The 57,671-nt window shown below is 45.6% G+C and carries 46 protein-coding genes (2 of these 46 cut by a window edge); 16 read left to right on the plus strand and 30 right to left on the minus strand.

Features of this window, described 5'->3' with window-relative positions; genetic code table 11:
- The 5 genes from ACZ2XM_RS01480 to ACZ2XM_RS01500 all read right to left on the minus strand — a co-directional run.
- Window positions 1–1,452, minus strand: partial view of a DUF2345 domain-containing protein gene (locus ACZ2XM_RS01480; protein WP_490587930.1) — the 5' portion only. 1,233 nt of this gene lie to the left of the window's left edge; 1,452 of the gene's 2,685 nt are visible here — the first part of the coding sequence; the start codon lies at window positions 1,450–1,452; its stop codon lies off the left edge, out of view.
- Between the two features lie 36 nt (window positions 1,453–1,488).
- Window positions 1,489–2,364: an OmpA family protein gene (locus ACZ2XM_RS01485; RefSeq protein ID WP_490587929.1), complete on the minus strand. Its 876-nt coding sequence runs from the start codon at window positions 2,362–2,364 to the stop codon at window positions 1,489–1,491.
- A gap of 62 nt (window positions 2,365–2,426) precedes the next feature.
- A complete protein-coding gene (gene tagF, locus ACZ2XM_RS01490) occupies window positions 2,427–3,395 on the minus strand; it encodes a type VI secretion system-associated protein TagF (protein WP_490587928.1) in 969 nt (322 codons plus the stop codon).
- The gene (gene tssM, locus ACZ2XM_RS01495; RefSeq protein WP_490587927.1) at window positions 3,392–7,387 is read right to left on the minus strand and encodes a type VI secretion system membrane subunit TssM; all 3,996 of its coding nucleotides are present in this window, start codon (window positions 7,385–7,387) and stop codon (window positions 3,392–3,394) included. The genes tagF and tssM overlap by 4 nt, the downstream gene beginning before the upstream one ends.
- Window positions 7,388–7,434: 47 nt before the next feature.
- Window positions 7,435–9,060, minus strand: a complete 1,626-nt coding sequence (locus ACZ2XM_RS01500; RefSeq protein ID WP_490587926.1) for a hypothetical protein — start codon at window positions 9,058–9,060, stop codon at window positions 7,435–7,437.
- A 276-nt stretch (window positions 9,061–9,336) separates the two neighbouring features.
- Between ACZ2XM_RS01500 and ACZ2XM_RS01505 the strand changes: the two genes are divergently transcribed.
- The 6 genes from ACZ2XM_RS01505 to ACZ2XM_RS01530 all read left to right on the plus strand — a co-directional run bounded on the left by ACZ2XM_RS01505 (window position 9,337) and on the right by ACZ2XM_RS01530 (window position 14,849).
- Window positions 9,337–10,503 carry a M15 family metallopeptidase gene (locus tag ACZ2XM_RS01505; RefSeq protein ID WP_490587925.1) on the plus strand — a complete coding sequence of 389 codons (1,167 nt, stop codon included), beginning with the start codon at window positions 9,337–9,339 and terminating at the stop codon, window positions 10,501–10,503.
- A gap of 73 nt (window positions 10,504–10,576) precedes the next feature.
- Complete coding sequence (locus ACZ2XM_RS01510; protein WP_490587924.1) at window positions 10,577–11,374, plus strand: hypothetical protein; 798 nt, start codon at window positions 10,577–10,579, stop codon at window positions 11,372–11,374.
- Between the two features lie 9 nt (window positions 11,375–11,383).
- Window positions 11,384–12,730, plus strand: coding sequence for a type VI secretion system baseplate subunit TssK (gene tssK / locus ACZ2XM_RS01515; protein ID WP_490587923.1), 1,347 nt, complete (start codon window positions 11,384–11,386; stop codon window positions 12,728–12,730).
- 168 nt (window positions 12,731–12,898) lie between these two features.
- Window positions 12,899–13,711, plus strand: coding sequence for a type IVB secretion system protein IcmH/DotU (gene icmH, locus ACZ2XM_RS01520; RefSeq protein WP_490587922.1), 813 nt, complete (start codon window positions 12,899–12,901; stop codon window positions 13,709–13,711).
- Between the two features lie 120 nt (window positions 13,712–13,831).
- Window positions 13,832–14,131 carry a PAAR domain-containing protein gene (locus ACZ2XM_RS01525; RefSeq protein ID WP_490587921.1) on the plus strand — a complete coding sequence of 100 codons (300 nt, stop codon included), beginning with the start codon at window positions 13,832–13,834 and terminating at the stop codon, window positions 14,129–14,131.
- Between the two features lie 283 nt (window positions 14,132–14,414).
- Window positions 14,415–14,849 (plus strand): hypothetical protein, encoded by a 435-nt coding sequence (locus ACZ2XM_RS01530; RefSeq protein WP_490587920.1) that lies wholly within the window; start codon window positions 14,415–14,417, stop codon window positions 14,847–14,849.
- A gap of 103 nt (window positions 14,850–14,952) precedes the next feature.
- Here the strand turns inward: ACZ2XM_RS01530 and ACZ2XM_RS01535 are convergent, their stop codons facing one another.
- Entirely contained in the window at window positions 14,953–16,116 is a 1,164-nt protein-coding gene (locus ACZ2XM_RS01535) for an ATP-grasp domain-containing protein (protein ID WP_490587919.1), read from the minus strand.
- Window positions 16,117–16,377: 261 nt separating this feature from the next.
- Here ACZ2XM_RS01535 and ACZ2XM_RS01540 point away from each other — a divergent pair, with 261 nt between their 5' ends.
- Window positions 16,378–17,613, plus strand: coding sequence for a TerD family protein (locus ACZ2XM_RS01540; protein ID WP_490587918.1), 1,236 nt, complete (start codon window positions 16,378–16,380; stop codon window positions 17,611–17,613).
- Window positions 17,614–18,371: 758 nt separating this feature from the next.
- Here ACZ2XM_RS01540 and ACZ2XM_RS01545 read toward each other — a convergent pair.
- The 18 genes from ACZ2XM_RS01545 to metG form a co-directional block, all read right to left on the minus strand.
- The gene (locus tag ACZ2XM_RS01545) at window positions 18,372–18,983 is read right to left on the minus strand and encodes a TerD family protein (RefSeq protein WP_490587917.1); all 612 of its coding nucleotides are present in this window, start codon (window positions 18,981–18,983) and stop codon (window positions 18,372–18,374) included.
- A gap of 267 nt (window positions 18,984–19,250) precedes the next feature.
- The gene (locus tag ACZ2XM_RS01550; protein ID WP_490587916.1) at window positions 19,251–20,003 is read right to left on the minus strand and encodes a TIGR00266 family protein; all 753 of its coding nucleotides are present in this window, start codon (window positions 20,001–20,003) and stop codon (window positions 19,251–19,253) included.
- A gap of 112 nt (window positions 20,004–20,115) precedes the next feature.
- On the minus strand, window positions 20,116–20,691 hold the full coding sequence (locus ACZ2XM_RS01555) for a TerD family protein (RefSeq protein WP_490587915.1): 576 nt from the start codon (window positions 20,689–20,691) through the stop codon (window positions 20,116–20,118).
- Between the two features lie 413 nt (window positions 20,692–21,104).
- On the minus strand, window positions 21,105–22,199 hold the full coding sequence (locus ACZ2XM_RS01560; protein WP_201497478.1) for a DUF475 domain-containing protein: 1,095 nt from the start codon (window positions 22,197–22,199) through the stop codon (window positions 21,105–21,107).
- Window positions 22,200–22,396: 197 nt separating this feature from the next.
- The gene (locus ACZ2XM_RS01565; RefSeq protein ID WP_201497477.1) at window positions 22,397–22,972 is read right to left on the minus strand and encodes a TerD family protein; all 576 of its coding nucleotides are present in this window, start codon (window positions 22,970–22,972) and stop codon (window positions 22,397–22,399) included.
- Between the two features lie 522 nt (window positions 22,973–23,494).
- Complete coding sequence (gene rlmKL / locus ACZ2XM_RS01570; RefSeq protein WP_490587914.1) at window positions 23,495–25,960, minus strand: bifunctional 23S rRNA (guanine(2069)-N(7))-methyltransferase RlmK/23S rRNA (guanine(2445)-N(2))-methyltransferase RlmL; 2,466 nt, start codon at window positions 25,958–25,960, stop codon at window positions 23,495–23,497.
- Between the two features lie 187 nt (window positions 25,961–26,147).
- The gene (locus tag ACZ2XM_RS01575) at window positions 26,148–27,323 is read right to left on the minus strand and encodes a mechanosensitive ion channel family protein (protein ID WP_490587913.1); all 1,176 of its coding nucleotides are present in this window, start codon (window positions 27,321–27,323) and stop codon (window positions 26,148–26,150) included.
- Between the two features lie 168 nt (window positions 27,324–27,491).
- Entirely contained in the window at window positions 27,492–28,943 is a 1,452-nt protein-coding gene (locus tag ACZ2XM_RS01580; protein ID WP_490587912.1) for a dihydrolipoyl dehydrogenase, read from the minus strand.
- Window positions 28,944–29,136: 193 nt separating this feature from the next.
- Window positions 29,137–29,637, minus strand: a complete 501-nt coding sequence (locus ACZ2XM_RS01585; RefSeq protein ID WP_490587911.1) for a peroxiredoxin — start codon at window positions 29,635–29,637, stop codon at window positions 29,137–29,139.
- A gap of 134 nt (window positions 29,638–29,771) precedes the next feature.
- Window positions 29,772–30,098 carry a hypothetical protein gene (locus ACZ2XM_RS01590; protein WP_490587910.1) on the minus strand — a complete coding sequence of 109 codons (327 nt, stop codon included), beginning with the start codon at window positions 30,096–30,098 and terminating at the stop codon, window positions 29,772–29,774.
- Between the two features lie 367 nt (window positions 30,099–30,465).
- Window positions 30,466–31,536, minus strand: a complete 1,071-nt coding sequence (locus ACZ2XM_RS01595) for a hypothetical protein (protein WP_490587909.1) — start codon at window positions 31,534–31,536, stop codon at window positions 30,466–30,468.
- 205 nt (window positions 31,537–31,741) lie between these two features.
- The gene (locus ACZ2XM_RS01600; protein WP_490587908.1) at window positions 31,742–32,359 is read right to left on the minus strand and encodes an SPFH domain-containing protein; all 618 of its coding nucleotides are present in this window, start codon (window positions 32,357–32,359) and stop codon (window positions 31,742–31,744) included.
- A gap of 95 nt (window positions 32,360–32,454) precedes the next feature.
- Window positions 32,455–33,249, minus strand: a complete 795-nt coding sequence (locus tag ACZ2XM_RS01605) for an ABC transporter ATP-binding protein (protein ID WP_490587907.1) — start codon at window positions 33,247–33,249, stop codon at window positions 32,455–32,457.
- 130 nt (window positions 33,250–33,379) lie between these two features.
- Window positions 33,380–34,294, minus strand: coding sequence for an ABC transporter permease (locus ACZ2XM_RS01610; RefSeq protein ID WP_490587906.1), 915 nt, complete (start codon window positions 34,292–34,294; stop codon window positions 33,380–33,382).
- A gap of 283 nt (window positions 34,295–34,577) precedes the next feature.
- The gene (locus tag ACZ2XM_RS01615; RefSeq protein ID WP_490587905.1) at window positions 34,578–35,612 is read right to left on the minus strand and encodes an ABC transporter substrate-binding protein; all 1,035 of its coding nucleotides are present in this window, start codon (window positions 35,610–35,612) and stop codon (window positions 34,578–34,580) included.
- A gap of 181 nt (window positions 35,613–35,793) precedes the next feature.
- The gene (locus ACZ2XM_RS01620; protein ID WP_490587904.1) at window positions 35,794–36,822 is read right to left on the minus strand and encodes an ABC transporter substrate-binding protein; all 1,029 of its coding nucleotides are present in this window, start codon (window positions 36,820–36,822) and stop codon (window positions 35,794–35,796) included.
- Between the two features lie 279 nt (window positions 36,823–37,101).
- Entirely contained in the window at window positions 37,102–38,169 is a 1,068-nt protein-coding gene (locus ACZ2XM_RS01625) for an ABC transporter substrate-binding protein (protein WP_490587903.1), read from the minus strand.
- Window positions 38,170–38,621: 452 nt separating this feature from the next.
- Complete coding sequence (gene metG, locus ACZ2XM_RS01630; RefSeq protein ID WP_490587902.1) at window positions 38,622–40,739, minus strand: methionine--tRNA ligase; 2,118 nt, start codon at window positions 40,737–40,739, stop codon at window positions 38,622–38,624.
- Between the two features lie 278 nt (window positions 40,740–41,017).
- On the opposite strand from metG, the gene ACZ2XM_RS01635 reads away from it, so the two are divergent.
- Window positions 41,018–42,358, plus strand: a complete 1,341-nt coding sequence (locus ACZ2XM_RS01635; RefSeq protein WP_490587901.1) for a short-chain fatty acid transporter — start codon at window positions 41,018–41,020, stop codon at window positions 42,356–42,358.
- Window positions 42,359–42,547: 189 nt separating this feature from the next.
- Here the strand turns inward: ACZ2XM_RS01635 and ACZ2XM_RS01640 are convergent, their stop codons facing one another.
- The gene (locus ACZ2XM_RS01640) at window positions 42,548–43,966 is read right to left on the minus strand and encodes a GntP family permease (RefSeq protein WP_490587900.1); all 1,419 of its coding nucleotides are present in this window, start codon (window positions 43,964–43,966) and stop codon (window positions 42,548–42,550) included.
- A gap of 491 nt (window positions 43,967–44,457) precedes the next feature.
- Here ACZ2XM_RS01640 and ACZ2XM_RS01645 point away from each other — a divergent pair, with 491 nt between their 5' ends.
- The 8 genes from ACZ2XM_RS01645 to dcd all read left to right on the plus strand — a co-directional run bounded on the left by ACZ2XM_RS01645 (window position 44,458) and on the right by dcd (window position 53,563).
- Window positions 44,458–45,165, plus strand: a complete 708-nt coding sequence (locus ACZ2XM_RS01645) for a CoA transferase subunit A (protein WP_490587899.1) — start codon at window positions 44,458–44,460, stop codon at window positions 45,163–45,165.
- A gap of 159 nt (window positions 45,166–45,324) precedes the next feature.
- Window positions 45,325–45,954, plus strand: a complete 630-nt coding sequence (locus ACZ2XM_RS01650) for a CoA transferase subunit B (RefSeq protein ID WP_490587898.1) — start codon at window positions 45,325–45,327, stop codon at window positions 45,952–45,954.
- Window positions 45,955–46,161: 207 nt separating this feature from the next.
- Window positions 46,162–46,962, plus strand: a complete 801-nt coding sequence (locus ACZ2XM_RS01655; RefSeq protein ID WP_490587897.1) for a 3-hydroxybutyrate dehydrogenase — start codon at window positions 46,162–46,164, stop codon at window positions 46,960–46,962.
- Window positions 46,963–47,254: 292 nt separating this feature from the next.
- The gene (mgtE, locus tag ACZ2XM_RS01660) at window positions 47,255–48,592 is read left to right on the plus strand and encodes a magnesium transporter (RefSeq protein ID WP_490587896.1); all 1,338 of its coding nucleotides are present in this window, start codon (window positions 47,255–47,257) and stop codon (window positions 48,590–48,592) included.
- A 207-nt stretch (window positions 48,593–48,799) separates the two neighbouring features.
- The gene (apbC, locus tag ACZ2XM_RS01665; RefSeq protein ID WP_490587895.1) at window positions 48,800–50,131 is read left to right on the plus strand and encodes an iron-sulfur cluster carrier protein ApbC; all 1,332 of its coding nucleotides are present in this window, start codon (window positions 48,800–48,802) and stop codon (window positions 50,129–50,131) included.
- Between the two features lie 418 nt (window positions 50,132–50,549).
- On the plus strand, window positions 50,550–51,407 hold the full coding sequence (locus ACZ2XM_RS01670) for a tetratricopeptide repeat protein (RefSeq protein WP_490587894.1): 858 nt from the start codon (window positions 50,550–50,552) through the stop codon (window positions 51,405–51,407).
- A gap of 322 nt (window positions 51,408–51,729) precedes the next feature.
- Window positions 51,730–52,851: a DUF2804 domain-containing protein gene (locus ACZ2XM_RS01675; protein WP_490587893.1), complete on the plus strand. Its 1,122-nt coding sequence runs from the start codon at window positions 51,730–51,732 to the stop codon at window positions 52,849–52,851.
- Window positions 52,852–52,987: 136 nt separating this feature from the next.
- Complete coding sequence (gene dcd, locus ACZ2XM_RS01680; protein WP_490587892.1) at window positions 52,988–53,563, plus strand: dCTP deaminase; 576 nt, start codon at window positions 52,988–52,990, stop codon at window positions 53,561–53,563.
- 165 nt (window positions 53,564–53,728) lie between these two features.
- Here the strand turns inward: dcd and ACZ2XM_RS01685 are convergent, their stop codons facing one another.
- From ACZ2XM_RS01685 to petA, 5 genes are all read right to left on the minus strand, one after another.
- Window positions 53,729–54,175, minus strand: a complete 447-nt coding sequence (locus ACZ2XM_RS01685; RefSeq protein ID WP_490587891.1) for a ClpXP protease specificity-enhancing factor — start codon at window positions 54,173–54,175, stop codon at window positions 53,729–53,731.
- 110 nt (window positions 54,176–54,285) lie between these two features.
- The gene (locus ACZ2XM_RS01690; RefSeq protein ID WP_490587890.1) at window positions 54,286–54,900 is read right to left on the minus strand and encodes a glutathione S-transferase N-terminal domain-containing protein; all 615 of its coding nucleotides are present in this window, start codon (window positions 54,898–54,900) and stop codon (window positions 54,286–54,288) included.
- 252 nt (window positions 54,901–55,152) lie between these two features.
- Window positions 55,153–55,869 carry a cytochrome c1 gene (locus ACZ2XM_RS01695; protein ID WP_490587889.1) on the minus strand — a complete coding sequence of 239 codons (717 nt, stop codon included), beginning with the start codon at window positions 55,867–55,869 and terminating at the stop codon, window positions 55,153–55,155.
- A complete protein-coding gene (locus tag ACZ2XM_RS01700) occupies window positions 55,869–57,074 on the minus strand; it encodes a cytochrome b (protein WP_490588193.1) in 1,206 nt (401 codons plus the stop codon). Before ACZ2XM_RS01700 ends, ACZ2XM_RS01695 begins: the two co-directional genes overlap by 1 nt.
- 23 nt (window positions 57,075–57,097) lie before the next feature.
- Window positions 57,098–57,671: the 3' portion of a ubiquinol-cytochrome c reductase iron-sulfur subunit gene (gene petA / locus ACZ2XM_RS01705; RefSeq protein ID WP_490587888.1), read on the minus strand. Its footprint extends 11 nt past the window's final position; 574 of the gene's 585 nt are visible here — the last part of the coding sequence; its start codon lies off the right edge, out of view — the gene reads right to left on this strand; the stop codon is at window positions 57,098–57,100.

Below are 57,671 nucleotides of genomic sequence, written 5' to 3' on the forward strand. Positions count from 1 at the left end.
CATGGTCTGATCATCGGCTCTATGGGTAAAGTGCGTGCCATAGTTCGCGCCTGCTTGCGCCTCTAACCGGTGGATAGGCTGAGCAGGGGCATCCAAGATAAACAGCTTGGTGGGGGTCATATGGTCACGGCTGTCTGTATCTGATTGTGCTTCAGTGATCCCCGTCATCGGCGGTAAGGATTGACGGCTGTACATTGGCCCTACCCAAGGGGTGTCCGCTAGGATCAGTCGCAGCTGAGTAAGGTGACTGCCCGATTCTAAGGTCGAGGCATGGCGCTCGGCATGACGATCACTAATAGTTAAGCCGGTAATGTGGGTCAGCGAGTTGCGAGCTAGATGGACAATACGGGTGGCTCTAAAATGATGGTTGAATGAGGTGTGACCAGTGAGGGTAAACGTATCGGCGACATTCAGATCCGTAGCATGGGCTAAGGCATAATATTGATTGTGTAATGAGGTGAAACTGTCGGCCAAGATAGCGGCATCATCAACACTTTCTGAGTCCGTAACTGGGGCAAAGGCGGCTGGACTATCTAGGGTAAGCTGAGTATCCGTTAATTCACTGCTATATATGACCCTGCTGTCTGATGACTGAACGGGATGGGAGACGCTAGCAGTATTAAAGCGGGACATAGTTACCGAGGCAGGTACGCTCACTACCTTTTGGCTGATCGCTAGTACAGGAGACTGGACGCGGTCATGCAGCACTTGATGGTAGCGAATAGCACCGACGTTGCGACTGATTGCGTCATCGTCACTGGGATAGGCAGTGGTCACGATGAATGATGGCGGGGTGTGCTCTAGCGTTTGCTCATGGCACAGGAAGCCTGTGAATCCCTGCCGAGATAAACGCTCACAGATATGCGCCCAATTGCTCAATTGCCATTGAGTCATGCGGGCGGGCGTCCAATCATGACTAGCGCTGCTATCAGTATCGTCTATAACATTAATAGTGAGGGTTGCTAGGCGCTCGGCAATCATGGTGAGTATTGAGGTGTCGGTATCAACATGACAGTGCGGATACTGATGCAATTGATAGGTAATGGGTTGCGCGAGTAGTCGATAGTAACCAAAGCTGCCATCATGGTCTAACTGGCGGATAGAGATCGTATGAAGGTGTCGATAGGTAATGCCGCTAGGCGTAGCATAGCTGATGGTGAGCGGTGCTCCGATGAGATGGGTAAGCGGGGTAAACGGTGGATGGTGGCGCTCATGGATATACACATGCAGTAGGTAACTGTCGATGCTGTGTTGATGGTTTTGCTTGGTACCATTCGGGTTGAGTAGCTGAATAATCTCCGCTTCGTCACGGGCTTGTATGAGTTGTTGCCGCCAACTGCTATGCTGATTTATATCTAGCCTGGCACTAGAGTAGGGCGCTTGAGTGCTGCCTTCGCTAGCATAGAGCCTATCGAGGTGCATGGGGATCGGAGTATTGAGTAAGCTAAGCATAACCATCATCCGTTTATAAGTTATTTAAATCGTGGGTTAGTCGCCGACAGTAAATTCAATGCGGCGGTTGCGCATGCGACCCTCGTTGGTGTTGTTGCTAGCAATGGGATCTCGATCGCCTTTTCCCGCAGTGCTAAGGCGGGAGGCATCAATGCTACGGCCGATAAGGTATTGCTTGACGGCTTCTGCGCGTTGATTAGACAGGACTAGATTGGCACTAGGGTTGCCGACATTATCGGTATGACCAATAATAGTGACGGGCTTGTCGCCGACCCTTTGCAACGCACTGGCCATATCATCCAATATACCTAGTCCTGTAGGCGTTAGGGTGGCGCTACCTGACTCAAATTCGATAATACGGTTGTCCAAAGTATTGTCGATCAGTTGTTGCTCACCTTTCGTGACGACCAGTTGGTTGTCGAGTTGGTACAAATCAGTCAGGCGGCTATGAATGCGATTTTGGATAGCCTGTTTTTGTTCGGCACTGTCGATTTTCCCGTGCAAGCTAATAAGGGTGCCATGAATATCAATACGCCCTTGGCGGATAGCGGCTATATCACTATCAATAATGGCACTAGCAACCTGTTGCCAATTGGTAGGGATACTAATATTAGCGCGCACTTCTACCTCATCTCTAACGGGTTTATTAGGATACTGCGCTTTAAGCTTGTCTAGCAGTTGCTGCTTGTCCGAAGAGGTCGCGACGACGCCTTTAATCACCACTGGGATATCCTGCCGCTCAGTAGTGATAGGTAAATCGCCATGGGCTGTAAATACTACTGCGCTCATTAGCAGAGCTACTATGGCTTTAGTGATGATTGCGACCGAGGGCGCTACCTCGCTAATGATTCCGCGCCACATCGGGGCAATGGTGACTGGGATAGATTTGGTCTCTAATCGCTGCAAAAACATAACGAACCCTTTAGGTAAACACCGTTAACTAACGTGGAGATTTGATAGCACAGACTCTCTGTCTACTGTGCTAGGAATATTTGTTTAAACAGTTGCCTGGCGTCATACAGGTTCAATTGCTCCGACTGCAGCAGCTTTTGGAAGCGACTCAATCCAATGTCGTCTGCAATATACCCTTCTGTCCAGTTACTATCGTCCATACTGATCCAGCCATCCGGTAAGGCATTATCCAAAGTGGGCAATTGACTGAGTAATTGACCATTCGGCTCGTTGAAGCTAAGCACCATCCGATAGCGTTTGCCACTAGAGAATAGATAAGTATTCAAGCACAGCTCATGAGATCGATAGAAGCCATGCAGCAAGTCGTGCCAAAAGGTCGCCAACTGGACGGCGCTATTTTTATCAGAGCCCAACGACCAGCAGAGGGTTTTATTAAGACCGTTAAAACCTTTGGCTAACGTGGGTAGAAATAGCAGACCTGTCGCAATAATTTGCCGGATCAGTTGCGCCTTACTTTGGCTCAACAGTTGGGCGATACGCTCTAAAGTCGTCGTATTAATAAAGTCGTAATAATGGGTACTAGCATGACTATCGATAGGCATATCAAACTCACTTAACGCTTTGATAGCTACGACGTTATCAGTTTGGTCACGGGCCATAGTTAATACTTGGTAAACCCTGTCCCAAGGTGCTAAAGATTTAATCGGCAAATAGTTCATCCAGGTTTTGGGTTTATCCAGATAGCAGACCCCAAAGCCAATCAGAGGATAATGGCGTTGGCTACTATCCTGGCTAGGAATCATCACACCCGTAATAATCTGCTTGGTGAGGGTATCGATATGGCTAAAGTTAATGATAGGGTTAGTCTCTAGCCAATGGCTATTCTCTAACCCGCTGTTGGCATTGACTACAGCTTGGCTCACCCAATCATCGATAGCCTTAATTTCAGTAAGATGCGACTTTGACCTGACAAAATCGCCTCGCGAGGGCAACTTGCCAAAGTAGACCAGCGGTAAGGTAGCCGGCATCATGATGTGGGTTCCTGCTGAGAGGGAACATTAGGCGAGGCCATGGTCTCTGGAGTAGCTGAGCTAGTCAAACTTTCAGGGGGAGTTGCTAGGGTAGTCACTGGGTTAGTACTATCCGCTTGAGCAGTATCAGAGGGAATTGTTGGCGTAGAAGTGGTAGTGATGGGTTTGGCACTACGAGTGACGCCTAGTCCTATGACCGCTTCAGGTAGCTTCATCCCCGTAAAAGGATTGCTCGATTGACTTTGGCCAGCTGACTGACGGCTGCCACTAATAATCCTAAAACGGACCGGGATAGTGATACCTTCTCCTGACCAGGTCATTTCAAAGACATCGTCGCCAAGCTCGGTTCGAGTCGCTGAATTAATCAGTCTCTCAACGCCAAAGCTGCCGGCCTCCTCAAAGATAGCGTAGTCTCTACCATCATAATCTTTTGCCCGAATACTGGCCCCCGGCTGCCGGCTGGGATTGGGCCAGACAAAGGTAGTCCAGGCTTGGGTGCCCATACGATAGCGCAACTGTTGCCCATCGACCACGATGGTGTATTCAGTGAGCCCGCTGACGGGTAATGGCATGATTTGGAATGTCGTCTGATTGGCGGCAGCACTGCCGGTAGATACCGCGTTGCTGCTAGCACGATTGCTCCCCGTATAGTTGGTAAAGTAGCGACCAAAATTAGCGACGAATTTAGGACTCAGCCCCAAGCACGCCCCATTCCAGATTTTGCTAGAGATTTGGTCACCTCGGCGGATAATAAAAGGCGATAGCGTCTCATTGACGAACTTCGCGACATAGCCGTCTTCCCCAAAAAACTGGCCTATTTCAGCGGATGTCGCTTCAAGGTTAGCGTTAGCTGTAAACGGATATTTGCTGGCAAGGTTACTATTAAAAGGCTTGTAAACTTGTGCTTGCCAGACTTTATTAATCTCAGATTTAGTGGGCTCAAGCAACATAGTAAATGAGCGAGTAAGCGGCTCACTAAGTAGCGGCCGAATGATTTGCTTCATAGTAGAGTTCGCTTGGCTAAGTATTTGCTCGTCCAGAATTTGTAGCGATTTGGTCAGCTCGGAGCCGTCCGGACTGAGCGTTTGTGACGCAAAGAGTAGGGCATCTGGACCAATATCATCACTGCGGGCGATGTTATTAAATCTCGTCCTGATACTGCCTAAGCTGGTGAGATAATTGTCCAATAAAGACAGCCCCTGATTGTCTTCTCTCGGCGTGACTAAGGTATGGATAGCGGCGAACTCTTGCGCGATGACCCCTGAACTAGCAGGGGTAGCGGGGGCTGCTTCAGTGTCACTCACTGAGTTGGCGTTCGTCATAGCCGCTTCTGCCTGTCTAAGTTCTGCAGGGCTTTGGCGCAGAATAGTCTGCTTAAACCAATTCACAAAAGAGCGTCTAGACTTACTCCCATTAGCAGTGGACGTACTAGCCGCTATATTATCCCACTGCGTCTGCCGGTCGACCGTCTCGTAAAGGGTCTTTAAGGGAGAGGATTCCCTATCAGAGAGTTGATTTAACAAGGCAGCGTGGTCATCAAAGCCTTCGCTGTCTCGGACATAAACTTGCGATAAAAAGCGCTGCCATTCTTCAATATAGTCTTGCTTATAGCGGCTGACTAAGTATTGACGGATTTGCTCTGGGCTACCTGTCAGAGTCAAGTCGTTTTGACTGCTGGTCGCCAATACCCAGTCATCTGCCACAATTCTGTTAGTAGCCGCCTGATCAATTTGCTCGCTAACAAAGCTATCCCAAGCCTGCTTGGTGAAAGTCCCTGAGACCACATAGCTACCGAGTAGCGTCTCACTATTTTTATTTTGAGTCTCTTGGGTAATCTGGGCCACTGTGACCGAGGGGAATCGAGCAGAAGCCCGCATTTTAATCTCTGAATAGACCCGTTCACGCGCGGGCATCCCTTTGCTAGCGGCGGCTAAGTTACTGCGCGTTTTATCGACCAAGCCGAGGTCATTTTGTAGTAAGGGGAAGTTAGGGTCATTAATGTGATCGAGAGAAAAGCTCAGGATGCGATCAGCTTGACGAATCATTTTGTCCCGCGGCATATCCGCTCGGTTGGCCTCTAACCAATGTCGCCAAAAACGCGTCATTTGATCACTTAAATGACTGCTCTCAAGGTGCTCATGATTGCCGAGCATCAGGTAGGCCTTTAACGCATTATAAGCATCCTCGACATCGGTAGGGTCAGATAGGATATAAGTGTCCGTATTCACAGAGGGCGTGACGTCAGCATCTGGGCTGGTACTCTTGTCATTAACTTGTAAGTCATCGGCATTGAGATTTACTTCAGTTAAAAACTTTTCAATATTTTGTTGGGTAGGGTCTAGGATGATAACGCTGATGCCATTGAAGTATTCTGCTAGCAGCTTTTGTTTTAGCTTATCACCTTGATAGAGACCTAAGCCTAGCTTTAATGGCTGCTTTTCTTCATAGCCTTCGAGTTGTTCAATGCGGCTTTGTAAGATCTCTAGTGACTTAAGCTGTGACGGCAAATCACCGTTAGCCTCTTGTTGAATCTCTGCCACCTGCTGCAAGTCCGCTTCGACGCGGCTGATAAGTTGCTTATTATTAGTATAAGACCACGTCCATAGCCCAGTGGTAACGCATAACAGGACTACTGAGGCTAGGGTTGCCAGGGCGCGGTAACTGCGTTTATTACGGTTTTTATGCTGCTTAACTAAGTGCTTATCTTTAAGAATAACTTTTGAAAATAAGTCATGCAAAAAGTAGGGCTCATCATTGATTTTTTGTGAATTATCTAGCGGCACCACAGGTGGATGTAGGTCATAATTTTGCACCATTTGCAGGGTCATCTGGCTATTAACCTGACCTTCCTGCAGAGCACTAGTGAAATAAAACCCCCGCAAGATGGGCTTAAACTGAAAGGGGTTGTCTTCAAATAACGCGTGCATGAGTGTTCTAATCACGGGTCGCAGCGATTGAAACTCCATAGGGAAAGTCATCAGGCTAGGAGAGACGGTACGCTGATGGCGTAAGGAGAGTTTAGTGGTACTTAAGTCTTTCAGCCCATTGACTAACACATTAAAGTGCTCGGCAAAGACGTCATCAATATTGATCGCATCGGGGTTATCAGGGTAAGGAATGGTCGCCCCCCACACCTGATTTCGCTCTTCCTGCTCGTAATCATTAAAGAAATCACGAAAGCCTGAGACTAAATCCATCTTGGTAAAGACCACATAGACTGGCGCATATACTTCCAACTGTTCTGTCAAATCCTGAACACGACTGCGTAAATTTTTGGCTAAATCTAGCGCATAATTGGGATCGTTCTTGGTTAGCTCAGCGATACTGACAGCAATGATAATGCCGTTAATGGGGGCTTTAGGTCGATTCTTTTTAAGCAGGTTTAAAAAGGCCAACCACTCGGAGCGGTCATCTTCATAAGCAGAGTAACGCCCAGCAGTATCTAGTAAAATGCCTTCGGTAGAAAAAAACCAATCACAATGACGGGTGCCACCAACCCCTTTAACCGACAGCTGATTGGTCTTTTCCATAAAGGGAAATTTAAGACCAGAGTGGAGAACCGCTGAACTCTTACCCGCGGCGGGATTACCAATGACCATATACCAAGGGAGCTCATAAAGCGCTGCCCGACCGGTTTCGTCGCCCAGTTTAGACTTACGAATGGTCTTGATAGCCTCCTGCATTTGCTGACGCAATGCCTGTACTTCCAGAGCATCCTCATTTTTATTCGTTGCTACAGTTAGCTCACTACCTTCAACATTATCTAGACTGCTCTCATTCACCAGCTCAGCCAGCTCAGCCGCGGCCCTTTTTCGCCGCTTGATTACGATGTAAATGACCATGCCTACTGTAAAAGCTATTACTACGCCTGCGACAATCAGCAAAAAGTGATTGAAGGCAACGTAATCGTACAGTAAGACCAGGGCGACTATGGTACCCAAGACCAACAAGACTCTTGGGTTATAAAGCAGATAAAAAAACCTCGAAAGCATACTTACAACCTAATAGAAATAAATGAACTTGTGGTCATGAGAGATCCTCAGGAATTTTTTATGGTGTCCACTTGCCAAAGTAAGCAGGAACTATTGTGCTGAGTGATCAAAAAGGCGATGTCTGACTCTTGTTCAATAATTTTACTCAAATCAATAAATAAAGAAATACTAATTAAACTCTTTAGATAAAAGCTATAAAGGTCATAATGCCCTAAATTATAATCGTTGACCAGTACCCCTTTTGCCCTTATAGCATCTGAAATTTGCATAATTTCAGATAAATCATAAGGTTGTTTTAATGGATTAATGTCTGATAAAAAATAAATATTTTTATCCATTAGGGAGTTGGTAATAGAGGAGGCTTCATCATAAGCAGACCTAAGTTCATTGTTATTACTGGCTAAAGGGCCGCCTTTATTGGGCTGGTTGTCTAAGTTATCTGCGGGTATTCCAGAGTCTGTTAGATAGTGGGCTATTTTTTTAAGGGTATGTAAGTACTGCTGCCGCGCAGGTTTACTCTCAGCAAAGTCGAATGGCGTCAAGGAATAGCGGCATTCAGGAATGAGGGCGTCGTTTATAGCCAATATTTTTTGTGCCGCTTCATTCCAAGCCAGTACTAGTACGCCAGTTTCGCTAGGGACTTTATAAGTCGGATCATAAGTAAGACTAGCCGTAATGTGGTGCTCAGCGAGCCACGTAGCATTGGTCTGTGACTCTGCAGCGAGACACAATGAAATCTCAGGCGCGGTCTGCTGAGACATAGTAATTAGGTGCTCAGCGAGGATTGAATCCGCTTGGCAGGTTGCTGCTGAGTCAAGTTCGATAGCAGTAATAACCAGTAGCGATTCAGCAATAGAGTACTCAGCGAGGCGAGTAGTTACGTAGGCTTTTACGGCATCAATATCAGTAGTGAGTGGCACAAATAGCTTTATAGACAGTTGGGTGAGAAAGGGGTGAGTAGCCCTAATGTCATCCTCTGTCCCGTCAGCGCTGTTTGCAATATAAGATTGTTGCCAATCAGGATGAATGCTAATCGCTGAGTTAGGTGTTTCGCTATACCGTTGCGCTGGGTCGACGAGGCACTCTGCAATAGCGCTAAGCGTTAGCTCGCTCAAAGTGAGTAGCTCGTCAATAATCATGCATAGTCTGTGAGTGACCTTAATAGCGTTGGGAGAGCTCTGCTGCTCAGCTACTTCTAAAGCTGTGTTATCGCCTAAAGCCGTGTCATCCACATATGGAATGTGATTGTCTAAGTCGCTATTGTCAAGATAGCCTATGGGCTTGATCAGTACGGGCAATTGATTCTCATCCAATAACTCATCACTTAACACCGTTAAATCCTCAGTATTAGCAATAATTTCAGACCAACTTTGACCCTCGGGCAAACAAAGACTGCTGTGTAGATAAAGCGCCAGAGAGTCAGGAGCCGTATCCGATTTTTCTTTAGCGGAGACCGTGAAGGGGTGCTGTTTTTGTTTTTCTACTCTTTTTAGTCGCCACTGGAGCGCTAAAATAAAAATAATAAAGACGATAGGGATGACCATGAACCAAACAATAAACGGGTTAGAGTCAAAAGCCATGGCATTGATTTTGAAGTATATCCAAACGATAAATAGGTAAGCCACTATGATTGTTATCACAGCGTAACGCCCCAAGGCCGATACATATTTCATAGCCACCGACGAGACTCCTTTTGCATAAGTTCGATAATTGTTTATAATAAAATAATTAAAGTTAGTTTATTAAAATTAAACAAACTGTACTAGCTAATTTAAAATAAAAAATTAAAGGTTGTTTGATTCAGATGGGTAAAAGCAGTAAAAGCTCTTGAAGGCGTATTGGTTTGAAGGTGATTTAGAGAGGTTTTAGCAGTCGCTTTGACTGATGGATTTTAAGGGATGACTAAGTTGAAGAGTATGACTTAGCTATTGCATTGGCCCTAAGGCAATATGAGACTGCGGAATTTTGGAGACGCTCGTACTGACATTATGATGTATTTATCGGTCGTTATTTTTACCCTTATTTCAATTGTCGTCGTCATTGGACTCTTTGATTATCCGCTATTAAAGGCGTCTATTCGCCATCTATATGGTCAGGTAAAGGTCTTTGAAGGCAAAGGTTGGAAACAGGGGTTTAAGAGGCATGGCCCAAGACAGTCTCCGTATTTAACGACTGACCATAAGCCACGAAAATCACCAAGATTACGGCATGACTGGGGAAAGAAAATAAGCCGATGGCCACTAGTCCCTACCGTCACTACTTTGCTCATTATGGTCACTGCAGGAGGGTGCTACTTACTTTATCAGCACAGCGCTTTAGAGGTTTACCATGCCCAAGAGACGCCTGCTGCTACCATTAATCCTCAGGTGACGCAACTGCTAAAAGGAGAAAGATTACGACCACCGTCAGCACCGCCAGCAGCATTATTTGCTGAATTAGAAGCTGAGCTAGCGAGCTATCAAGCGGCACAAGTAGGTGGTGCTTATTTAGGAGAGGGTGATTGGCCAGAAGCAACGACTGCTACTATTATTCATGGTCCCCCTATGAATGGATCATTAACTGATGGCTCATTAACAGACGCTCCGCTAGTGACTAGGGGACCAGGTTTAACACCGTTCACCAGTCCCGTTAAAAGTAGCGGTCATTCTGGTGATATGTTGGCAGTGCATTTGAGCAGTGGTCATATCAACATCAAAAATGCGGATAGGAACTGGAACAAGATGAATTCAGAGTTCGTGCAGCGAATGTTGACCGTCTATAAAATCATGCGCGATCAATATGGCTATGAAATGGTGTTGTTAGAGGGCTATCGCAGCCCGCAACGGCAAGCTCGACTGCTTAAAAAGGGTACCAATGTGACCAAAGCAGGCTCGTATAAAAGTTATCATCAGTTTGGTCTAGCTGGAGACAGTGCCTTTATTAGAAACGGCAAGATTGTAATCTCAGAGAGAGACCCCTGGGCTATGCGAGGCTATCAGTTGTACGGAAAAGTAGCCAAGTCAGCCGGTCTAATCTGGGGTGGAGACTGGCGAATGCAGGATTTGGGTCATGTCGAACTGCGTAAGAAAGGGGTGTTGGGTAGGCCTAAAATGGCAGAGATATTAACCAAACAATAGGTATTGGCCTAGGATTAAAAATTTAATTAGCAAAAATATTAATAATAATAAATTAAATATTAGGCGTTAGCTTATGAGTGCTGCACAGCGAGTTTTTATAGTTATTATGATGTGGGGAGGGGTACTTGGTAGTGTGTTATCGGGCTGTACGGTGGATAAAGCACTGCAGCCTGGGGATGACCAATCGACTTCTAGCATCACCGCATTAGTAAACCCTAACGTCGTAAAGTCTCTTGATAACGAGTCACTTGATAAAAAGTCACTTGATAAAAAGTCATTTGATAAAAAGTCATTTGATAACGAGTCACTAGATAAGACGGCAAACGATAAGACAACCGTCTTGTTAGCTCCGCCTGCCAGTAGTGACGAGCTAAAGGCCCTTCAGTCACAACTTGCTAGTCAGCAAGAGCGCCTTGATCAGCTAAATATGGCGCAACAAGCCTTGCAGGATAAGTTAAAAAGGCTGCGGCTTACCTTACAAGTTAACCCTTTAGCCAATGCTAATGCAGGCCTTACCAAGCAAGGAATGGCCAGCTCCGCTAGCGTGGCTTTTTTGGAAGACGAAAGCCAGTTCACCGACATCGAAGCACGCACTGCTAAGGAGGTTGCGCTGATCCCTGGGCGGAGCGCGGAGGTCATCTTAAACCTCCCCCAAGAGGCAACTTACTTAGCTATTAAGGTCGGTTTGCGCCATACCCAAAAACGCTCGCAGTTTTTATTGCCCCTGACCAGTATCAACTTCGATAGCCCGCTCGCTCTAACGATTGGGGCCTGTGACGTGCAGATTACTGCCGGCATCGATCCTACCCTCACCCCAACCTTCACTAGCAAACTTGAATATTATCAGCAGCCGCTCGTGCGCTGCCAGTAGGAGATCATTTTGAGTCATCATCGAGTATTATGGGGAGAAGGGCTGTTCTTACGGCCGCAACATTTTCAATTGCAAGATACGTATCATCAAACCCAGCGGGCGCTGAGTATGCAGCTTTTACACCCGTATGCGTACGGGGTAGTAGACAGTCAATTAGACCATCAACTCTTAGAGAGCAATTTACTAAATCTTCAGTCGCTCTACTGTGTGTTACCGGATGGTACGCTTTATCAAGCCCCAAGGACGGATGGGTTGCCAAAGGCAGTCAATCTTGATGGCCAAGATACCCGTGATGAGGTGTTTGTCTTTTTGAGTTTGGAGCTCCTCCATAGCGGGGGCGACAATATCCAGTCTGCAGATAACGACAATCCAACCCGCTTTGCTCGGGGGGCCACAGAAGCGCCGGACCTCTATAGCCAAGCAGCGGAAGCAGTCATTGATACCATTAAATTATCACCAACGCTTCAGTTGAGCCATTCGTCGCAACCCCCAGGCAAAGATACGGTTTCCGTATTAATAGCCAAGCTGACACGGACCACCCAAGGCATTTATCAAGTTGATGAAGATTACATCGTCCCTAGCGTCCATATCGCGAGCAATCCTGCCTTACTGAGTCAAGTTTATCGTTTGATGACGATGATTAATACAAAAGCATCTGCCTTGTATGATCATCATCGCCAGACCAATAATGATTTGCTCGAGTTTAGATCGTCAGACATTGCCTCATTTTGGCTGCTACACGCCCTAAATACGGCTTACTCTCAACTTAGTCATCTCTATAACAACCCTAAGCTGCATCCCGAGCGGCTATTTGAAGCCCTATTAAGTGTGGCTAGCCAACTGACTACTTTTAGCTCGCTCTACCAAGTGAGTGACCTGCCACAGTACCAACATAATCAGGCTCATGAAGCCTTTGTTGGTATCATCAGTATCATCCGCGAGCTACTCAATACCGTGATTGCTAGTAACTTTATCTCGATTCCACTACAGCAAACCAAGCCCTCCTTTTATCTCGGCGAGCTTAGCAGCGACAAAATTACTCGCAATTCACAACTTTATCTCTCGGTCAGTTCGTCAGTCCCAATGCATGAGCTGATTGATCTAGTGCCCAGACGATTTAAAGTGGCTACGCCGGACGGGGTGGAAAAGCGAGTCTTATCTGCTCTCCCAGGGCTGCCCGTCTCGCATGTGACCCAGGTCCCGAGTGCTATTCCCGTCCGACCTGGCTTTAGCTATTTCACTATAGAGCCCATCGGGGCCTTATATGATGAAATGATGAAAGCGGAGTCTATTTGTATCTATGTTCCAAATGGTTTTGATGATTTAAAACTTGAGTTGATGGCCATCGTTCAGTAGCTATTGTTGCATCTATTTATTAGTTTAGAAGTCTACAGTTAGAATAAGTGCTCTACTGGTTTCGTTACCGTAAAGTGATAGGTCGTCATCCAGTCAATAGAATCATAATATCTACCGCCATCTACATGAGATGATCGGCCGCCAACTTGATAAGTATTAGGGAGCTCTATGTCAGTGAACCATACGCCAAGTCCCGCACCCTCGTTATTGGATTCAGGCGAGGTGGCCTCTAAAGTCTCTGTCGAGGGACTAAACCGACGTCTGAGCAGTCAGTCACTCGTAGATATTATGTACGACGGCTTTTATTTAGTCTTCCTACTGCGCAATCATTACTTTAGTACCGAGCCTGCGCAATTTAGACAAAAGATTTATGACTTTTTAGATAAATTCGAAAGTAATGCTCGCAAAAAAGGCTTTGTGTCTGAAGATCTCCATGAGGCTAAGTACGCCTACTGTGCGCTCATCGACGAGACTATTATGACGTCGCAGGAGCCAGAGTTTGAAAACTTAAAAAACGCCTGGGAGCTCTACCCTTTACAGTTAGATCTATTTGGCTCGCAAGTAGCAGGTGATGAGTTTTTCGATAGATTAGACCGTTTGCGAGAACAAGGGGAGCGGCATCTTCCGGCCTTAGAAGTCTATCACTACGCAATGCTGCTAGACTTTCAAGGTCGCTATCGCTTAGAGGCCCCTGAGAAGATTCGCTATCTTATCTCACGCTTAGGCGATGAAATTGAGCATTTGCGGGGTAACAAAAGTGAATTTTCACCTTTTTGGGCTATCCCTGATCAAATCAAACATACCCTCTCTAGCGAGACCCCTTTATGGGTTATCTTACTGGTAGTCGGCATATTACTAGCCTCAATCTTTGGCTTTATGTCCTACTTCATGGACAGACAAGCTACCGAGCACCTGGCAGGCTATAACCATATTATTCAAGATAATAAAGAACAGATTCATATCTCTATATTCTTACCTTAAATAGACAAGGTAACTGATTCTTAGGGTAGGGTGAACCTAAAATATTGGCGGTATAGGGATATTACGGACTTTTCTTCATTAGTCATCCACTATCATAAGCATTCGATATAGGAGGAAGCTATGGCAGCGTATATTACCGTCGGCGCCAAGACCAGTCACGGCGGCACCGTCATTTCGGGATCAGCGCATACTTTGCATAATGGTATTTCTGTCGCGCGAGTAGGCGATAAGGTCTCCTGCAAAAAGTGCAAGAAGGTAGTGACCATTGTGACCGGAGACCCTTCTTATGTGGTCGACGGTCAGCCGATCGCACGCCATGGCGACTTAACGGATTGTGGCTCTAAGCTACTGGCTAGTCAGCAAGCGTTTGCGGAGTCGGATTTTACAGTGATGGGGGTTAAAGCCGCGGTTAAGCGATAAGCTCAGTATCCTACTAACGGGACAAATAATAATGATGACGAATAAGGGACCTCAATTAAGATTTAGCTTTTAGAGGACAAGACGCAGGAGCCTTTAATAGACTTAAATTAAACGCCAATTTTTTAAGATTGCTCACTAAAAAAGGCTGGTTTTGAGTCCATGGCCTCTTTTGACTGTCTTGAGTTGATGAAGAAGAGGTAAAAAGGGACTTGGAGTATTTGAATGATCAAGTCAACTTTGGCAGCAACCCTACGGCGGTGACACTCTGGAAGCAGGGTCTAAAATGGTTGGTTTTAAAATAATAAAAATAAGGATGATTTGGGTCATTCATTACATAAAAATACTAACTCTGCTTTGCTGTATTACCGCCTGTAGTAGAGAAATTCAACAACCATTTACCTTAGACGACCTCCATCATGCAGACCCTATAGCAGACGCCCAGAAAGCCATTGCAAAAGGTGATTTACATGTCTATGCACTTTACAGTCATCATCCCTATACACCTGATATAAAGCGTGGGTGTATTAGTGACGAGGATATTGTGCCAATAGAGGGTACTTCTGACACTGATCAAAGTTATGAAGAAGCCCAGTTTGATACGTTAGCGTCTTTATATGCCGAGTATTATAATTCTCAGATAAAGTTTCATTTAGTTAAGAAAGGTAATACCTGCTTTTATCCTTTTCATAAGAAATTTTATCCTTTTCATAAAGAATAAGTAGGGCTATTTAACCAATTTCACGCCCTGCATTTCCTAAATCAATTAGTACGTCTCTGAAAAAGCTCGTCCTTGAGCTATCACTTTTATACTTTTGCTTTGATTATTCCTCTTCCCCCGCATCCCCCTCAATCTTAACACTCACCATAATAGAGCGCACCTGACAAGGCGTAATTTGCTTAGCGACATCCGCTAAATTAGGTTTTTCGGACCAGCCTAGCCAATAAGCAAAGCCAATTTGTGTCAGGTCAATGCCACTATGGTTGGTATAGCCAATGCCACCAGAAGGTCGACTGTTAATCTCCAATACACGGTGTACGCCGTCATCATCTTGCTTGGTCTGCACGCTAACGACACCATCGCAGCCGAAGGCTTTAATTAGAGGCACGACCACGGCCATAACGCCTTCATCATAGCCAATATGCTGAATCTTACCCACCTTATGACGAGTCACTGCCGCCAATACCTCACCGCGCTCGCAAACCACATCGATAGAGTATTCCTGACCCGCTAAGTAAGGCATAAGCAGCATAGGAATAGGGCGCTCATGCACCATCTGACTGTTGGCGTAGGCGGAAATATATTGCACAGTATTTATCTTTTTTTCTTCAGTAAAGTATAAGTGCTCAAAGCTATCGTAGTTTTTCTCTTGCTCACTGTCAGGATGACGGGCATCTTTCGCTATCGTCGTCCCCGTATCCAATCGCCAAAACCCTTGCGCGAAGATACCGGTGATGGGCTTCACGCATAAAGGTTGGTGACCGTGTTTATCAAGCAATTGGGTTAATTCGTCCAAACTATCAAAGCGCCAACCTTCCGAAACCGGGATATCATGAGCCTGACAATGCTGGATAAATTGAAACTTATCATCGATTTTATCGAGCATTTCTACACTAGTTGCGCCAGTTAGCAGCCTGATACCTGCCGCCTCGAATGCTTCACGATGCGCTTCGTAGTCAATGCCATTACGACCCGTGAGCAGCACCTTAACGTTGTTGGCTTGGCAATGCTCAAGCACAAACTGCCAGCGGCTAACTGGAGCGTCAGTATCGACAGTAGTCGCTTCACTATCTAGTCTAGGCTCAAGAGGTTCATAAAAATACTGGTCGGCAAACTCAAAGATCTCAGCACGATGGGCACGGTGCGACGCTAGCACCGTTAGATCATGATGCGGATAGTCAGATTTTAACTGTTGTAAGCTGGCGAGCATATCGCGTTGGCTAGACTGGGCTTCGGCGAGCCAAACACTGGCTGTAGGTTGGGTCATGGGCAGGAGGTCTCGTATGGGATGTATCTTGTATTAAGGGTATCTTGTATTAACGATATCTTGTATTGAATAGGCCGAACTATAATATCGGCTAGTTTACTATGTGAGCGCCGCTACTTGCAGGGCTTTATACAATTATTTCTAGAGAGTGCACTGAAGCCAGAGGCTCTTAATAGTTAGCCTAAAGAAAATGCTGATGCGAAAAATTGCCAGTCTGCTAGACTAGGGCTAATATAAAAAACAGTCATTAAGCGAGAAATTATGAGCCAGACTTTAATTGCCGGTGCCAATGCTGCCTTGCCGACCGATACCATTAGTATTCGCATTTTAAGCGACCAACCGATTGATTGTGCGGCTTACCGCCTAGCCAGTACTGCGAAAGTGCGTGGTGATGGCGACATGGTGTTCTACGGACAGAAGAGTAGCGATGATGGCAGCGTATCGTTCCGAGGCCATGAGACCGATGGTTTCTTTGATATCCAATTGGCAACTCAGCCTGCGCAAATTGAAAAGATTGCTTTAGCTTTCTCTAGCGATAAGACCCTCGCACAAATCGGTAATGTCGATATTCAAGTGATGCAAGGCAGTACGGTTTTATTAACCTGTCAAGTCGAGGCGGGCAACCGTAGCGAAAAAGCCGTCATTTTAGGCGAATGCTATCGCCGTCAAGGCAGTTGGAAATTTCGCTTTATCTCGCAAGGGTTTGATGGCGGCTTGAAGCCCTTGTCTGAGCACTTTGGCGTTGAGATTGCGGATGAAGCGCCTGCACCAAGCCAAAATAATGCATTCAATAACAATCAAACCAATATTAATACCGCTAGACAAAACACCCCACCGCCTATTCCAGCAGCGGCGCCGCCAAGTCCAAGTGTTAATCTATCCAAAATTACCCTAACTAAGAATCAATCCAGCATTAACCTGCAGAAAAAAGACGACTTCGGCAAAATTTCTATCAATCTCAACTGGAATCAACGCCCCGACAATAGCGAAATGCCCAAAAAAGGCCGTCTAAGCGACTTGTTTAAGCAGCATTCTAAAGGTATCGACCTCGATGTGGGTGCGATGATTCACCTCAAGAGTGGCGAGAAAACTCTAATTCAAGCCTTGGGCAAACGCTTCGGTAGCTTAAATACAGCGCCTTATGTGCTACTGCGTGAGGATGATCGCACCGGTCAAAGTACAGATGGCGAGTGGCTCGATATCAATGGCGCGCAGTGGGCACAGATTGAAGAGGTCTTTATCTTTGCCTTTATCTATGACGGTGTACCCAACTGGTCGCAGACTGATGGCGTCGTGACACTGCATGTGCCGGGTCAGCCGCCGATTGAAACACGCTTGACCGAGGGTGCGAATGCCAAGCCGATGTGTGCCATCGCGAGACTGGTCAATAAACAAGGCAGTATCAACGTTGAGCGCATCAACCAGTATTTTGGCGGCCATAAAGATATGGATCAAGCGTTTGGTTGGGGTTTTAGCTGGCAGAAGGCTCGTAAATAGTACGGGACTGCCTGTCAAAATAGCCTAAGCATCTTTAATGTAAAAGCCAAAACAGCAACAGCGTGGCCTTGGCATCGGGGCTCTTTAGACCTGAAGAAATATGCGACTCATAGGCAGTCGTTCTTTCTACACTATGGCCGCGCCTCGTCCCGAGGCAAGAGTAAAAGCAAGAGTAAAAGCATATATTGGGAGCGTGTAAGGTGCGCCCAGCGCACCAGTCATTAGTAGATAATCTATCTTGCTTACAGGATTAAGTGCCGCGTAATTTTTTCCGCATTTGCTATCCACGCTGTGTCGTTTATAAAATCTTGTTCTTTAATGTGCTGGGCTAAAGCCACAGCCTACGCACGAGCGTCAAACAAGTTAACTTCTAATCCCATTTTCATTAAGAATGTTCGCTCCTTTTGTAAAGGAGGGTTAGGGTGGATTCGCTTTTCCGTGGGTGTTACTACCACGGTTCAAAAATTGTCACCCACACTACGTCTTTGTAGGCTGGTGCTTTCAGCCCAGCCAATTAGGTACATTTAATAAAGGCGCTGGGCAAAATGCCACAGCCTACGCGCGAGCGTCAAACAATTTAATTTCTAACCCCATTCTTATAAAAAACGTCCCCTCCTTTTGTAAAGTAGGGTCAGGGAGGATTTGCTTTGCTTCTCCGCAAGAGCTATCCATACCAACACTCTATATAAAACTCCCAAACAAAAAAACGCCACCAAAAAAAGGCAGCGTTTTCTTAACTTCAAAATTAACTCTAAAGCTTAAGCATGCGGAGCCACAGCAGGCATCAAGTCCTGGAAGGTTCGGCCCGAAGCGATTTCACCAATAGCATGCATTTTCCATTCGCCATTATGACGATAAACTTTCGCCATAATCATCGCCGTATGGCTGCCCTGCGACGATAGGTTATAGCGAGCCACCTCTTGATTATTACCTGCATTGATAATGCGACAAAAGGCATTCTCAACCGTTTCAAAAGTCTGGCCGGTAAAGCTATTTACCGTGAATACGAGCGATTGAACGCTTGCAGGGACGCGTGATAAGTCAACGTTAATCACTTCGTCATCGCCGTCGCCATCACCCGTGCGGTTATCACCGGTGTGCAAAATGCTACCATCTTTCGATTTTAACTGACCAAACCAGATCGCATCCACGGGCTGCTTATTGCTATCAAACATGATGCATGACGCATCAAGATCGATGCTATCGCCACTACCGCCGCCGCCACCAAATAAGTTGCCTAAGAAGCCGCCTTTCTTTGGTGCAGAAGATTGGGCAACATCCCAACCGAGGCCCATTTTAATTTGGGTCAACGTACCGCCAGCTTCTTTGCTTAGCGAGATTTTCTGACCTTTCTGAAGACTAACTGCCATGAGATTATCCTTTTTATAAATTTATCAGTGAAGTTAAAAGTAAATATGATTTTATTATGATAATAACTAGAGATACTGTATTAATGGGGTCTCAGTTACCATTGTTAAAGGCTTCGAGTAACTATTAGTATTTTTTAGATAGTTTTATACCGCTGCATCTTTAGCCAAATATTTTATCACTAAGCATTTTGCAAAGTAGGGTGCCTAGTAATAATGAGTGCCCAAAAAAAGGCAGCGATTCATTGAGAAGTCGCTGCCTTAAGTGAATTACATAATTTGGTTTAGTAGACCACCGCCGCCGCCACGACCGCCTGAATTGCTACCCAAGACGCTTTGCAGCCAGCCTTGATAACTATCACGATTGCGTGAGCAGATGACGACTTTACCGGTACCAGAGAATTTTAGCACCATGCCTTCGCCACTAGTGACGGAGTTGATGATGTTGCTCATAAAGCCTTTTTTCTTACTGGTAGAGACCGATAAATTATACTGAAGACGCGAGTCCCAGCAGACCACATGACCATTATCAATAATCACGTCTTTACCAGGTTCTACATCAATCTCAAATAATGACCCAAAGCCCGAGACCACTACTTGGCCTGCACCTTGGGTCTGCATGACCACAAAGCCACCGGTATCGCCAAATACTGCGCCACCTAAGTTGCGCTGAATGTTGGCTCGAATATCAACCCCGCTTGAAGCCGCGACATAAGCTCCATCGCTCAAAGTATATTGCTGCGCGCCTACATCCAAAATTTGCATATCGCCATCGAGGGTAGGGGCTAGCAGACAATCACCTTCGCCATGTTCAGCGACAATCTCTTGCTGAAACAGGGACTCATCATTAGCAAAGCGGCGCATCAAAGACTGCATGATGCCGCCCTGCAGTTTGCCTTTAAGCTCGAGATTGGTTTCCATCATTACCATAGCATTAGCTTCACAGTAAATAGTGTCGCCCTTTTTAAGGTTACAATGCAAAAAAGGTTCAATGGTGCCAATCAAGCTAAAAGTCGCTGCCATACTAAGGTGTCCTTACGGTCATTAAGAGTACTGAATGTCTGCTAATACAATAACGTTAAATAAGTGCTGCTAAAGTTTCGGTCAGCCTACTAAGGTAATCTTATGCCAGCAATTATACGTTCACGCCATAAGAAGCTGCTAATGGGCCTAGGCCGCCTGCAAAGCCTTGACCAACGGCGCGGAATTTCCACTCACCGCTATGGCGATAAATTTCACCAAAGATCATAGCGGTTTCAGTGCTGCCGTCTTCTGATAAGTCATAACGAGCGATTTCAGTATTGCCATTGTCATTGATGACGCGGATGAAAGCATCGCTAACTTGACCGAAGTTTTGGTTACGAGCTTGGCCTTCATAGATGATGGCGCACACTGCGATTTTATTGACGTCAGCAGGTACAGCCGCTAAGTTAACTTTGATAGACTCATCATCACCGTCGCCTTCGCCAGTACGGTTATCACCGGTGTGCTCAACTGAGCCATCGCCAGACTTTAGGTTATTGAAAAAGATAAAGTCTTGGTCGTTGCGCACTTTGCCAGACTCGTCTAACAAAAAGGCAATAGCGTCTAGGTCAAAGTCTTGACCGTCAGTAGCGCGGGGATCCCAACCTAGACCGATAGTCATGTTGGTTAAGCCTGGAGCTTCTTTTGATAGGTTGACGTTACCGCCTTTAGTTAAGCTAATAGCCATGTTGTTCTTCCTTTTATGGGTGATTTTGTAGTAAGTGGATTAAGAGTTATTGTGAATTAAAAAGTAAATATTTATTGTTCGTCTATTTATCGTGCATTTAGGAAACAAAATAGAAGTCAGTACGTTTCATGCTAGCGTTACTATAATCTCAACTATCTAAATGACCCATAGCAAAATAAGTCTAGATAATAGACTTATTATTCAGCGAGGGCGCTGTACCATATAATAAAAACCACATCATATGATAAAGGTGAGACCATAAAAAACGTGAGCCGAAACTCACGTTAACTATACTAATCCTACTAAGGTTGCGCAAGTGAGCCTGTAAAGGATTATGTAAAGAAGACGTTAAGTTATCTTAAGCATCTTCCTTACCTCTGATTGCTCATGCTAATCGCTTACCATAACAGCCACTAAGACAACTCTCGAGTAGCATCTTGAGACGCATTGGCGGCTTCTATCTTACGATATTTTAGCGAGGCAATAACTGCCCAACCAATGAAGGCCACACCGATAAGACCAGTTACGATCTCAGGGATATGGAATTTCATCGATAACAACATGATGATAGCTAGAGCGCCGATAGCATAGTGCGCGCCATGCTCCAGATAGACAAACTCGTCTAGCGTGCCTTTATCGACCAAGTAGATAGTCATCGAACGCACGAACATCGCACCAATAGCCAGACCTAACATGATGATAATCACGTCATTGGTAATAGCGAAGGCACCGATTACGCCATCAAAACTGAACGACGCATCTAAGACTTCAAGGTATAAGAAACCTGCAATACCGCCCTTCATAATGGCACTGCCTGCTGCGGCCGTATTAATACCACCCTCAGCTTCTTCTTCAGTCTCTTCAAGGTCGCCCTCAAGCATACCTGATACCACTTGCACGCCCAGATAGACTAAGATACCCCAAACGCCTGCGATTAGGACAGCAGAGTCTTGGGCAGCTTCTACCCATGATAGTGAAATCATAAGGATAGCGAGTGCCACAAACACGCTCATAGCATCGACTTGACCAAATTTAGCCAGACGGCTTTCTAACCAGTCAAACCAATGCACGTCTTTGTCATCAAACAGGAAGTTTAAGAAGACTAGCAATAGGAACATACCCCCAAAGGCTGAAATTTCAGCATGGTGTGCCATCAGCTTCGCTGAATATTCCGTTGGGTTATATAGGGCTAGGTTCACGACATCCATCATACCCATATCGGCGGTCACTGCGACGATGACGATAGGGAAGACCAGACGCATACCAAACACCGCCACTAAAATACCGACGGTTAAAAATATCATTTTCCAAAACTTGTCCCAGTGTTTGAGTACTGACGCGTTAACGACAGCGTTATCAAACGACAAGGAAATTTCCATAACAGCTAAGATAGCGGTGATGGATAATGCTGAAATTAGACCACCCATACCACCATGGGAATAGCCCCACCACGACGCTACAATCAGCGCAATAGCGGTAAAAATCATATCAAAATAAAAATGTCTCATGACATATCCTGTGTAGAGTCACTAAGCACTAAAGCAAAAAAAAGTGGCTAATATATTAACCACTTTTCGATATATAGTCTTGTAAATTTAGGCAACCAATTATCCATAAAATACTATAGGAATAATCGACAGTTAGCGGTGATAAAAGTCGTATCATTTATCCCCTATTGCCCCAGTCTCAGTCTTAAAGTGAGACCTTAAATATTAACGCCATACTGCTGGCACATAGCCTGCAAACCGCCTGAATAACCTTGGCCTACTGCGCGGAATTTCCACTCGCCGTTATGACGGTAAACTTCGCCAAATACCATGGCGGTCTCAATAGAGTAGTCTTCAGCTAAGTCAAAACGCACGACTTCTGTACCAGATTCTTCGTTTACGACGCGGATGAAAGCGTTGGCCACTTGACCAAAGTTTTGGTTGCGTTGTTGCGCGTCATGAATCGTTACGGTTACGACGATTTTATCTACTTCAGCAGGGACTTGCGATAGATTGACCTTAATAACTTCGTCATCACCATCGCCTTCGCCTGTACGGTTGTCACCGGTATGTTCGACAGCGCCGTTGTCTGATTTTAACTGGTTATAGAAAATAAAATCATGGTCACCGCGTACTTTACCAGCACTGCTAAGCAAAAAGATACTGGCGTCTAGGTCAAACTCAGCCCCAGAGGTTGCGCGCTCATCCCAGCCCAGACCAATAAGGAGTTTATTTAGGTTAGGGTCGGTTTTAGTTAGCGATAAGTTACCGCCTTTATTGAGTGATAATGCCATGGTAGATATCCTTATTTAATTGTGAAAGTTATTTAATTGACACAGTTATTTAATAGTAAAAGTTAAACAGTGAGTTAAAAATACACTTAAAACGCTATCACACAGCTGAGCTAAGCGCGTTTAGAGGTATAAAATCTATATAAGGTAATAAAGTATTGGGGTTTTAGAGATAAAGAATAGCGCCGTGCAGCACATAGCAATTTATTATTCTAAGCTATTGTTTATAATTATTATAATTGGGTGTTTGGCTCTAGTATCAAGAGCAAAGACACAGTAAATTATTATTGAATATCTCGCTATTTCCGTAATATACACTAACATCAAACCGGGTATTGTTAAGCTTTATAGTCACACTACCTGCTTATCAAGACTAGTTTTCTGCTGCACTACGGTCTTGTAAACATAGGCTTATTAACGCCCCTTAGCTTTGTAACATAGACGCGCGATAACTGCAAATGAGATAGGCTATCGACGCGTCATTAATTACATGCCCATTAAGGTTTAACGGCTAAGGTTTAAACGCTACTCTAAAATATCAGCCCCATGATGGCGAATCTCAAAGCTGCGATGAATGGGTTTTTTGATATTAAAATCAAAGCCAATCGTGTCATGGGTAATGTCTCTAATATCATAACGCTGGGTCAGCACTTCATCCAACTCAAAACGGGTAAAGTTATTAGAGAAATACAATACGCCATCGGTACGTAAGCGGTTCATCGCGCGATTAATCAAGGCAGCATGGTCGCGTTGCACATCAAAAGTCCCTTGGAACTTCTTTGAGTTAGAGAAAGTCGGCGGGTCAATGAAGATGGTGTCAAACTGCTCGGTGTTGTCTTTAATCCACTCAAAGATATCTTCGGCTACGAAACGATATTTACTGCCGCTGATGTCCAAGCCGTTTAAGGCAAAGTTTTGCTTGCCCCAATCCAAATAGTTCTGTGATAAATCCACGCTGGTGACCGTCTTCGCACCCGCGATAGCCGCATGCACACTGGCGGTACAGGTATAAGCAAATAGGTTTAGCACATCACCGCGATAGCTGTGCGATTTCACCAATTTACGCATATTACGGTGATCGACAAACAAACCGGTATCTAAGTAATCCGTAAAGTTAACAAAGAAATAGGCTTTGTCTTCGCGCACGATATAGAACTTACCTTTCTTTTCGCTCTTCGTTTGCTTGCTGTACTGCTCATTACCCGATTGACGGGCACGGGTCTTAATAAAGACTTGCTCACGGTTTAACTTCAACACTTCGCGCACGCCTAATAAAGCTAGGTTGAAACGACGCTTAGCAGTTTCGGGTGGGATAGTCTTTGGTGGCGCATATTCTTGCACATGGACGTAGTCGCCATAGACATCGATAGCGACTTTATAGTCAGGCAAATCAGCATCGTAAACGCGTAAATTGGTCACGTCTTCCTTTGCCGCAAGCTTCTTCATATGTGCCAAGTTTTTCTGTAGGCGGTTGATAAAGTCTTGGCCTTGTTCAAATAAAACTTCTGACTTATCAAAACTCTCGATAATACTGTCAGCCGTATCTTGGATTAGGGCGCCATAACGGAAATAGACGGTAATCGCACCATTATGACAACGCAGGGTCTGCGGCTCACTAATTGGTAGGGTGTCAGCATGCTCAACTTGCGCGGCTAACACGCCCAACGTCACTTGGCTGTGGTCTTTTTTACGCGGCTTACGTTTAGAGCCTTTGCCCTTCGACTTATTAGACTGCAGCGCTTGCGCGGCTTTAAAGGTATCTTGCAAGATAAGACCAAGCCCTTGATATAGCGGGCGAATGGTGTCTTCCGTGCCTAAACGCTCACCATACGGCGGGTTAGTGATAATTAGCGGACGCTTAAGCTCACCGGCCTCTAAAAATTTAGTCAAGCCGTCTCTTAGATTACTTAGGGCACGTTGCTCTAGGGTGATGTGCGGAATGATATCCTGCAGACCAGCAGCAATTAAGTTTTTATGCACCGCACGAATAGCTCCCACGTCTGCATCATAACCAATAATGGTCGGCAGGTAAGTCTCTGGCTGCTCAGTGACGGCAGCTAAGGCGTTATGGAAGCGTTCTTGAGCTTCGCTACGCATCTGCTCCCACAAGTCGGCGTCATGGTGACCCCAGCCATAAAAACCAAACTGGCTTTCGGCTTTATCGATACCTACTGGGTAATCACAAGTCATTAATAACGCTTCGATTAAAAAGGTTCCAGAACCACACATAGGGTCGATTAAGGCATCGAATTTACTAGCACGTTTAGTCACTTTATTCTGAGCAGTAGTCTCAGCTGCTGTGTTATCTGACCCTTCTGCAGACTCTGCATTGGCATCTTGCTCAATGGCATTTTGATCAACAGTCTCTAAACGTGGCACAGGGTTTTCATGCCAGCCGCTGCTATAAAGTAGCGCAGCCGCCAAGTTTTCTTTTAGCGGAGCATCGGTCATAGCGACACGGTAACCACGACGGTGCAAGCTGGTGCCTGACAGATCCAAATACAGCTCAGCTTGTTTGTCATTAATAGTGGCAAAAATAGAATAGTCAGGATTTTTACTGTCCACATCAGGACGGCTGCCCATTTTGTCGTTAAAGACATCGGCGATAGCATCTTTGATACGCAGCATGCCGAATTGTTGGCTGACACTCACACGCTTATCTACCGATAGACGAATAGCAAAGGTTTGGTCAACGTGTAATTGTTCAGTCCAATCCACTGATTTAGCTAAGCCGTAAACCTGTTCAGCGACATCATATTCGTTATTAATATTACGACGTTTAATTAGCATTAAGACGCGTGAGGCGACGCGTGACCACAGACAAATTTTATATAAATCTGCCAAGGTACCACGGACGGCCAAACGGCCCGTACTTTTGATATCACTGGTGATATTGAAGCTGGTCAGCTCCGTCTGCAGCGGCACCTCTAAGCCATCGGCGCAAGTAATAATAAAGTCAAACTGCGGAGTTACTGAATCGCTAGGGGTCATTCGGCTACCTATAAAAGAATGGATATAACAAAAGGGCGGGGTAAAAGGATGCTGCAAAGAGTGAGGCAAATGGGTATCTGCTAGGCGTTATGTATTAGCAAAATAAGCACCGCAGAGATTATTGGGTGGATTTTACCATATTTGCAGGCGCTATAGAAAATTCACAGCGGTAAAAGGCAGGAAGATACTAATCGCTATCCCCTTTATCTACGGCCATATGCGTAGTGGTCTCAAAAGGCTTAGTAGGGATAGGGTAGTCCACGTCTTTGGGCATGAGTAAACGCATATGCGGATAAGGAATAGCAATATTGGCAGCATCTAGGGCTTTTTTAACGTTCTCCAAAATCCCTTCTTTCATCTTTGGCATGCGCGCGACGGCTGCAGGGGTCACCCAAAAACGGACTTTAAAAAAGATACCATACTCCCCAATCTCATCGATAGTTGCCGAGGTCTCAGGGCGAGCTAATACGTTATTGGTCTCTTCCAATACTTTTAAAATAACAGCACGGGCCGCATCGATATCGGCTTCGAAGGCAATGCGAATGCGAATATCAAACCGGATGAAGTTTTTAGACGTTAAGTTAATAACCTCAGAGGAGGCGACGTTAGAGTTGGGCACAATGATAGTAATGTTATCGCGGGTCAGCACATGAGTAGTACGTAGGGAAATAAGCACCACGCGGCCTTCTTTGTCGCCAATGCTGATCCAATCACCCACTTGAAAGGATTGCTCCATCAAGATGGTGATACCTGCGATAAAGTTGGCCAAAGTCGACTGAGCGGCAAAACCAACTGCCAAACCAGCAATCCCTAAACCTGCCACTAGGGAGACAATATCAAAGCCAAACTGCGCCATGACGCTGGCCATGCCCAACACGATAATGAGCACGGAGAGGACGTTTTTAAGCAACTGCTCAATTGAAGCATTTAGGCCATAATGTTCTAAGACCCTATGAATCACATGACCTGAGGTGGTCCATAAGACAAAGTAAATACCGGCCCAAGTACTGGCTTTAGCCGTCGCTTTGACGGTGCCGGGCTCCACACTGGTTTGACTCATCACGGCAATGATACTGAGGACAATCCAAATATAGCGTAATACAGAGCGAGTGATTTTTAGCCGTCTTTCACTCAGTCGCAGCCGCTCTTGGTTGTGTTTAAGGATATAAATGGTGAGCCAGTACAGAAAGCCGACTAGGGCGAGCAAGATTATGATTTTAATACCGGTGCTGGCAAGGTCCGCAGCGCGAGAAGACCAGTCGCGGGTTTCTTCTTCTAAGGTGCCGCCAATTGCCAGATAAAAACTGGTATGCAAATCCCGCGCAATCTCCTGAAAGAATTCCGTTATGCTCGCTATTGCCATGTTTCAGCCCAGTAAAAAGTGACTTATTAAGAGTTGTTTATTATAAGAGCTCTTATCATACCATGACTGCTGTGACCTCACCGATATCGCTTTAGACAATCCTTTTAAATTAGGCGGCTGTTAAATTAGCTGCTCATTACAACTGCAGCTTATAAAGATAGCCGTCCATTAATCCGTTTGATGGGGAATATTCATTTTATCCTGCACACCACGTAGCGCTGTACGTAAGCCTTCTAATATCGTGGGATGATAAAATGGGGCATCTAATAACTGTTTGACCGTAATGTGATTGGTCAGCGCTGTGGCTAGAATATGCGCGATATATTCGGCGTCAGGCCCTACCATGCAAGCGCCGAGTACTTTATCGGTCTCCTTGCAGCCATAGATGCGCAGTAGGCCACAGTTAACGCCCATAACGCGGCTACGCCCTTGATTGGCAAAATCAACTTCACCGATGACATAGGCCAGACCTTCGTCTTCAATTTCGGCTAAAGTTCTGCCAACAGCCATGATTTGCGGCTCACAAAAGACTATCGAGATAGGTGGGGCAGGCTGACGAATATAAGCGGCGCTATTGTCTTTGCAAACGACTGAACCGGCACTAAAGCCTTCATCGCTAGCGACATGCAGTAGCGGGAAGTGCATATTGGCATCGCCGATGATATAGACGTTGAGCTCACCGATTTGACCGGTGTTTTTGCTCATATTCTGTGGGCGGTTTTTCTCATCTAAAGTCACACCTAAGTTTTCGACCCCAACACCGTCTAAATTATTTTTACGTCCGGTAGCGGCCAACACCCAGTCGCCCTGCCAAGTCTGTTCTTTGCCATCGGCATCGGTATAATGAAGCACGGCTTGGTCAGCAACCGTTTCAACCTTGGTGATTTTACTGCCTAATTCCATGGGTAATTCTTGCTGTAGACAAGAGATAGCACGCTCATTCACCTGGTCGTCTTTGATGCCGCCCACCCCATCCTGACGGTTGAGTACAGTAACTTTGACGCCCAATCTTGCAAAGCTCTGCGCCAATTCCAGACCGATAGCGCCTGCACCCACTACTGCCAATGACTGGGGTAAGTCTTCAATTTCAAAGATAGTATCTGAGGTGTATAGACGCTCGCCCAAGGCCTCCTGCCAACCTTCAGGAATAAAAGGCTTCGTGCCAGTCGCTACGATAATCTGTTTGGCTGCGATGACTTCATCATTGACTACAATGTGACCGTCTTTATTAATACTGGCTCTACCGTCTATTTTCTGCTGCTCATCCCAACTGTCGACTTGGTCTTGCACATAAGAGGTAAAGGAATCACGCAGTTTACGCACACGCTGCATGACTTGTTTGCCATTGATAGTCGCTTTACCTTCGATACCAAAGTCAGCAGAATTATTAGCATGATAAGCCCGTTCAGCGGCAGCAATAAGCAATTTACTGGGCATACAACCGACTTGCGCACAAGTCGTCGTCCAATAGCCTTCATTAATAATCAGCACGTTGTCTGTCTGTTTGCGGGCTTGCTTAAAGGCATTCTGCCCTGCAGTACCCGCACCAATAATGACGACATCGACCTGACGCGTTACTTTTTGCGATTTAGCAGTGGCGTCAGTAGCAGAAGAACTCATAAAAATCCTTAAAATTAAATAAAAAAGTCAATCAAAGTTAATAACAATCAGGGTTAATAACCATTTAGTTAAGTGAAAATACCATTAAAAAGGTTTTAGGACTGTAGGTTTATTATCATTATAAAGTCGTAGGTTATGGAGTATTGTTATCTGTGCTGAGAGATATTAAACACGTTAGCAAGTGTTTAGTAGCCTAAGCATCCGCTAACGTAGCGAGCAAGCGCACGGCATAGTCTTTTGCGCGCAGGTTACGCTGAGCATGGGTCAGTTTACCCTCTTTATCAAAGACAAAGGTAGAGCGCACTAGTCCTAAGACGGTTTTGCCGTACATATTTTTTTCTTTAATCACATCAAAATACTGACACAGACGCTCGTCGGCATCACTAATTAAAGTAATCTGTAAATCTTGCTTATCTATGAATTTTTTATGCGATTCGATACTGTCGCGTGAGACGCCGATAATGTCGTAGCCAAGGTCGTCAAATTCATTCAGCTTATCGGTAAAATCGAGTGCCTGAGTGGTGCAACCTGGCGTATTGTCTTTCGGATAAAAGTATAAGATTAGGCCCTTTTGCTTATGGCTCATTAGCTCTTTTAAGCTCAGCTCATCTTCAATAAAGTGACCATCGAGACGACGTACCATCGGCACGGCAAAATCGGGTAGGGCGAGGACTTCTTCAGTGGGCTTGGCCATAATAAAACCTTAGTATTATTAATATTAAGAATGGGTTGAAAGAGGGGGGTAAAGATATGCTATAAAAAAAAGCTGACAAATGCCAGCTTAATTAATAGAAATCAAAATCTTATTAGTCGGTAATAGCCTGAAGCTTAGCCTTTCTGTGGTGGCTTAAGATCTAGACCAGCGGCACATTGCTGTAACTCTTTTTGCATTTTTTTCACGTAAGGCAGGGTAGACGGGTCTTTTTTACTTTGCGCCATACTCTCAATTTCCCACATCTGACCTATGGTCATCTCACTGCGCACACCGACCGTACACTTGCACAGCTTAGTCGCGGTGGCTTTATCGCCCATCTTATATTTGACCGTGCCATTCACACAGTTATTAATTTGGTCTTGTTTAATATCGGCAGCATTGGCTTGTGGCATCATCACAAAACCTAATAGGGCAAGGGGTAGCACTTTTAATAGTTTCATCAGAATCCTCTGGTTTTCTTTTAGCAAATAATAGGTAGTAACGGTTGTAACTCAGCATTAAGGCATTAAAAATAACGATAGTAAATGGTTTAAACCTTTGAGCGCTAAAGGAAAATTATCCTTAAGTGCTATCAGACTATCACCTTAATATGAGTCAAGCCCTCATGAACTAAAAATCAGCTATAAGATACCAAGCATAGGATTAAATGACCACTTCTGCACTGATGTGATGATGCAATAAAATGTTGCGCGGTTGTAAGGCAGCTTGCATTGTGAGCTTTTATAACTGTGCAGGCTACCTTAACTATTGAGTATCATTATTTGCTAACCAGACTAAGGCAAATAAATATTAACTTTTGAGCTGAAACTATCCCAACATGCGTTTAAAGCTATTGCTCACATCGGTCACGATGACGCTGTAAATACTCTTAGGCGCGGTCTCTTGCGCAGTATTTTGTGGGGTGTTATCAATGATTTCTGGGTAATGGGGCACGAAGTCTTGTCCTTCGCTAAAGCGGGCTGATAGGTAGGTCTCGATAAAGCCATGGTTTTGACCATCATTTTGCTTTTGTACTTTAGACTCCCAAATGCCTCCTAACTTCTCGCCATTGGCAAAGCGCGGGGTAAAGTTGGCCACCATAGGCTGGCCCCCCTGAACCGCATGGAAGAAGTAGACCGCTTGGTCGTCCGTATTGGTGAGATAAAGGCCAGAGGGGCTGGTAGCGGAAACGTTGGCCACACCGACAATTTTTAAATTATTGCTCAGGCGTTGGCGCACTGCTGGGTCTTGCGCTAAGTTAGCGTATAGACCTTGAGCGACATAATTACCTTGCGAATGCGCCACTACCACCACTTTTTCACCGGCCAAGAGTGAGCGTTTTACTTCGCTCGCCATCTTATTGTAATGGTCTATCGCTCGGTTGCCCGCAGTATGAATAAAGTCAATTTTCCAATAGCGCTCTGCCCGGTAAGCTTGGTTGGCGCTATGGATCTCTTCATCGTAGATAGCTTGGCGTACCACCGCTAAATCGGCAGCGTCATAAGTATCCGCTAAGTGCTCACTTTCTACGCGAGCGTTCGTCGCTGCTAGGGCTCTTTTTTGAATCTTAGCCTGCGCATCGAGCTCGTAAATATCACCCAACAGCGGATCGGTCGGGTTATACAGAGTGCGTAAACTGACTTGGCGATTATCAATCAACTGGGCGAAATAACTGTCGTCTTTTAAGCGATTAAATAGGGCAATTGCTGACGTCTGCGCTTGGGTATCGGTGTTGGAGATGCCATTCAAAAAATACACGGACACAGGTTGTGACTTTTGACTAACAGTGGCTGCAGTCGCACTTAATGACGGCAATACATTCGCTTGAGTAGAGATGGCTAGGATAGGCAGGGTTAAGCATAAAGAGAGGGCTAGGGTGCGCAATGGCGGTAAGGTCATGTCATTCTCCTGACGATATAACTCAATTAGTTATCCAGACAACGGTCCTGTTGTCGGTAGTATAAGGGGGCTTTATTACAGGGTCGTAAAGGTCTTGGCAATCACTGCTCAACAGCTGGTAAATAACCTATCGATAGCTGATTAAAAATAAGCAATAAAGTTGATGTAAATCAGTTAATTAGCTTAACATGTAGTGTGCTTTATTTTATTGACCCGCGCAAGGGCTAACCGCACTGCCGTTGCTATCGATAGCGATTTCTACGCTTACCGGTGGCACATAATTTTTCAAACCATTCTTTATGATTGATTTCTTCTCGGGGGTATCAAAGGTGAGCGATTTGATAAAGTTTTGATCCGCTTGCGTCAGGCTAATGACACTACAATCGTAGCGTTTTAACAATGACATGGCATCTTGACTCGGCTGCTCAAGGTAGCTTTGTAAAATAGCGGCACCTTGCATAGCGGTTCGCAGTTCGGTAGCATCCTGATATTTTGCCTGTAAGATATGTTGGATATCGGCTCTAACAACACGTGGGTCTGCTGCTAGATTATTTAGAGTAGAGTTACCTAACCCATTGGCCCCGTTAGCAGTTGTAGACCCCATTTGTCCACTGGCAGAGGCACTGTTATTAACACTGTTGGCCACAGCATTTTTGTTACTGCTATAATTTTCTACCTTACTAACTTGTGCCTTATTAGCCGCAGCTGCGCTCGCTCGTTGAGCGGCGTCACTGTTGCCCGAGGTTGCGCAGCCATACCCCAATAGCGCGATCACCGCAATTAGGCTGCTACCAATGACCAGCGGTTTATTAACTTTAGCCATAAATCACACTCGCAATAAAAAGGGCTGAGCTTTAGTTATAGCGGTTATTGCTATATAAAGCCAGCCCATAAATCGTTGGTCGCTAATACAGTCCGTTAACTCAGAATCAAACTGTCATCATCCACTTTTTCGCCACGGGTGCGCTCAAACATATCGAGCAGGTCATGCACGTTCATACCTTTGCGCTCTTCACCCGAGACATCCAAGACCACTTGACCTTGGTGTAGCATCACAGTACGCGTACCATGGGCCAGCGCCTGTTGCATAGAGTGAGTGACCATCATCGTCGTCAATTTATTATCTATGACAATTTTATCGGTTAACTCTAGGACAAAAGCTGCCGTCTTTGGATCTAGCGCTGCCGTATGCTCATCTAATAGGAGAATCTTAGACGGTTGTAACGAAGCCATCAGGAGACTGACCGCCTGACGCTGGCCGCCAGACAATAGGCCCATCCGGTCGCTTAAACGGTTTTCTAAGCCCAGTTTTAACACGGATAACTTCTCACGGAATAGGTCGCGGTTTTGGCTATTAAGCGCAAAGCCTAGACCACGTTTGCCACCACGCTTAAAGGCCAACGCCATATTTTCTTCAATGGTTAAGGCTTCACACGTGCCGGCCATTGGGTCTTGAAACACGCGAGCGACCCAATGGGCACGCTGATGCGCCGACTTTTTGGTGACGTCGATGCCATTGAGTAATATTTTACCGCTATCGACACGGGTGGTCCCGCTGACAGCGTTCAAAAAGGTCGATTTACCTGCACCATTTGTACCGATGACTGTGACGAATTCACCGTCATCAATGTTTAGGCTGATACCGCGTAGGGCAGGGTTTTCAATAGGGGTGCCTGGGTTGAAGGTCAACTGCAGGTCATGGGCTTGCATCATAAGGACGATTCCTTGGTTACCATCTGGTCTTACTAAGAGCCATAATTCCTTTGGCATGCAGCGACTAATAGGCTGCGATGGCATAAATGAACTAGGACTCTAGGGATATTTTTTGGCTACAGCTAAAATCTTAGAGTGGTTTCGCTTTATGGCGACTGCGACCTGACAGCAATTTTGCTTTAATTTGCGGCAACTGCAGGGCGATGACCACCAATAGGGCTGTGATTAGGTTTAAATCTTGCGAACCAAAACCAATACTACGTAGGGTGTCGCTCGATAGCGCTACCTGAATGAATAGCTTATAAATGACCGCACCTAAAATCACAGCAAAGGTAATCAACCAAATCCGCTTCGCTGGGATAATGGTCTCACCAATAATAACCGCCGCTAGACCGATAACGATAGTACCAATACCGATAGAGATATCCGCGCCACCTTGGGTCTGTACGAACAGCGCGCCACCTAGAGCAATTAAGCTGTTAGAGATAGCCATGCCCATGATGGTGACCCAAGAGGTGTTAATCCCTTGCGCCTGTGCCATGCGTAGGTTTGAGCCCGTAGCTCGCATCGATAGGCCGGTTTCGGTACTAAAGAACCAATCCAAAAACAGTTTGGCTATGATAATCACTCCGCCGATAATGACACAGCGCATCCAATAACCGTTTTCATTGGTTACCAGCGTACTAAAGACCGTATGCTCACCGAGTAGCGGCAAGTTGGGCGCGCCCATAATCCGCAGGTTGACCGAATACAAGGCGACCATAACTAGAATACTGGCGAGCAGCTGTAAGATACCTAGCTTAACGTGTAGCCATGCGGTAACCACACCCGCGACCGCACCAGCCATCATACCAAATAGACAGGCCAGCCAAGGGTTAATCCCTGCGATAATGGCGACGCCTGCGACAGCGCCCCCTAAAGGAAAACTACCGTCAGCGGTTAAGTCAGGAAAATCGAGCGTGCGGAATGACATGAGGACGCCAAGGGCCACTAAGGCATAAATGAGACCACTTTCAAGCGCACCAAAAAAGGCAATTAGAGACATAGGAGGTATTAATTCAATAGGCAAGCTTTAGCAGCGGGTCTCTTAAGACAGCTATCAGAGAGCATCCTGCTAAAGACGCGTCGATTAATTTAACAGATTAAATAATCTGCGGAAAAGGTAAATCATAATATACCACGATGACCGTCATTTATAATCGGAGCAAATCATCGGGTATAAAGTAACAACAGGGGCTGCAATACTAACAATAGAGCTGAGCGCCGAGTACAATAAAATCACTGCTACGCCCGCTATAGTGTATAGATATAGCGGCTAGCGGCCGGCTTTATTCTAACACTTTCTGCGCATTATCAATGACAGCTTGGGGCAAAGTAAAGCCCTGTTCTTTGGCATGGGTTGGGCTGACATATAAATCGAGCGTTTTTGCTCTATAGACAGGAATAGTGCCAGGCGCCTCGCCCTTTAAAATTCTCGTGACTATCTTGCCGGTTTCGCGGCCTAAATCACGGTAGTTAATGCCTAAAGCAGCAGCGGCACCACGGGCGACAGTATCGGTATCAGCCGCCATGAGGGGGACTTTGCTTTCTTTACCCACTTTGTATAACGACTCATAGGCGGAGACCACATGGTTGTCCGTCGAGGTATAAATGAGGTCGACTTTGTCAGCGATACTGCGGGCGGCCATAGGGATGTCATTGCCGCTATTGGCAGGCGCTTCATGGACGGTGATGCCCATTGGCTCAAGTCTACTTTTAAGCTCTTTGAGCACGACGGTTGAATTGACTTCACCCGGGCTATAAACGTAGCCCACATTCTTGAGATTAGGAATGAGCTGCTTCATCAAGTCGATTTGTGGCTCATAAGGGCTAGCATTAGAGGCCCCAGTCACGTTGGTACCAGAGCCTGCTAAATCTTTGACTAATTTGGCAGCTACCGGATTGGTCACGGCAGAGAAGACAATAGGAATAGTGGTGGTTGCGGCTGCCATTGACTGTGCAGACGGGGTCGCAATAGCGACGATAGCATCAGGATTATCACCGACAAACTGCTTGGATATCTGACCGGCCGTAGCCGTACTGCCCTGAGCACTTTGAAAATTAACTTTAAGGTTTTTACCTTCAACGTAGCCATCTGCTGCCAGTTGCTCAATGACGCCGGCTCGCACAGCGTCTAGCGCTGGGTGCTCAACGATAGCGGTAATGGCCACGGTTTTGGTTTCAGTATTGGCCGCTGGGGTCGTATCTTGGCTGTCAGTAGGGGGCGTTGCCGTATCTTGGGCAGGCGGATTGCAACCCGTTAAAATGGCGGTGGCCATACCGCCCCACATTAGGGCAGTGACAAATCTGTTGGGGTTAAACATAGAGGGTGGTGCTCCTGATTATAATGACAAGCACAGTAGCAGGTTGCTATGGTCTGTGGTTGCTTCAACGACATCCTTGTTGAATTTTTTAATAATAGCGTAAAACAATAACTGGCGCTACCAAAGCGGTAGCACCAGTTGAAAGATAACTATAGTTTTGCGGGTTAATGATCACAGCCGCTTATTTAACGACTTCTTTAGCCTTATCAATCACTGCTTGTGGCAAGGTCAAGCCTGCAGCCGTGGCATTGGCAGGGCTAACATACAGATCAAGAGACTGTGGGATATACACAGGAATCGTACCTACGTCAGTACCGTTTAGGATACGCGCAACGATTTTACCGGTCTCACGGCCAAGGTCATAGTAGTTCACGCCTAACGCTGCGACCGCACCACGCGCGACTGAGTCAGTATCAGAGGCGATTAAAGGCACTTTGCTTTCTTTAGCGACTTGCGAGAGGGACTCGTAAGCTGACACGACGTTGTTGTCCGTAGACGTATAGATAACATCTACTTTATCCGCAATACTACGCGCTGCCATAGCAATATCATTACTACGCTGGGCAGGAGCTTCGTGGACAGTGATGCCCATAGGCGTCAATTTTTCTTTTAGATTTTTTAGGACGATAGTAGAGTTCACTTCGCCTGGGCTATACACATAGCCTACGTTTTTCAAGCTTGGAATGATTTGCTTCATCAAATCGATTTGTGGCTCGTACGGTAGGACATCTGAGGCGCCCGTCACGTTGGTGCCAGAACCGTCTAATTTGCTCACCAGCTTAGCTTCTACTGGGTCAGTCACCGCAGAGAATACTAAAGGAATAGAGGTGGTAGCAGCGGCAACAGATTGCGCAGAAGGGGTGGCAATAGCGACGATGACGTCTGGGCCATCAGCGACAAACTGCTTAGCAATCTGACCGGCAGTACCGGTGTTACCTTGGGCGCTTTGGAAGTTCACTTTTAGGTTTTTACCATCGGTGAAGCCTTCTGCGGCCAGCTCATCGATGACGCCTTTGCGCACAGCATCTAGTGCAGGATGTTCAACGATAGCCGTGATGGCTACGGTTTTCATTTCAGTCGCAGCGGCTGGCGTATCACCAGTAGCCGGCGTTTCTGCAGTCGTTTCAGCAGGCTTATTACAGCCGGTTAATACGGCAGCGGCAACACCGCCCCACATCAAAGTTTTAACAAATCTATTTGGGTTAAACATTCAGTATTACTCCTAAAAAATGACAGATAAAAGAACGGCTATCTTCGTTAAAGTGCTGTCTGAGAATAAGGTCATAAATAATATAACCTCGTACTAATACAGCGGCTTATCCCTCTAATAATGTCCTCTTACACTAACGAAACTTATTATTGATACAGGCTTGGTCGATGGGTTGAGTTGCCAAAACCTATCTCTATAAGCGCACGCTTCCTTACATGCTTTCCTAAATGCTTTGTGACATAAAAGCGCTTGGAAATGGGTATTGCTTTACAGCTTACTCTACTTTGCTTTTGGCTTTTCGTCTACATTAATAGCATCGGCTAGTAGCGCATCAGACAATTTTACCCCTTGCGCCGCCGCATTTTTTGGGCTGACGAATAGGGTTAAAGTATTCATAATCTCTGGTTTTACATTAATTACCGCTTCGCCATTTAAAATGCGATAGACCATCTTACCGGTAGTGCGGCCAAAGTCGTAATCGTTTACGCCAAGCGCAGCCGTCGCGCCACGTTGCACGCTGAACTCATCGGAGGCGATAATGGGGATTTGTAGCTCATTGGCAGCAGCGGTCATCGCTTCAAAAGCAGAGGCCACGTTATTGTCCATAGAGGTATAGATGATATCCGCACGACCTTGCAAACTGCGGGTCGCCATAGCGATATCCGTAGGGCGGTTGGCCGAGACATCCAGCACTTTTAAACCATAACTAGGCAGCACTTCTTGTAAGCGCTTGAGTAGGGCGACTGAATTTGCCTCACCTGGGCTATATACGTAGCCTACGGTCTTGGCATCGGGCTTAATTTTCTTAATTAATTCAATCTGTGGCTCTAACGGTAATTGGCTAGATAGACCCGTGACGTTTTCCTGAATAGGCACGTTTTGCTCGTTGATTAACTTTGCGGCTACCGGATCAGAAACAGCCGTATAAATCACCGGGATCGAGGTGGTTGAGGCCACGATTGACTGCGCTGAAGGGGTAGATATGGCGACAATAGCGTCTGGCACATCACCCACGAATTGCTTGGCAATCTGACCGGCCGTACCGGTATTACCCTGCGCACTTTGGAAGTTAATATCGAGGTTTTCACCGGCTACATAACCGTTGTCTGCCAACTCGTCTTGAATCCCGCGACGCATCTCGTCTAATGAGGGATGCTCAACGATTTGAGTAATGGCTAAGGTCTTAGCAGGTTTGTCAGTTTCGGCACTAGCGGTGGTGGTCTCTGCCGTTACGGTCGACTCAGGTTGTGAACAACCTACTAAACTGAGCGTGGTGAAAAGAGAGGTAATAATACCAAGGCGCAATTTAGAAATCGTTGTGGTAGTAGCTGTCGTAGCAGATATCATCGTAGGTCAACTCACTGTTAATACGGGTATAAAAAAGAAGCGCGGAAAATATAGCAAAATCAAAGTAATCAAAAATTAAATAAAAAGCACAGTAGGTAGTGATAAATAAGGGGCGATTGCTGGGCCATTTAGGGAAATGCCAAGCACAATAGCCACTGTTAATATCAAGTCATTCTATTATGACAGCTATGTAACATTGCGCAACTAGAAATTATAAGCAACGCAGTAGTCTAGGCTGTGATATTCGCCTTCAGGGTTAGCGTCTTTCCTATGGTCTTTCCCCTAATAGGGTCTATAGTCTTTATACTTTAAAAAAGAAAATTAGCGAGATTTAAGGGCTTTCACAATAAAGCGCTCGCATAGCCCTTATTCATTCAGGGTTGGGCGAGCGCTCTAGAGTGGTTATTTTAGGACAGCTATCTGGGTTGTTTAATTAGATAAACAATATTTGCTTAGCCCAATTTATCACCGACCGTGCACTCATCAGGTAGGGTAATGACTACTAAGCCCGTTTTAGGGTCACCAGAAGAGAGAATCATCCCTTCTGAAATGCCAAACTTCATCTTACGTGGCGCTAGATTGGTCACACAGATGACTTTTTTACCTTGCAGCTGCTCAGGCTCATAGAACTTGCGGATGCCGCTAAAGACATTGCGGGTTTGTGCCTCACCAACATCGAGCGTGAACTGTAATAGCTTATCTGCGCCTTCCACATGGTTACACTCAACCACATGGGCGACCGTCATCTCAACCTTGGCGAAATCTTCGATACCAATATAGTCTGCATCTTGGTTGTCAGCAGTATTGGCTTTATTATCCGTAGCCTGCTTAGTGTCACCAGAAGTTGGTGCCGCGGAGGCTTGCGCTGAATTAGCGGTGCTCTCTAACGAGCCTTTAGACGCTTCGACCATAGCTTCGATTTGCGCAGGTTCTATACGCTGCATTAATGGCTTAAACTTATTAATCTGATGGCCGAGTAGCGCTTCATGACGGCTAGCAAAGCTTAGGTCATCAATATTTAAGAAAGCTTTCGCATTGTCGGTCAGTTCAGGCAATACTGGCGCTAGATAGACCATCAATTGACGGAAGATATTAATCGCTACGGTACAGACGTCTTGCACCTCTTGTTCTTTACCTTCTTCTTTGGCCATCGACCAAGGTTTTTTCTCATCGATATATTCGTTGGCTTTATCCGCACATTGCATGATGAGACGCATAGCGCGTGAGAACTCACGGTTTTCATAAGCTACCGCAATCTCATCACCTGCACGCATAATCTCAGCTAAGAGTTCAGGTTCAGCATTGGTGCTGGATAGCATCCCGTCGTATTTCTTCACGATAAAACCCGCAGAACGACTGGCAATATTGACTACTTTGCCGACCATGTCTGAGTTGACCTTTTTCATAAAGTCATCAAAGTCTAGGTTAAAGTCTTCAACCTTGTCCGACAGCTTACTGGCAAAGTAATAGCGTAAGTATTCGGGATGCAGATGCTCAGCGTAAGTCTCGGCTTGGATAAAGGTGCCGCGCGACTTACTCATCTTCTCGCCGTTCACCATCAAGAAACCATGGGCAAAGACACTGGTAGGGGTACGGAACTCGCTACCGGCCAACATAGCCGGCCAAAATAACGCATGGAAATAGACGATGTCTTTACCAATAAAGTGATAAACCTCGGTCTTATGTTCGTTTTCTGCCAGCCAATAGTCATCAAAGTTCAATGCGGGCAAGCTAGGATCAGTGGAGTCTTTGCGCTGCTCGCATAAGTTTTTAAAGCTCGCCATATAGCCTACTGGCGCATCTAGCCAGACGTAGAAATATTTGTCCGGCTCATCAGCTGGCGTGTCAGGGATTTTAAAACCAAAGTAAGGCCCATCGCGGGAGATATCCCAACTGGCTAGACCGGCGTCAAACCATTCTTGGAGTTTATTAGCAATGGCAGGTTGCAGGCGACCTTCGTCACGTGTCCACTGGCGTAAAAAGCCGTCAAATTCTGGCAAGTCAAAGAAGTAATGCTTTGAAGTCTTTAAAACTGGGGTAGCACCCGACAACGTAGAGAACGGATTAACCAATTCATTAGCGTTATAAGTCGTGCCGCAAACTTCACAGTTATCGCCATATTGGTCTTTCGCCGCACATTTTGGGCATTCGCCTTTGACGAAACGATCGGCTAAGAACAAGCCTTTTTCCGGGTCAAATAACTGCTCGATATCTTTAGTATTGATATGACCGGCACTATTAAGGCGGCGATAGATTAGCTCAGAGAATTCTTTGTTTTCTTCTGAATGGGTGGTGTAGTAGTTGTCGTAGTCGATTAAGAATTTCGCAAAGTCAGCTTCGTGTGACGCTTTCACGTTAGCGATTTGCGATTCAGGGGATACGCCGTTTTCTTCGGCTTTGAGCATGATGCTGGTGCCATGCGCATCGTCTGCACACACATAGGTCACTTGATGCCCTTGTGCTTTCATGGCGCGTACCCAGATATCGGTCTGGATATGCTCTAGCAGGTGGCCTAAATGGATTTGACCATTGGCATAGGGAAGGGCACTGGTAACTAAAATATGACGCACAAAATCACCTTTAAAAGTATATGAGTTATAAGGGGTAAAGAGTGCGCCTATGATACCGTAAAAACGCTATTTATGGGTAACTGCTTGTGGCAGTGTGCGTAAGGTAAGCACAGTCAAATATTGGACAGGGCAGCTAAAACAGGGCGCGGAAAGATTATTGTGATATGTATTGTATCGGTATAGAATAATTACAGCTTATTATTTGTTTATACCTATTCACAGTTTCACCTATAAATATTTTTCTCATAAACATTGTGCTGATAAACAAGGAGGTTTATATGATGCGATTGCTGACCAATGCTAGCGTACAGTTGGTTAACCGTTATCTACCATCCCCATTCGTGTTTTCTATTGTCTTAACTTTGATTGCTTTTGTGGCGGGTCTAATTTTGACGGGGCAAGGGCCGTTGCCGATGGCAGGTCACTGGGGCAATGGCTTATGGTCCTTGCACAGTTTCGCTATGCAGATGGCGCTTATTTTAGTAACCGGCTATGCGTTTGCAAGTGCGCCTTTTATCCAGCGTATTTTGGATAAATTGGCCAGTAATATCACCTCACCCACCATGGCCATTATCGTATCGACCTTAGTGGGATTAGCCGGCTCATGGATTAACTGGGGTTTTGGGCTGGTGATTGGGGCGGTATTTGCCAAATCTTTGGCCAAAAAAGTCGCCAACGTCGACTATCCTTTATTGGTGGCCGCGGCTTATTCAGGCTTTATCGTTTGGCACGGTGGCTTTTCTGGGTCTATTCCTTTAACGCTAGCCGGCGGTGGCGAGACATTACAGACGCTATCGGGTGGAGTGCTAACCGAAGCAGTGCCTTTATCGCAGACTATATTTGCCAGCTATAACTTAATCATTATGCTGCTGCTAATCGTGATGTTGCCGCTATTAAATATGTTTATGCAGCCTAAAACGCCCACTACCGTCGACCCTGCCTTGATTAAAGACAGCGTAAAGGTGGTCCCTGAGCGTATTACCCCAGCACAAAAACTAGATGACAGCCGTATCGTAGCGTTGATTTTAGTAGCATTAGCGTTGATGTACTATATCAATGAATTTGGCACTAAAGGCTTTGATCTGGGGCTCAATATCGTCATCGGCCTGTTCTTATTTATTGGTCTACTGTCGCATGGTACTTTGGAGCGCTATTACTTAGCAGTCAAGTCAGGCATTGGCGGTATCGCTGGTATCGTGCTGCTATTCCCTTTTTATGGTGGCATCATGGGTATCATGACTGGTGCCAATGCTGACGGTATCTCTATAAGTACCCAGGTGACCGAATTTTTTGTGAATCATGCGTCTGCAGAGAGCTTTCCCATGCTCGCGTTTTTAAGCGCAGGGTTAGTCAACGTCTTTGTTCCTTCCGGCGGTGGTCAGTTCGCAGTGCAAGGTCCCGTAATGATTCCAGCAGGGGCTGCATTGGGCGTTAGTCCTGCAGTGACCGCTATGGCGATTGCTTGGGGCGATGCTTGGACCAATATGATTCAACCGTTTTGGGCATTGCCCCTCTTAGGGATTGCAGGACTGGATGCGCGCGCTATTATGGGCTATTGCCTGATGGTTTTGGTGGCGTCTGGCTTGGTCATTATGGGCGCATTTTGGTTATTGGTATAAGCTGCTAGTCATAAATAGCTAGTAAGTATTTTTGCAGCTAAGTACTATTTACAGCAGTTAATAAATGCTGAGCAGTAAATGAATGCTTAAATAAGAAAAGGGCGACCTAACTCAAAGTTAGATCGCCCTTTTTTATAGCTAATAAACGTCTCGTTACTAGCCAAAGTCCTTAGACAGCACTAGTTAGTCTTAGAAAGACCCAAATAGCGAGCCTAAAGTAATAATGACTACCGTCGCTAACAATGGAATGATCATAGTGACCATAGCAATGTTGAGATAAGACTGCTTATGGGTCAGACCACAGATAGCGAGTAGGGTAATGACGGCGCCACTATGCGGTAGCGTATCGAGACCACCAGCCGCCATAACGGCCACACGGTGCATCAATTCAGGGTCGATGCCGGTCTTGAGTGCCATTTGATAGTAATCAGCCCCTAAAGTGGATAGCGCGATACTCAAACCACCCGAAGACGAACCGGTAATACCCGCTAAGGTAGTCATGGCCACGGCTTCTGAAATCAAAGGGTTTTCAGGGTTTAAGTTCAAGATGCTATCACGAATGATTAGGAAGCCCGCTAGCGAAGCAATAACCGCCCCGTAACCCACTTCTGACGCTGTGTTGAAGATAGGTAACATTGAATCGTAAGTACCGCGGTTCAAAGTCTTTTGCAGATTACGCCAGTGACCAACGTTCAATAATATCAGTACGATACACGCTAGTACCAATGAGATAATGATTGACCATAAGCCCAATGAGCCGGCGATGTTCAAGTCTGGATACTGCGCTTGAATACCGCTAAAGTCCATCGCTGGGAATACGACATAAGTGAGTAGGGCGTTGAGACCGATGACCAATACTAGCGGAATCATTGCGGTGCCAAAAGACACGTGGCGCGTGGTATTCACATTATCCACTGCAGCGCCTGTGCTCGAGAGTGAGCCGACTTCTTCTTCCTCGTGGATGCCATAGCCTTCACCTGCCGCCATCGCTTTATTCGCGCGCGACTGTAGCCATAACCAACCTAAGGTAAACATAATTAAACCGCCGATGATGCCGAGAATAGGCGCGGCAAAAACGTTGGTATTATAATAAGGGATAGGAATGGCGTTCTGAATGGCGGGCGTGCCGGGTAAGGCAGTCATCGTAAACGTGAATGAGCCTAGTGCGATAGCGGCCGGAATCAGGCGCTTAGGAATACCCGCAGCTTTAAACAAGTCTTTAGCAATCGGATAAATAGCGAAGGCCACCACGAATAGCGAGACACCGCCATAAGTTAAGATAGCACAGACTAAAATCACCGCTAAGATGGCTTTATTAGCCCCAAGTTTTTCGACCACCGTACGCGCAATCGCGGTCGCTGCGCCTGAATCTGCCATAAGACGCCCAAAAATAGCGCCTAATAGGAAGATGGGGAAAAACTTCATTAAGAAGCCGCTAAGTGCGGTCATGAAGACGTCGGTGTAAGCGGGAATACTGCTCAAAAAATCGCCGGATAAAAACACAGCTAAGATGGCCATGATGGGCGCTAAAAACAGCACCGAGTAGCCACGATAGGCAAAATACATCAGTAGCAGTAAAGTAATGACAATGGCCAATGTGCTAAACATAGACACCTTCTCCTTGGTAAAATGACAATCCACCATCCTGATGGATTATTTAAAATATAACAGTCTTACGAGACCTCTTAAGCTCTTTTCATAGCCATAGCATAGCGTTCACAACTTGAGTAGTGTGCGAGATAAACTATGAGCCATGATAGGCATTAAGGCTTAAAAATTACGAATATTATGCCAATAATAACAGACACTAGCTGAACTAGAGATAACGCAAGGTAGACTAGGCAGCCTAATGACTGTGCGCAATCAGGTCTAGCTCGTATTGGAATAATGTGCTAAGTTAGCACAATTTATAGTGATAGGGAACGTATCAAGTTAATATTTATATTATTAATATAAGTTTACGTACTATTAAATGCTACTACCAAATATTTGTTAGGGAAATAATTTAAGCCATGATTAGCTTAATTATCTGACAAATCAATTATTTAATTTATAAAATCAAATATTCTACAGTTAACAACCTGACAGGGAGCAAGATTATGAGTCAATCCAAGGTATTTGGCAGTGCTAATGAGGCATTAGCAGACATTATTCAAGACGGGCAAACCCTCGCTATTGGTGGTTTTGGCTTATGCGGTATTCCTGAAGATTTAATCGTGGCGTTACGCGACACTGGTGTGAAAGACTTAACTTGTATCAGTAATAACGCTGGGGTAGACGATTTTGGCTTAGGTCTATTGCTCAAGACGCGTCAGATTAAAAAAATGATTTCCTCTTATGTCGGTGAAAATAAAGAGTTTGAGCGTCAATACTTAGGTGGTGAGTTAGAAGTTGACTTAACCCCACAAGGGACGCTAGCAGAGAAGCTACGGGCGGGCGGTGCGGGCATTCCCGCTTTTTATACCGCTACCGGTGTGGGTACTCAAGTCGCTGAAGGCAAAGAGACTCGCGACTTTGATGGTCGCACTTATGTGTTAGAGCACTCTCTAACCGCAGATGTGGCCTTAGTAAAAGCGCAAAAAGCCGATAAAGCCGGTAACTTAATTTTTAATAAGACCGCGCGTAACTTTAACCCAGATTGCGCTATGGCCGGCAAAATTACGGTAGCAGAAGTAGAAGAAATCGTTGAGATTGGCGAGCTTAATCCTGATGAGATTCATCTGCCTGGTATTTTTGTACAACGCATTGTATTGAATGCGACCCCTGAAAAGCGCATTGAAAAAGTAACGGTGAAAGCGGCGAGTTAAGCCCGTTATACGCTATTTATAGCCGTTTAATTTATAGTCGCTTAATGATAAAGGGGCTAAGCGGATAACTGAGTTAAACCGTTAGCAAAGTACGCCTTAAAAAAATTTACGCAAAACAGATATTACGCAAAATAGAACAAAACAATCAGGAGCATTACCATGGCATGGACAAGAGAACAAATGGCGCAGCGCGCTGCTCAAGAGCTGCAGGATGGCTATTACGTAAACCTAGGTATTGGTCTGCCCACGCTAGTGGCCAACTATATTCCTGAAGGTATGGATGTTTGGCTGCAGTCTGAAAATGGCTTGCTCGGTATCGGCGAATTTCCGACAGAAGAAAATGTTGATGCCGACCTAATTAATGCGGGTAAACAGACGGTCACTGCAGAAAAAGGTGCGAGCTTCTTTGGTAGTTCAGACTCGTTTGCGATGATTCGTGGCGGTCACGTCAACCTAGCGATTTTAGGCGCGATGGAAGTGGCCGAAAATGGCGATCTTGCCAACTGGATGATTCCGGGCAAGATGGTCAAAGGTATGGGCGGCGCGATGGATTTAGTCGCCGGTGTACAGCGCGTCATCGTATTGATGGAGCAGGTGAATAAATACGGCGAGCCTAAAATTTTGGCCGAATGCCAACTGCCTTTGACCGGTCAAAAAGTAGTTAATCGTATTATTACTGAGCTTGCAGTATTAGACGTCACTGACAAAGGTCTTAAATTGGTCGAATTGGCGGATGGGGTAACGTTCGAAGAGTTACAGAAGAATACCCCGGTTACTATCGCTCAGTAAGTCCGTTTAGTCCTATTATAAATACTCGTCTTAGTGGTCTCAGCACTGTGTAGCGCCATGCCACACAGCGCTAGCTTGTTGCTAAAAATGGTCATTTTATCGTTAGTAGTACGCAATAAATAGCAACAAACTGTCTGTATATATGGCTGATAGACAGCGAGTAATATTAGGGTTTATTGAATAATCAATCATCTTCAAGGAAAGAATATGGCGACGCAATTAACACAAGATTTAACCGGCCAAGTGGCTCTAGTCACAGGTTCAGCCAGCGGTATCGGCAGGGATATTGCTGAAACCTATGCGAAAGCAGGGGCTACTGTCGGTATTGCTGATATTAATATTGAGGCGGCACAAAAAGTAGTAGACGCTATTGAATCTCAAGGGGGCAAAGCCATCGCCATTGAGATGGATGTGACCTCAGAGGACGCGGTAAATGCTGGCGTGCAAAAGCTAGTGGATAGCTTTGGCAGTATTGATATCTTAGTCTCTAATGCCGGTATTCAAATTATCGATCCCATCAATAAGATGAGCTATGACAACTGGAAGAAGATGCTGGCTATTCATTTAGACGGTGCATTTTTAACCACCAAAGCCGCCCTGCAGCATATGTATCAGAATGATAAAGTCGGCACCGTGATTTACATGGGCTCGGTCCATTCGCATGAAGCCTCAATGTATAAGGCGCCTTATGTGACGGCGAAACATGGTCTCTTAGGGCTATGTCGCGTTCTGGCAAAAGAAGGCGCTGAACATAATGTGCGTGCGCATGTCATTTGCCCCGGTTTCGTTAAGACTCCGCTCGTAGAAAAACAAATCCCTGAGCAAGCAGCAGAGAAGGGCATTAGTGAAGAGGCTGTAGTCAACGACATTATGTTGGTGAATACCGTGGATAAGGAATTTACGACGGTCGACGATATCGCGCAATTGGCTTTATTCCTAGCCGCTTTCCCAAGCAATGTCTTTACCGGTCAATCGATCGTAGCTAGCCATGGTTGGTTTATGAATTAAGCCAAACCTAGTCATTAAGTTAGGGATGGCGGTGCAGCCAATAAGGTTATTAATAAAGTGCGGACTACTAAAAAAGTAAGAGTAGTGGTATTAATTAGAGTGGCTAAAATTGTGTTTACTGTTGGTTATTAGTCACCGCTAGCACTCAGTAAATTATCATTAGCTTGCTAATAAAAACCCAATCCATTAACATCTTGTTTTATTTAAAATTTGAGCCAATTTATTGGCTCTTTTTTTTGTTGCTTGCTATACCGTTTAGGTCAGTGACAAGTAAAGTTATGGAGTAAACCTTATGAATGTGCCTTCTTTTGCGTTGATGTTAAGCAACGCCATTGAGCAACAACAGTTTGAGCAAGCCATTACTGAGCTTGAAGACCTACGACCTATCGATATTGCAGACTTATTAGCTCTGATTAAACCGTCACTGGCTTGGCAACTGCTCGACCGTCTACCCAATCGCTCCACGATATTTTCTTATCTAGACGCCGATATTCAATTAGAGTTGGCTGAAGAGTTTCCACAAGATAAATTAGTGGCCTTAGTTGGCGAGATGCCTGCGGATGAGCGCGCTGATTTATATAAATGCTTTAATCAAGGGCAGCGCGATGCTTTACTGCCGGCACTAGCTCAAGCTATGCGGGAAGATATTCGCCGCTTAGCAGCTTATCGGGAAGGCACTGCTGGGGCCTTGATGACCTCAGATTATGCGACTCTGGCTGCGGAGATGGATGTCGCTGAAGCCTTAGCCTCTCTACGTAGAGAAGCACCTGATGTAGAGACCATTTATCATGCTTACGTGATTGATGCCCAACGTAAATTACTGGGCGTAGTCTCATTGCGCGCCCTGATTTTGGCCCCGCCAGAGCGTGCCATCAGCGAAGTCATGGTCGATTCTGTAGTCTCATGCAATGTCAATGAGGATCAAGAGGATGTGGCAAAGACTGTAGCGCGTTATGACTTGATTGCCCTACCTATTATTGATGACAATGGCGCTTTAGTCGGGATAGTGACTCATGATGATGCGATGGACGTCGCTAGTGATGAGGCTACCGATGACTTTCATAAGTCCGGTGGTGTCTCCACCATGGTGGGCAAACTCAAAGACGTCAGCATTCGTGTCTTATATCGCAAACGAGTATTTTGGCTGGTATTTTTAGTCTTTGGTAACCTGCTTTCTGGTATTGGTATCTCGCATTTTGAAGAGGTGATTGCCGCCAACCTAGTCTTGGTATTCTTCTTACCCTTATTGGTCGATAGTGGCGGTAATGCCGGCTCGCAGTCAGCTACCTTGATGGTGCGAGCATTGGCCACCGGCGATGTGGTCATGCGTGACTGGTTCTCGCTATTGGGTAGAGAGGCGATGGTCGCCCTGCTATTGGGAGGCACGATGGCCATAGCTATTTCCATTATTGGCTATATTCGTGGCGATGAGGTGGTGTCCCTAGTGTTAGCCCTCAGTATGATGTCGGTGGTTATGATTGGCTGTGTGATTGGTATGAGTTTGCCTTTCGTACTGAATAAATTGGGCTTTGACCCCGCTACTGCCAGTGCCCCATTAATCACTTCAGTCTGTGATGCTTCAGGCGTCATTATCTATTTGTTTATTGCCTCAAGATTTTTAGCCTTCTAATGGCTTATCTTTATAAGTTTATTCTTCTATGTTTTTATCTCTATAACTTTTTCCCTATTAAGACAGCCTCTACCTCTAAAGTAGTATCGCAATTTAACCACGATGTCCTCATACCGGCGTTGTGGTTTTTTTATAGTCTAAACTCGGCTACACTAAACGACATTGCTAGCACCCCTCAGAAATATGATAACTAAGGTCTAAATCGCTATGTTCAACTTCATTAAAAAAACACTAAACTCCTCACAAGATAAAGCGTCCACTACTGAAACTCCAGCGGAAATGGCTCAATTGGATTCGGCTGTCGATAAGGTGATATTGGGCTACCATGTGGGCAATGTGAGTATTGCGCAGATGCTAACGGGCTTGAACCGTGAGGGAGATAGCGTGACCTTAGATTTGCGCCTGCCAGCAGACAGTGACCCAGAAAATATTCAACGAGAGCTTGGCCAACTCCTAGAGCCGCATGGGATTAAAGAAATTAATATGAACGTGACAATGTTGGCAAAAGATAAGGGGCTAGCAAAAGATAAAGGGTGGTCAAAATCCAATGCGACTTCGAATGACATTCCTGCAGCGGGGCCGAATAAAGGCGCAGGTCGAACCTTACCTAAGACGACCGATGCTATGGGGGCGAGTAAAGCAGCGGCTGAACCTGCTAGCGCACAACCTGCGAATACCTCAGAACCTGATGAAGCTCCTATTACCAAACGTGCGCCCACCCAATCAAGTATCGCACCGCATCCACGCATTCGTCATATTATCGTCGTAGCCTCTGGTAAAGGTGGGGTGGGTAAATCGACGACGACTGTTAATATTGCCTTAGCGCTGAAAAAATTAGGCAACCGTGTGGGGGTGTTAGATGCCGATATCTACGGTCCTAGCATTCCTACTATGCTCGGGGTAGAAGGCGTCAAACCTGATTTAGAAAACGAGCAATTTGTACCCGTTGAGGCGCACGGCATGCCAATACTGTCTATCGGTAGCTTATTGGGTGGCGACAATACCCCAGTAGCTTGGCGTGGCCCAAAAGCCACCGGTGCGCTTATGCAACTATTTAACCAGACCAACTGGCCGTCGCTTGATTATCTTGTGATCGATATGCCACCCGGTACCGGCGATATTCAATTGACCCTAGCGCAGCGTATTCCGGTAACAGGTGCGGTCATTGTCACCACTCCGCAGCATGTGGCGTTAATGGATGCGCAAAAAGGCGTCGAAATGTTTAATAAAACCAATATTGCTGTGTTGGGTGTGGTCGAAAATATGGCGCTGCATACCTGTTCAAATTGCGGGACTACCGAAGCTATCTTTGGTGCGGGCGGTGGTGAGACTATTGCCAAAGAATACCAAGTACCGTTATTAGGTCAATTGCCGCTGGCGAGTGGTATTCGTGCTCAAGCCGACAAAGGCATCCCGAGTGTGATTGCTAATGACGGTGCTGGCGATGAGTATGCGGAGTACTATCTTAATATTGCTAAGAATATTGAAACCAATATCGATAAATTTGCGAAAAGTCGCGATGACGGGCGTATTTTTTAATAGACCCAGCAACCGTCATTATGAGATATTTAATTAGTTGAATGAGTTTCCAATCCGCCTAGCAGCGAAGGATAACCTATGAGTCGAGCAAATGCCAAAAAGGTAGTGCTGTTTAAGTTGCTTATCGTGGTGCTATCCTTTGGGCTCTTGATCGTCACTTGGCAGGTGGCCTAAACTGAGACATAGGCGTCTATGCGCTTGTTCTATGAGGTAACGATGTTTACAGATAGAGACAGCCGTTATAGCCTTTAAAAATCCTTATTACTTTCATAAATTTCTCTAAAATTTACTTAATAAATATGTAAAATCAATCTGTTGCTAAATAATAGCTGGTGAGTGATTAGAGAGGGGTTTAGCCGCTACTCTAAAATTTACTAGAGCAATCCCAACCAGTGCCTCCTATTTTTAAGGAAGAAAAATGAACACTCTATTAAGTAACGGACCGTTGATACCTAAATTAGCTATCATCGCGTTGTCATTGGGATTGTCCGTATCTGCTTCGGCCAGCATCCTGAAACCAAATGCGAATTTAAGTTCCAGCCTAAGCTCTGGTTTAAGCTCTAGTATAAGTAATAATACTAAAGCCTTAGCAGAGCAAGGAGATGCCGAAGCCCAATACGAATTGGCATTAGATTATGATGAGCAAGAAAACTATATTGAGTCGGCCAAGTGGTATCGCAAGGCGGCCAACCAAGGCCATGCAGAGGCTCAATACAATTTGGGCTGGATGTACTCGCACGGGCAAGGTATGCCACAGAATTATGTGCAAGCCTATAAATGGTATCTTAAAGCGGCCAACCAAGGCGATTCGGATGCGCAGTACAATGTCGGTATCTATCATGATGAAGGCAAAGGCGTGCCCGTAGATCACGCCAAGGCGGCAGAGTGGTATCGTAAAGCTGCAGATCAAGGTGATGCAGATGCACAATATAATTTAGCCGTGGCTTATGATGAAGGCGAAGGGGTCAAGCAAAGCCATGCCAAAGCGGTAGCACTCTATCGCCAAGCGGCTGAACAAGGCCATGCTACCGCACAATATAATTTAGCGGTCTCTTATGACGAAGGGGAAGGCGTGCCACAGAGTAAAGCAGAAGCTTTTAGATGGTATACAGAATCTGCTGAGCAAGACTATACGGATGCGCAATATAATTTGGCGATAATGTACTATAACGGAGAGGGAATCCTTCAAAGTAATGATAAGGCTAAAGAGTGGTTTGGTAGAGCTTGTGATAATGGTGATTTATTGAGTTGTAAAGAATACAAGGACCTTGAGTAAAAGCGGGTACGGCTCTAATCAGCCTTATAATCAAACTCTAATATTAAAAAAGACGTAAAGTCTGAAAAGGTGGTCTATCTTTTGGGGTAGGCCATTTTTTATGTCTAAATTTTGCCAACCATTTTTAGTTTGGTTAAGTTTATCTGACGACCCTAGCTGTTTTAGGTAGAATCAGTGATTATGCAAGGTATCTGATAACCTATAACAACTATAAATGACGGCCAATAAGTTAAAGCTGACTATGAGCAACCTCTGCAATTAGGCTTAGGCAGAATTAAAGCAGAAATTGGCTAAAGTGCTTTACAAGCAACAAGGAAATCACATGAGCGTATCAGTAAGAGACTCTGCCCACTCTCTCCAACTAGACTCAATAAATAATAGTTTACCCGTTTTAGATGCTCTGATTCAAAAAGGCCAGCCAACCTTTGGCATCTTTGCTGGGGTAAAGCGCATCAACTACTTGGATTATCACAGTTATCTTATTTCACAAAAGTCCTTGTCGAATTGGCGCAAAGATTTCAAAGCCAATCAATTTGCCTTTATTCAAATTGTGCAACCGCCCTATAGGGTTTGCATAGCCTTAGCGACGATTAAAGTGGCCACCACTGCCTTTGTTTACCTCTTTAACGAGGATACGCAAGAGATGGAGATTGGCGAGGCGTTAAAGCCGCTAAAGCGCGACGCTCTATTTGACGGCGACCATTATCAAGGGCAGATAGCTTTTGAGCACCCGCATCTTAAGTTGAAGATAGCGTTTAGCCCGACGCAAGTTAATGTCACTCTCGACAGTACTACGATAACGGTAACAGCGACCTTAACACGCTATCAACAACCCTTAGCAATTTGTACACCAGCAGGTCGGCGAGGCTGGACCTTTACCCAAAAAGAACCCTTCCAAAAAGTCTCAGGTCAGCTGACTATTAAGCCCCAATCAAAGTTTTATAGTAATAGCCCAGAAGAAGTGCTTGAGTTTGATAAGCAGACTTTGGCTAATTTGGATTGGACCCTCGGCTATATGCGCCATGAGACCAATTGGTTTTGGAGTTGTATTAATACTTATCTGCCCGATGGCCGCCAGTTCCTACTCAATCTATCGATGGGGGTGAATGAGACCGGTGCTAGCGAAAATGCGTGCTGGCTAGACGGACAGATTCACTATTTGCCGCCAGTTATGTTTTCTCGTGGTGACAGTAATCAAGAAGATAAAAGTGGTGCTAAAGCTCCTTGGCGGGTATACCATCAAAATTTAGGGTGGAGCAACGTCGATATCGAGCTGACCTTTTCACAACTGCGAGTTTATAAAAAGACCGACAACTATGGGGTGATAGCCAGTATTTTTGAGCAATGGCTGGGGGAGTATAGCGGTGAGGTTCGCTTGGGTGATGAGGTGATTCAACTGGATAAAGTGATGGGCTTGGCAGAAGACCATTTTGCTAAATGGTAAGGCTTGGCAAGGTTAAAATCAGTTCAGCTCTATAATTTTACGGCCCAATTCCTTATACTTGTCATCATTCATTATAGGCAATCGCTGTCTAACATTATTTAAGTGGTTATTACTCAATAAGTATTAAGGAAATTAGATGTCTATCAAGTCTGACCGTTGGATTCGTAAAATGGCTGAAGAGTACGGTATGATTGAGCCGTATGAAGCCGGTCAAGTCCGCTTTAACGAAGCGGGCGAAAAGCTAGTCAGTTACGGCACCTCAAGCTATGGCTACGATGTACGCTGCTCACGAGAATTTAAAGTGTTTACTAACGTCCATTCTGCCATCGTCGATCCGAAGAACTTTGACCAAAACAGCTTTATCGATATCGTGGGTGATGAGTGCATTATTCCGCCAAACTCGTTTGCTTTAGCCCGTACGATGGAGTATTTCCGTATTCCACGGGATGTGTTGACTATTTGCCTAGGTAAGTCGACCTATGCGCGTTGCGGTATTATCGTCAACGTTACGCCGCTAGAGCCTGAGTGGGAAGGTCATGTGACCCTTGAGTTTAGTAACACGACTACCTTGCCTGCGCGTATTTATGCCGGTGAAGGCGTCGCACAGATGCTGTTCTTCCAAAGCGATGCTGATGACGTCTGTGAGACCAGTTATAAAGACCGTGGTGGTAAATACCAAGGTCAGACGGGTGTAACCTTACCGAGAACTTAAAGGCAGTACAAGGCGCTGTTAGAGATAAAAGAGAGCGCTATTGGCAGCAAAAAGGGAGAAACCAATTTATGGCTTCTCCCTTTTTTTATGGCTTGAAATTAGACAGCTTAAAATTAAACAGCTTAATGCTGCATTTTGCTAAGACTTCTTGATCTGAAAGCTTTGCTATTTTAAAACTTTTAAGCCTGCCTTATTTTCGCGTTTTTCTTTTGGCTTGGCCGGTGCAGCTGGCTTATCTGGAGTATCGCGTAAGTCATCAGCAGGTGGGGTATAGTTCTCATATTCGGTAGGATCAAAGAACATCCCTTGCGAATTTTCTTTCGCATAGATACCCATCACAGCTTGAATAGGGACCCAGATATCACGAGAGACGCCACCAAAGCGCGCACTAAAATTAATATAGTCGTTTTCCATCGACATGTTACCGGTAGCGCGGCTAGCAATATTTAAGACAATCCGGCCCTCTTGGACAAACTCCGTAGGAACTTGGACATTGTCAGCGGTCGCATCGACCATCAAATAGGGGGTCAGATAATTGTCTTCAATCCATTGGTAGATAGCCCGCACCATATAAGGGCGAGTGGGGGTAACCTCTAAATCGGTATCGGTCATACAGTAGCTCCAATTGTACATATATATTAGGACATGCCCTAGTCATTATAGCGATAATTTAGCAGCCAACTCGGTTACAGCGAGTTATTTTTCGCAAGCGCCTAGCATGATTAAGACACGCTAGCTTTAAAGCCGCTGCGCTCGAATAAGCGCTTTTGGTACTCGGTTAATGGCCGCGTAATCCCAGGAGGGAGTTGAATACCCATCTCATCTAAGCGCCATAATAACGGCGCTAATAGCGCATCACACCAACCAAACTCGTCCGCCATAAAATAAGGCTTATGGGCAAATAAGGGCGATATCGTAATAAGTGAGTCTGCCAGTTGCTTTTTTGCGATTGCTCCTTCTGCCTTATTAAAGCTGTCTGGATGAATCAGGAGCTTACGCCCTAAAGCTAACCAGTCATTCTGTATTCGCCAAGCCAATTGGCGGATAATGGCGCGCTCTTGCGGGGTCTCCGGCAGCAGTTTATGCGCATGATAACGCTCTTCTAGATATTCAAAGATAACATTAATCTCATAGAGGGCAATATCGCGCTGTTGCAGTACTGGCAGGCTATGATAGGGGTTTAGCTCAGTGAGGTCTTCAGGACGCTCAGAATGCAGACGCGAATGATAGTAGGCTAGCTGCTTTTCTTCTAGCAGCAAGCGCACCACATGGCTGTCATAGCCATCGTCAGCATATAACACGAGCTGACTGTTAGGGATATCATTGGCATCAATCATGTTGGGCTATCATCTACTTATAAGACTGCCATCGTAAACAATGTATCCTTTATTATCAAGGCTAACACGGTATTATCCGAGCAAACGCTTCAGTAGCAAACGACGGCTGGTCATTACTGCAGGGTATGAAATATTGAGTATGGCTATGCCATAAAGGCTAATGGTGAAACTACAGCCCATAAAAAAGAGCAACACCTGAGTGCTGCCCTTCCTCTATAAATAATTTTAACGCTAAATCTAGGGGTAACCGTCTTATTTAACGTCTTTCCAGAATTCTTTATTCAATAGATATACTGGAATTAATAACACTAATAAGAACAATATAACAAAACCACCAATCACTTTACGATCATGACGGACCGGCTCGCCCATCCACGCCATAAAGTTGACTAGATCGCCCACTTCGCTTTCAAACTCTTCTTTACTGAGTTCTTCTTGCATATTATGCAACACGTGAGGCATAGCCGCGTTTGGTAAGACTAAGTTATTAGCCCCCCAAGGACGGCTAGGATCTTCGTAGAATGACAATAGGTAAGTATATACCCAGTCATCACCACGTAAACGAGTCTCTAGTGACAAATCTGGTGGCGGTGCACCAAACCAATTTGCTTGGACATCAGGGTCAATGCCAGCAGTAATGTGGTCACCAATTTGATCGGTAGTCACCATCAGATACTTTTGTACTAGCTCTGGTGGAATCTCAAGATCTTGTGCGATTCTAGAGTGGCGAACATACTGAGCCGTATGACACCCCACACAGTAGTTCATAAAGATCTTAGCGCCGTTCTGCAGTGAGCCTTTGTTGGTAAAATCAACAGGGGCTGTACTACAGGCCAAATGCTCTTCTACGCCTTCGGCATTGGTAAAAGTACCACAACCTCCGCCACCAGAGGCTGCTGCACTACCTGCCGCTAAAGTCAATGCAGCGCCTAAGCTAATTCCAGCTAAGGATTTGGTGAGCATATTCATTAGTGACCTCCAGTAACGCGATCGGGTGGCTGTTTACACTTCTCAATAGCAGTGTAAATTGGCATGAGTAAGAAGAACAAGAAGTACAAGACGGTAAAGATACGCGCCATAATAGTGGCTGTTGGCGAAGCTGGTGTCGCGCCTAAATAACCCAATACTAAGAAGCTAATGGCAAAGATAGTTAAAGCAATCTTAGACAAAATACCTTTATAGCGGATAGAGCGTACTGGTGAACGGTCTAACCAAGGGATTAAGAACAGTACAGCAATCGCGCCGCCCATAGCAATAACACCACCAAGCTTATTAGGTACCGCACGTAAGATAGCGTAGAACGGGGTATAGTACCAAACTGGGGCAATGTGAGCTGGAGTCTTCAGGGCATTCGCGCCTTCAAAGTTAGGTGGCTCTAAGAAGAATCCGCCGCCTTCTGGAAAGAAGAATACTACCGCAAAGAAACAGATAAAGAAGACCACAATACCGATCATGTCATGCACAGTATAGTAAGGGTGGAAAGCCACACCATCTAACGGCACACCATTTTTGTCTTTTAGCTTTTTGATATCGATACCATCAGGGTTGTTCGAGCCAACATGATGCAGCGCGACCATATGCATAAAGACCAGACCGACTAGCACTAGTGGAATAGCCACTACGTGTAGGGCAAAGAAGCGGTTAAGCGTAATACCTGAAATTAGATAATCACCGCGAACCCATTCAGCTAAGCCATCACCGATAACAGGGATAGCCGCGGGAAGGTTAAGAATAACCTGAGCACCCCAAAACGACATGTTACCCCAAGGTAATAGATAACCAAAGAAGCCTTCAGCCATTAGACATAGGTAAATACCCATACCAATTAGCCAAATAAGCTCACGTGGTTTCTGGTATGAGCCGTAGAGTAGGGCACGGAACATATGCAGATATACGACTACGAAGAAGGCTGAGGCGCCTGTCGAGTGCATATAGCGAATGAGCCAGCCGCCTTTTACGTCACGCATGATATATTCGACAGAGGCGAAAGCGCCTTCTGCACTAGGGTTGTACATCATGGTTAGCCAAATGCCGGTTACCAGCTGGTTGACCAATACCACCATCGACAACACACCAAAAAAATACCAAAAGTTGAAGTTTTTTGGTGCATAGTATTTTGACATGTGGTATTCGTAGGTTTCAGTCGCGGGAAAGCGCGCATCCACCCAGTGCATCATTTTTTTGCCTATACTCATGATTAAGCCTCCCCGACCGTCAAGATGGTACCATCCACGTTATAGTCTGGGATGGGTAAGTTGAGTGGGGCTGGCACCCCTTTGAAAACTCGACCTGACAGATCGTACTTAGAGCCATGACAGGGGCAGAAAAACCCGCCAAACCAATCATTACCACCAAGATCAGCGGCTCCTACTTCTGGACGGAAGTTAGGCGCACACCCTAGATGGGTACACACGCCTTCTACCACCAAGACGGTTGGCTCACGAGATCGAGTTTGGTTGGTACAATATTCAGGCTGCACTGAAGCACTTGAATCTGGGTCTGAGAGCAATGGCGTAACTTTATCCAAGTTAGCCAGCATATCTTCGGTACGTTTAACGACATAGATAGGCTTACCACGATACTTTACGACAATCATTTGTCCTGCTTCAATAGATCCAATATCTTGCGTAACAGCAGCGCCTGCCGCTTCTGCTTTCGCACTCGGATACCATGAACGGACAAAAGGTGTAGCCACTGCAGCGACGCCTGCCGCTCCAATCGCGGCTGTCGAGGCAATAAGAACTCTACGGCGTTTTACATTAACGCCTTCG

It is taken from the genome of Psychrobacter sp. CoH-33_TS_01 (assembly GCF_058189395.1).

Bases quoted from the DNA above. Each gene is read 5' to 3' on its own strand.
- ACZ2XM_RS01485 (WP_490587929.1), bottom strand. From the start codon at position 2,364: ATGTTTTTGCAGCGATTAGAGACCAAATCTATCCCAGTCACCATTGCC.
- tagF (WP_490587928.1), bottom strand. From the start codon at position 3,395: ATGATGCCGGCTACCTTACCGCTGGTCTACTTTGGCAAGTTGCCCTCG.
- tssM (WP_490587927.1), bottom strand. From the start codon at position 7,387: ATGCTTTCGAGGTTTTTTTATCTGCTTTATAACCCAAGAGTCTTGTTG.
- ACZ2XM_RS01500 (WP_490587926.1), bottom strand. From the start codon at position 9,060: ATGAAATATGTATCGGCCTTGGGGCGTTACGCTGTGATAACAATCATA.
- ACZ2XM_RS01505 (WP_490587925.1), top strand. From the start codon at position 9,337: ATGAGACTGCGGAATTTTGGAGACGCTCGTACTGACATTATGATGTAT.
- ACZ2XM_RS01510 (WP_490587924.1), top strand. From the start codon at position 10,577: ATGAGTGCTGCACAGCGAGTTTTTATAGTTATTATGATGTGGGGAGGG.
- icmH (WP_490587922.1), top strand. From the start codon at position 12,899: ATGTCAGTGAACCATACGCCAAGTCCCGCACCCTCGTTATTGGATTCA.
- ACZ2XM_RS01525 (WP_490587921.1), top strand. From the start codon at position 13,832: ATGGCAGCGTATATTACCGTCGGCGCCAAGACCAGTCACGGCGGCACC.
- ACZ2XM_RS01530 (WP_490587920.1), top strand. From the start codon at position 14,415: ATGGTTGGTTTTAAAATAATAAAAATAAGGATGATTTGGGTCATTCAT.
- ACZ2XM_RS01535 (WP_490587919.1), bottom strand. From the start codon at position 16,116: ATGACCCAACCTACAGCCAGTGTTTGGCTCGCCGAAGCCCAGTCTAGC.
- ACZ2XM_RS01540 (WP_490587918.1), top strand. From the start codon at position 16,378: ATGAGCCAGACTTTAATTGCCGGTGCCAATGCTGCCTTGCCGACCGAT.
- ACZ2XM_RS01545 (WP_490587917.1), bottom strand. From the start codon at position 18,983: ATGGCAGTTAGTCTTCAGAAAGGTCAGAAAATCTCGCTAAGCAAAGAA.
- ACZ2XM_RS01550 (WP_490587916.1), bottom strand. From the start codon at position 20,003: ATGGCAGCGACTTTTAGCTTGATTGGCACCATTGAACCTTTTTTGCAT.
- ACZ2XM_RS01555 (WP_490587915.1), bottom strand. From the start codon at position 20,691: ATGGCTATTAGCTTAACTAAAGGCGGTAACGTCAACCTATCAAAAGAA.
- ACZ2XM_RS01560 (WP_201497478.1), bottom strand. From the start codon at position 22,199: ATGAGACATTTTTATTTTGATATGATTTTTACCGCTATTGCGCTGATT.
- ACZ2XM_RS01565 (WP_201497477.1), bottom strand. From the start codon at position 22,972: ATGGCATTATCACTCAATAAAGGCGGTAACTTATCGCTAACTAAAACC.
- rlmKL (WP_490587914.1), bottom strand. From the start codon at position 25,960: ATGACCCCTAGCGATTCAGTAACTCCGCAGTTTGACTTTATTATTACT.
- ACZ2XM_RS01575 (WP_490587913.1), bottom strand. From the start codon at position 27,323: ATGGCAATAGCGAGCATAACGGAATTCTTTCAGGAGATTGCGCGGGAT.
- ACZ2XM_RS01580 (WP_490587912.1), bottom strand. From the start codon at position 28,943: ATGAGTTCTTCTGCTACTGACGCCACTGCTAAATCGCAAAAAGTAACG.
- ACZ2XM_RS01585 (WP_490587911.1), bottom strand. From the start codon at position 29,637: ATGGCCAAGCCCACTGAAGAAGTCCTCGCCCTACCCGATTTTGCCGTG.
- ACZ2XM_RS01590 (WP_490587910.1), bottom strand. From the start codon at position 30,098: ATGAAACTATTAAAAGTGCTACCCCTTGCCCTATTAGGTTTTGTGATG.
- ACZ2XM_RS01595 (WP_490587909.1), bottom strand. From the start codon at position 31,536: ATGACCTTACCGCCATTGCGCACCCTAGCCCTCTCTTTATGCTTAACC.
- ACZ2XM_RS01600 (WP_490587908.1), bottom strand. From the start codon at position 32,359: ATGGCTAAAGTTAATAAACCGCTGGTCATTGGTAGCAGCCTAATTGCG.
- ACZ2XM_RS01605 (WP_490587907.1), bottom strand. From the start codon at position 33,249: ATGATGCAAGCCCATGACCTGCAGTTGACCTTCAACCCAGGCACCCCT.
- ACZ2XM_RS01610 (WP_490587906.1), bottom strand. From the start codon at position 34,294: ATGTCTCTAATTGCCTTTTTTGGTGCGCTTGAAAGTGGTCTCATTTAT.
- ACZ2XM_RS01615 (WP_490587905.1), bottom strand. From the start codon at position 35,612: ATGTTTAACCCCAACAGATTTGTCACTGCCCTAATGTGGGGCGGTATG.
- ACZ2XM_RS01620 (WP_490587904.1), bottom strand. From the start codon at position 36,822: ATGTTTAACCCAAATAGATTTGTTAAAACTTTGATGTGGGGCGGTGTT.
- ACZ2XM_RS01625 (WP_490587903.1), bottom strand. From the start codon at position 38,169: ATGATATCTGCTACGACAGCTACTACCACAACGATTTCTAAATTGCGC.
- ACZ2XM_RS01635 (WP_490587901.1), top strand. From the start codon at position 41,018: ATGATGCGATTGCTGACCAATGCTAGCGTACAGTTGGTTAACCGTTAT.
- ACZ2XM_RS01640 (WP_490587900.1), bottom strand. From the start codon at position 43,966: ATGTTTAGCACATTGGCCATTGTCATTACTTTACTGCTACTGATGTAT.
- ACZ2XM_RS01645 (WP_490587899.1), top strand. From the start codon at position 44,458: ATGAGTCAATCCAAGGTATTTGGCAGTGCTAATGAGGCATTAGCAGAC.
- ACZ2XM_RS01650 (WP_490587898.1), top strand. From the start codon at position 45,325: ATGGCATGGACAAGAGAACAAATGGCGCAGCGCGCTGCTCAAGAGCTG.
- ACZ2XM_RS01655 (WP_490587897.1), top strand. From the start codon at position 46,162: ATGGCGACGCAATTAACACAAGATTTAACCGGCCAAGTGGCTCTAGTC.
- mgtE (WP_490587896.1), top strand. From the start codon at position 47,255: ATGAATGTGCCTTCTTTTGCGTTGATGTTAAGCAACGCCATTGAGCAA.
- apbC (WP_490587895.1), top strand. From the start codon at position 48,800: ATGTTCAACTTCATTAAAAAAACACTAAACTCCTCACAAGATAAAGCG.
- ACZ2XM_RS01670 (WP_490587894.1), top strand. From the start codon at position 50,550: ATGAACACTCTATTAAGTAACGGACCGTTGATACCTAAATTAGCTATC.
- ACZ2XM_RS01675 (WP_490587893.1), top strand. From the start codon at position 51,730: ATGAGCGTATCAGTAAGAGACTCTGCCCACTCTCTCCAACTAGACTCA.
- dcd (WP_490587892.1), top strand. From the start codon at position 52,988: ATGTCTATCAAGTCTGACCGTTGGATTCGTAAAATGGCTGAAGAGTAC.
- ACZ2XM_RS01685 (WP_490587891.1), bottom strand. From the start codon at position 54,175: ATGACCGATACCGATTTAGAGGTTACCCCCACTCGCCCTTATATGGTG.
- ACZ2XM_RS01690 (WP_490587890.1), bottom strand. From the start codon at position 54,900: ATGATTGATGCCAATGATATCCCTAACAGTCAGCTCGTGTTATATGCT.
- ACZ2XM_RS01695 (WP_490587889.1), bottom strand. From the start codon at position 55,869: ATGAATATGCTCACCAAATCCTTAGCTGGAATTAGCTTAGGCGCTGCA.
- ACZ2XM_RS01700 (WP_490588193.1), bottom strand. From the start codon at position 57,074: ATGCACTGGGTGGATGCGCGCTTTCCCGCGACTGAAACCTACGAATAC.